Origin of the sequence: Rossellomorea sp. RS05 (assembly GCF_039822645.1) — a bacterium.
GTDB lineage: Bacteria > Bacillota > Bacilli > Bacillales > Bacillaceae_B > Rossellomorea > Rossellomorea marisflavi_B.
The window spans coordinates 1-55,614 of record NZ_JBDKWY010000004.1 but is presented as its reverse complement, the minus strand read 5'-3'; the positions used below and the strand labels follow the sequence as shown (position 1 = coordinate 55,614).

Sequence of the window (55,614 nt, the reverse complement as noted above, 5' to 3'; positions counted from 1 at the left end):
ACCGGACATTAACCAAAGAAAAAATGGAAGTAAATTCTAATTCGGTACATCGCGATAAAACCAAAAAGACGACCCACATTGGAGTCGTCTTTTTGTTCATCGGACGATGAAGTAATTGATGAAGAGTGCCACTGACAGCAGCAATCCGAAGAATGTGTTCGTCTGGGCAGTCGCTTTCATGGCAAGTCCCGAGTGGGCAGGTCCGCCTTTTCCAAGAAAGGATTTGACGGCTTGGACCGGTTTCGGGATGCTCAGGAAGACGAGCAGGACCCACGGGCTGACGGTGCCTGCGATGATGAGGCCGATCAACCACGCATAGGAGACGAAGAACGAGAAGCCGAGGAAGTAGACGGCTTTCTTGTGACCCATGAGGATCGCAAGCGTCTTCCGGCCGCCGATCGTGTCTTCTTCGATGTCGCGGATATTGTTGGACAGGTTGATGGCTCCGACCAGGATCGCGATCGGGATCGAGATCAGGATCGTCGTCAGATCGACGTTTCCTGTCTGGATGAAGAATGCGATCAGAACGAAGGCTGCTCCCATGCTGACGCCTGAGAACAGCTCACCGAATGGCGTGTAGGCAATCGGCAGCGGGCCTCCTGTGTATAGGTAGCCGATGAGCATTCCACCGATTCCGATGGCGGCAAGCCACCAGCTGCTGTTGGCGCAGATATAGATTCCGGCAAGGACCGCCAGCGTATAGCAGGTAAGGGCCATCTGAAGGACCGTCCTCGGCTTCATGCCGTGGCGGACGATGGCGCCCCCGATTCCTACCGAGTCTTCCGTGTCGAGCCCACGTTTGAAATCGTAATATTCATTGAATAAGTTCGTGGCAATCTGCAGACACAGACACGCGAAGAGCATCGCTAGGAACATCCAGACGCTGATGCTCGTCTCGTACATGGCGGAAACAGTTCCGATGAATACCGGGACGAAGGATGCAGTCAGGGTGTGGGGACGGGTCAGCTGCCAAAGGATGCTGGCTTTGCTGGGCGTCTCTATCGTTTGGTGCGATTGTTTCATCTAATCATCCTTTCATGCAAGGTTAAATATACTGCTGTTGGACCCGATTTGTCCAAGCACATGCTTCAGCATGGCAAATAGAAGTTCGCGCCTCATGCGTGACTCCTGGGTCAGGCCTCATTCAGTTATATTTCTCCTTCTCTTCTTATCTTAATCTCTCCGTGATGCTTTCACAAGAGCTCATGGACAAGTAGAGGGCAGGAATTCGACCTTTTTTTCACCCCAGAAAATCCGGGTGATTGAAGAATGCGTCAAAAAGGCGTATAATGGAGAGGATTTAGTACCAGGTCATAATATATGGTGTAAACACAATTCATGAAAAAGGTGGTCCTTCTTTTGAACCAATCACGCGCACGTATCACAGCTATCGGAACGTATGTGCCTGAGAAAAAACTGACAAACGCAGACCTTGAAAAAATGGTGGAAACGACTGACGAATGGATCGTTCAGCGCACCGGCATGCACGAGCGCCGCGTCTCGGCCGATGATCAATTCGCTTCCCATCTTGCTTTCGGGGCCGTCCAGAACCTGATTGACGGGTACGGAAAAGATCTGAGCGACGTCGACTGCATCATCGTGGCCACGACCACGCCAGATCATGCCTTCCCGAGTGTTGCCTGCCTGATCCAGAATCACTTCGATATTCCGGCAACCGGTGCCTTCGATCTGAATGCAACCTGTGCCGGATTCACCTATTCCCTGCATGTGGCCAACAATATGGTATCAAGCGGGATCCATAAAAAAATCCTCGTTGTCGCGTCTGAAACGCTGACGAAGGTGACGGACTATACAGACCGCTCGACCTGCATCCTCTTCGGGGACGCTGCTGCTGCCATGCTCGTCGAGTACGATGAAGAGAATCCAAGCTTCCTTGCGAGCCACATGGGTGCAAACGGCGCAGGCGGAGCCCACGTGTACCGCCGTACATTCGCTCCTACCCTCCACGGACAGGAACTTGATCCATCCGGAAAGATGGTACAGAACGGACGCGAAGTCTATAAGTGGGCAACGCGCACGATCCCAGGCGGCGTAGAAGAGCTTCTGACGAAATCTGGCATCGAGCGGGACAAGCTTGACTGGTTCATCCCTCACAGCGCAAACCTCCGCATGGTGGAGTCAATCTGTGACAAAGCCGGGATCAATGTCGAGAATACACTGACAAGCATGCAGTACTTCGGCAACACTTCTTCTGCTTCGATTCCCCTTGCCATCCACAAAGGGATCAAAGAAGGAAAAGTGAACGATGGCGACACGATGCTTCTGTACGGATTCGGTGGCGGACTTACCCATCTCGGACTCGTATTGAACTGGAGTCCCGACAGTCCAAAGGCGTGAAGGACATACGGAGCATTTTGCCTCACCGGTTCCCCTTCCTCCTGGTCGATGAGATCGTGGAGGTGACAGAAGGAACACGGGCCGTGGGTATGAAGCTCATTTCACAACACGATTGTGAAGGGTCACCCGAAGGAGCCTTGCCCCGCGGGTTCATCCTTGAGGCCATGGCCCAGATGAGCGGAGCCGCTCTCCATTCAGATAAACGGAGCAATGGCCTTGGGATGCTTGCCGGCATCGACAACGGCCGGTTTTACCAGAACGCCTTTGCCGGTGACCGGCTGACTCTTACAATCGACATCACACGGAATAAAGGAAGGATTGTGAAAGGGAGAGGTATGGCGGCCATAGACAGCAGAATCGTCTGTGAAGCCGACCTTCTGTTCTCCTTTCAAACCGTCACATGAGCTCGGAGACAAGCTTATCGCTTGTCTCTTTTTTTATGCCAATCCCCTTACTGAATTGGAAACCAACTATAGATAATAGTAATATTTATATATTTACTTTCAAGACAGTTGACTATACACTATGAAAAGTAATTTATAGAATTGTTTAATAATTCGGTTTTTGGAGGTTACTATGAGCTTATTCAGGAAAAAACTCATCACAGAAAGCAATACAGGCTCTCTCAACCGCGTACTCGGAGCAGTCGATCTGACCATGCTCGGAGTCGGTGCCATCATCGGTACCGGAGTCTTCGTCCTGACGGGCGTGGCATCGGCTAAATATGCAGGTCCAGCACTCATTCTATCGTTCATCATTGCCGGCCTTGCCTGTGTGTTCGCTGCCCTCTGCTATTCAGAGTTCGCCTCCATGATTCCGCAATCAGGGAGCGCCTATACGTACAGCTATGTCGCCTTCGGGGAAATCTTCGCCTGGATCCTCGGATGGGATCTTGTCCTTGAATACGGTCTTGCTTCATCCGCCGTGGCAAGCGGTTGGTCGGGCTACTTCCAGAGCCTTTTGACCGGATTCGGGGTCCATCTTCCTCACGCCTTGACGTCGGCATTCGATCCCGGCAAAGGGACGTATCTTGATCTCTCGGCCGTCATCATCGTCCTTCTCGTCACCCTTCTACTATCACGGGGTGTAAAGGAATCGGCCAAATTCAATTCCATCATGGTCATCGTGAAGGTGGCTGTGGTCCTGCTTTTCATCGCTGTTGGCGTTTGGTACGTGGAGCCTTCCAACTGGCAGCCATTCATGCCATTCGGCTTCTCAGGTGTCGTTTCGGGCGCTGCGGTCGTCGTTTTCGCCTACTTCGGCTTCGATGCGGTATCCACTGCCGCAGAGGAAGTGAAGAACCCACAGCGGAATCTTCCGATCGGCATCATCTCTGCCCTTGTCATCTGTACCGTGATCTATATCGTTGTATCACTGATCCTGACAGGGATCGTACCTTACAGCATGCTGAATGTGAAAGATCCAGTTGCGTTCGCCCTGCAGTTCATCCACCAGGACTGGGCAGCCGGTTTCATTTCCCTTGGCGCCATCGTCGGGATCACCACGGTCCTCATCGTCATGATGTTCGGACAAACCCGTCTATTCTATGCCATGAGCCGTGACGGGCTGCTTCCCCAGAAGCTTTCAAGCGTCAGCCCGAAAACCAAGGTTCCCCTTCCGAGTACATGGACGACCGGGATCCTCGTCGCCCTGTTCGCCGGTCTTGTCCCTCTGGATAAGCTTGCGGAACTGACGAGCATCGGGACCCTGTTCGCGTTTGCCACGGTGTCACTAGGTGTCGCCGTCCTCAGGAAGACGCGTCCGGAGATCAAGCGTGGATTCAAAACACCATGGGTACCGGTCATCCCGGCGCTCGCGGTCATCTTCTGCGTATACCTCATGCTCCAGCTGTCGGCATTCACGTGGAAGGGCTTCGCCGTCTGGCTCGTACTGGGGCTGATCTTCTACTTCAGCTACGGGTACCGCCACAGTAAATTGAATCGATGAGCATAAGAAAAGGGAGCCGTCACAACCGGCTCCCTTTTCTATGTATAATCTTTCCCCAGGTAATGGGAGCGAATCAGGCTCCCATCGACCTCTCCGGACAAATCAATGAAGTACTCCGATTGCCACGCCTGGGTCTTCCTCGCCGTCGGGTTCAATCCGGTCACCCAATCGGGTTAGACCCGCATGGCCATTTTCCCTTTTGAGCTGCCGGTCGTAACGATCCCTTTCAACGCCATCACCTCTTTCGGGAAAACGAACTGTCCTTTCTTTCCTTGGTCCAGGACGGTGATGATGAGTCGATCCGTACATTCCTCCAACGTATATGGACGGTTCCGGTCATCGTCTCCCTTTCTCCAAAAGACGGTGAAATAACCGTTTTTTCTGGGCGTTTTCCTAGCGAGCCTGCTCCTGTAGGTACGATCATCCAGCGTCAGAACAAAGCCTTCATATTCTTGGTTCTGATCTTCCATCGCGATCTCATCCCTATATGGGAGCCCGGCCATCTTCATCGCTGCCATGATCACATCCTTTGATGCCAATACGCCCTTCATGTCCACCCACAACCCTTTTCTGCAGTCTTCACGCAAGACATTCCTTCAGGATCTTCACGTTTCGCTCAAAGAAGTCCCTATTCTTCTCCAGACCCATCCGCTGGGACCAGCCTATAGAATTGAAGGCGTCGGTCATCCGGTAAAAAGGGAGCACGCGGTCAAGGTCGATGAGGGGCCTTACCGAGCGATAGCCTTCTTCAAATGCCTGCCGTGTGCCAGGGAACCGCTGACACACATCCCGCTCGATCTTCGTAAAATCCAGCTCCGTCGAACCGATCCGTACGCTCTCGAAATCAATGATGCCCGCCACATGATCATCACGCACGAGGATATTCCCCGGACGGAAATCCATATGGATGAACGACGGACCATCTGGAGGCGGCAGCTCCTTCCTCATCTCCTCGAATCGAACAAGGGCCAGGTCGAACAATTCAGGGTCTAGCACCTTTTTCGCATCTTCGGCAAACGAGTAGAACTGCGCAGGAAGGAACTCTGTCCACCGGCTGAATTCATCCCGCACGGCACCTCCGTAGTCTTCGGGACCTACCCGGATGGCATGCAGCCTGGCGAGCAGCTCCCCGATCTCCCACGCCAGTTTCTCACTCACCATGCCAGTCGCCGGGACACCATCCAGTGCCTCGAGCACCAGGAACCCGTCCTCATGGAAGGCGACGACTTCCGGTACGGGTAAGTGTCCCTTGAATCGCTCCAGCATCTCCCTCTCCAAACTCAGCTTCTGGACAGAACGGGGTATTTTCAAGAACACCTTTTCCCCCGTCACGAGCTTCACATTATACACCGTTGAACTGAATGACTCTGGCACTTCCTTCACGGAAGCAGCTTTAAGATTGACTTTATCCAACCACTGATGAGCGTTCATGCTCTTCCACCTGCCGTTTCTTCATTGTCTATCAGCAATAGCTGAGACCAATCAACCCAAGCTCCCGAAGGGCAAAAGCGACACCATCTTCCCCGGAAGGCTTGGTGACAAAGTCGGCCACACTCTTCAACTCGGCCCCTGCATTCCCCATGGCGACACCCATTCCGGCCAGCTGAAGCATGTCGATGTCGTTGCCTCCATCTCCAAATGCCATGGTCTCCGAAGGATGGAGTCCAAAATGATGGAGCACCTTCTTCATGGCAATGGATTTCGATACGTCCGTTTCCAACACATTCAAGATGAAGGGATGCCAGCGCCTGAAGGTCAATTCAGGAAATCTGTTATGATAGCGGCCGATAGATTCATCATCCGCAAACAAGCACATGAGATACACCTCTTCTTCCATTTTCTCCACAACCGGCGGATAGTCCTTCAACCCCAATGTTTCAAAGAGTGCAGGCATGGTCCTCCGTTCCTCGATTCCGTTCATACTGAGTGAATCTGTATAGAAGGACAGACCGTGCCCAATCTCCATGGCGAACGAAGAGACAGCCTCTACCGTCGCAGGTGAAAGGACGGATTGAAAGATCACCTCATCGCCATGGGTACCATACCCTCCGTTTGCCGTAATGAACGTCTCGATCCCCAGATCCCGGATCTCCCCGCACATGGAAAGGGGTCTGCCCGTAGCCGCCACCACCCTGATGCCACGGTCCAAAAGCTCCCCTATCGCATCCCTCGTGCTCGAAGGAATACTTCCATCCTCATGATGGGTCAACGTCCCGTCAATATCGAAGAAAATCATTTTGATATCTGTCACTCTCATCATCTCCCAGTCTACCATTTTACCACATTTATACAGTAATTATTTGTATCTTAGTCTCCCACTATTTTATACTGAAAGAAGCAGTGCAGGAGGGTTGGATCTTTTCGTTTTGTTGCCTTCAAATGCAGGATGCGGGCATTATACAAGCCGAAAAAACGTCCCTAACCTGCAAAATATTCAACTGTTTTCGGAGGTTATCATGGAGTCAAACAAAACCAACGCATTGGCCATCACCAGCCTGGTCCTTGGCATCATTGCCATCATCATCCCGCTCATCGGGATTCTCATCGGGATTGCAGCCCTGATCATTGGGATAAAGTCCTTGAACCAGCTCAAGGTCCGCAGTGAAAAAGGCAAGGGAATTGCCATTGCTGGAATCGTCTGTGGAGCAGGCAGTCCTTTCTTTCAGATGATTCTTTTTCTGTTTATCGGAGTCATCAGTTTTTTCAATTCACCACAGTGAAGAAGGACCCGGATCCCCGGGCCCTTCTTTTCTATAGATCTGCTTTTTCAATCCGACGGGACGAAAAAAAGGCGATGCCAAAACCGATGAGGCACATGCCGACAGGAACACCGATGAATTGGAACAAGCTCGTCTGGTTGCTTCCATCAGACACGGTGGCATTGATCAGGAAGCCGATCAGAACCGCACTTGTGATGGTGGTGGCAGTCGACTTTTTCCTCATTCCGAAGAATAAAGGAATAAGAGAAACCCCTCCCATCATGAACGCCATGAGGAGCATGCCGGGGATATCACCCGCTATGTCTCGTAACGTCACTTCATCTGGGAAGATCTCCAACATCGGATTCAGTCCGACTGTCAGGAGGGCAATGACGATGCTGGCGGTCGCCGTGGTGACAAAGCAGAACCCAAATACGACGAGGAGCTTGGCCCTCAGGATTTTCTTTCGCTCGGTGGGATACGTAAAGAGGAGCTGAATCGTCTTATTCCTGAATTCTTCAATCATCACTCTGGACAGGACAACGCTCGTATAGATCATGAACACAATCCGGACGAAGATGCCTGCTAAGGATTCATATGCCTCATAATCGGGGAACATCGCCTCTTTTTCCCCGTTTGACCCGATTCCCATGAGGGCCATCGCGGCAAAGATGAGGATGATGCTGACGAGCACCCCTTTCCAGTACTGAGAAAGCCGGTTCTTCGTCCATTCCAGTTTCATCAGGTTAAGCATGGCGTTTTCCCTCCTTAAGCAGGTTGATGAAGTAGTCTTCGAGATTGCTTTCCTTCCTCTCGATCCTCTCTACCTCCACCCCGCCAACTACGAGAAGTCGGTTCAGCTCATGACGGGACAGGACACTGTTGAACACGATGATGGTCCGATCGTCCACTCGCTCGACCCTTCCCACTTCACTCAGGATCTGACTGGCAGTGCCGGCATCCTTTACTCCTATGATGTAGCCGCTCCTACTTCCCTCCTTCAATTCCTCCATTCTCACCTCACTGATCAGGCGCCCTTCTTGAATGACTCCGATTGTATCGGCAATGGATTCAATTTCCGATACAATATGACTTGAGATAAGGATCGTCATACCCTGTTCCTTAAGCATAAGGAGCAGTTCTCGTACCTCCCTTATGCCGATGGGATCCAATCCATTGATCGGCTCATCAAGGATCAGGATCCGCGGTTGATGGATGATGGCCCTGGCAATGCCAAGGCGTTGTTTCATCCCCAGGGACAGCTCGGAAATGAGCTGATCTTTTGCTCCTTTCAATCCGACCTTTTCCAACATCCGATCCACGCCGTCCTTTATTTCGATTCCCATGTACCGGCAGTGCAGCACCAGGTTCTCCTCCACAGTCAAACGCTCATAGAATACAGGGTATTCTATGATACTCCCGATTTCCTTTAAGTACGCAGATTTGCCGTCCACCACTTCCCCGCTCATGCTGATCGTACCTGCCGTAGGCTTCACAAGATTAAGCATCATCCTCATGATCGTTGTTTTCCCTGCCCCGTTCGGTCCCAAGAACCCGTAAATCTCTCCTGCACGGACTTTCATGCTGACATTTGAGATGATCTCTCTTTTTTTGATTGTCTTTGATACAGCGTTCACTTCAATTGCTAGTGTCATGCCATTCCCTCCAAGCCTCATCTATACTTCTACCTTAAGGGCCGAAAGAGGAATTGACAGCTTCCTTTCATGAATGGTTCTCTGGAGTGCACGAACGGTCAAAAAAAGTATCAGACCGGTCCGATGCTTTCCATTTACTCTTTCCACTTTTCTAGCAATGTCTTTAATAACCTTCGCGATACAAGACACTCAGAGCCGTCAGCTAGGATCACCTTTTTTTCTTTCCGGTCAATCTCTTGAATGGCTTTTACATTCACCACATACGCACGGTGAGTCCGGATCAGACGATGATCCAGGGACTCTATCTCTTTCAAGTCGCCATAGAATTCCATCACCCGCGTGGTCGAAACTAGACGGAGTTTATGTGGTGTGCCCGTAGTTTCAATGTAAAGAAGTTCTCTGAAAGGCACCTGAAAGTTGCTTTGCCCACTTTCATAGCGGAAAGTATCGGTTGGGAGGGCTGCCCCTGCCCTCGATGAAGCAAGAAGCAAACAATCCTGCACACGTTGACGGAACGCTTCATGTCCCAGACTTTTATCGATGAAGTCCACTGCACCGATATGGTACTCGAATGTTTTCATCGCAAGTTCTGAATGGGTCGTAACAAACACAATGGTTCCTAGGGGATCCGATTTGCGGATTTCTTTGGCGACCGCAAACCCCTTCTGCTCCTCATCATCAATCTCAAGATCAAGGAAATAGAGGTTATGAAGCGACGCATTCTTTAGGCTTGATAATACATCCACCGGTCTGGAAGTCGCATGAAAATTAAGATAGGTAATGCCTTCTATCTCGCAGATATCCTTGATCATCCCCGACAACCGCTGTTGCTGAATGATATCATCTTCCAGTAAATAAATATTCATCTACATTACCCCTCTTCTCTTATGGACAGAGACTGAACAAAGGTAGAGCCGTTAACCCTAGTATCCAACGTCGCATATGTGATGTCTTGTAGAATCTGTCGCACGGTGTAAAGCCCCGTGCCCCTGCCTGACCCTTTTGATGATACGTCCTTATTGAAGATGGATGAAAGATCGACGTCCCCTTCTAGTGAATTTTCTATCACCCATACCTGATCCCGCTCCCCTTGAATGATTGCCACAGTCAGTGATTGTTCATGAGTCTCCATCGCTGACTCCACAGCATTGTCAATCAGGATAGAAAGAATCCTGGTGAACGGAATGAGGTCCATTCTTAAACATCTGATCGGTAACAGAATCTCAAGCCTGACATCGATTCCTTGACGCTGAGCAATCAGTAGTTTTGATGCGAGGATACTCTTAATTTCAGGAACATGAAGGTTCTTCAACTTAACAAGGCTGTGCTCGTTTCCTTGCATCCGGTCCCCGGTCGGCTTAACCGTTTGATCGAAAACCAGCCGGACCTGATCCATATCACCCGCTCGTATACCGGATGCAAGTGTCAGGAGAATATTCACGTAGTCATGACGGAATCCTCTGATTTCGTCGTAGAGCAACTCAAGCTGCGAGGTATAATCCTGAAGTTGATTCAGCTGTTCTTCCTTTGCCTTATTCAACTGCTTTCGCTGGATATGCCGGTATTGAAAGACGAAATAGCCGAAAGCCACGAGTATCAGCATGCCCATTCCATAAAGAAGCTTTTCCAATAGGAGATTGCCACTGCTTTCGCCTTGTACCAGAGTTAGGATTACATAGACCACCACGACCACTAGAAGCAATAATACCGTCACAGGAAGCAGCATCACTGAGCTGAAACGTTCCACTTCCTCCTTTCTTACTTTATCCATGTATCCACCCATAAGAAGTAAGATCCCTGCATTTAGAAGCGGAGGCGAAAGCGCAGTCAACAGATACACCAGATAATCCAGATTCGCCGTCGACCCCTGGAAGCCGAACCCAATTATCCACTCTATGAGATCTGCGAATAAAAAGCCTAGGAAGGAGTTCATCACGAGGGCATATGCCGCATAAAAAATGCCTAATGCAGTCAATCTGTCTTCTTTACGGAAGGATATCCAAATCAGCAGCCCGAATACCGACAGAGCTCCCCATACCCCAACAAAATAGGAAAAAAGCTGTCCCATCACGACGACAGCTAAAGAGTAGCCTGTGTACTCCCATTTACTGAACGAATAACGGGACACAGCAGTAAAGATTACAAAGAAACTAATAAGCTGGATGGTACTAACAAGAATATACATGATGTCTCCTACTCTTTGCGTTTGTTAATCCAGTAATGATTCGATCGAAAGAAACACTAAACGCACCCCACAAACCTGGGGAAATGTTATGTATGATGAGACCTTAAAATACAAGAACAAGTTCTAAGATCGAGCGACTCTTGCTGAACCGATCACACTGATCAGCAGGTAATAAATCCCCAAAATGGCAAGACCATCGGTAAGCACTACCCCAATATCTGTACGTTTGATTCCCCATCTCCACAGAAGCGTACTTACAAAAAAGATGAGGGGGATGACCAGGAAGTAACCGACGAACGTTAGTTTTTGATTCTTCATGGTGATACCTCCTTATGCATTTTGGGCATTCTCCAGGAAGGTCCGGACTTCCTTTGGATTCTTCAGATGAATGATGGTTTTCTCCCCACTGTAGGCTGCAAGCTTTTGAAGGATGCCCGGCCGCTTCTCCTTCGGGTACTGCCAGATCCACTTGAGGAAGGTCAGGTCCAATCGCTCCTCGCAGCCTACCCTCATATCGGGGCGGGACTTCCCGCAATAGCGGAGCATACGCTTCATGACCCGGTAGCTGCAACGCCATCTCGATAGATCCAGGAAGATGATCGTATCTGCCGCATCCATGCGTAACTCCATCGTGGAGCCGTAATTTCCGTCAATGATCCATCTCTCTTCGCTAATGAGCTTCCGTTGGATTCCCTTTACTTCTTCCCGTTCGACGGGAACCCAGCCCGGCTTCCACAAGAGCTGGTCCAAATGCCATACAGGAAGATCCACTGCTTCCCCAAGCCGGGTCGCTAGCGTCGATTTCCCCGAACCACCCGAACCGATCAACACCACCTTCTTCATGCCGTGCACCTTCTAAAAGAACAACCAGGCTCCTAAAACAAAGTAAGCAATCGTCAATAAAAACGCCGGCACCGAAAGGAGAAACTTCGTTCGGTAGCGTAGACCTTTAAAAGGACGATACAGCTTCACCACCACCAACATAACAACGAACAGAGCCAAGAGCGAAACCAAGATGGCGGTCGCATCCACTATTGTGAACGGTGGGGTCAAGTATGGATCAAGATAATAGTTCATGATGACAATGACGGTAAATAGCAGACTCTGATAAAACATATACCGTATGTAAAGCATAACGTCCTCTTTCTTATCTGTTGTAAATTCCCATATTATTGTAACATAGGGGCGAATCGGGGGACATCATGGTTTTCTCAAATTCCCCGGCCACGTGGCCTCACAACGGTTATCCAGCCTCCATGCCACAATCGTCGTGCTATCCCTCACGCCGTTTTCTTCGATCGTGTGGAGAAGATCTGCCACTCCTTCCTCCACCGATTTTTCTTTCAACGCAGCAAAGATTTCTTTACCTCCGGGGTACGGATCTCCCGGACATTCCAGAAGCCCATCCGTCGTCATGAAGATGGTGTTCGTCCCTTCCCGCAGCTCCCTTACACCTGTGCCGTAGCACGGGATTTCCCCATGGAACGAGCTTGCCTTGCCAATCCATTCGTAAAAATGGCGCTGATTCAGATTGTACTGCCCGTGGGCGGCAAGTTCGGGATGATGGAGCATGGCCACGCAGTCCCCTATCGAGAACCACCAGAGGACGTTTTCTTTCCTGCATACCAATAAGATAGCGGTCTCTCCCTGCACTTCCTGACAGCGGGCAAGGAATCCAGGTTCCCTGAATATATCCAGAATGCAGGCCTGCAACGAATCGAACACCTCGCCAACCGGCTGCCTCAGGATGGATTGAATCCGCTCTTTCTCCCCTTCCAGCGTCTCGACGACCAGGGATGCGCTCTCAGCCGTCTGATGGGCATCAAGGATGGCGGCGAATTCCCACTCCCCCTCTTCTACCCATAAGAGAGCGGCATCCTCATTCTTGTTTGCACCTGCCCCGGAATTTCCCCCGAAGCGCCCCACCACTATCCCATTCGGAAAAGTGAGGACATTCTTCTCATCTACCTTTGTATCATCGCTTCCAACCCAGCTCCACTCACGCATATGATTCCATCCTTTCTTTCAACCGCATGCACAATGACACGATTTCTTCTTCCCCGACCATGGGCGCCTTCTCCCAATCGTATACGTCCATGGGTCCCCAGTGCTCTTCAGGAGTCCCTGGGTATCTGGCCACAAGATGCATATGAAGATGAGGGACCGAATTCCCGGACACAAGAGCATAGACATGCTCCGCTCCTTCACTCTCCGTCAGCGCCCGGCTCACGTGCGACATAGCGATGCCGAATGCAGCGGCTTCCTCGCCCGTCATATCCGCCATGCCCGGCACATGCCGTTTCAAGTCGATCATCACATGTCCCGCATAGTTCGGTTTCCCCTTGCGATCGATGTGACCGACATACACCCATTCATTCTCATAAATCGTCGTTCCGGCGGTCTTGATGATGCTTCTATGTTTATCACAGATGAAACATGACACGGCCTTCTCCCCCTTTTTGGATAGCAAAAAGCCCCGTCCTCTCGGAAAGAGACGACGGGGCCGTGGTACCACTCTTATTGGTCTCCCGAACAGGAAACCGCTCTGGACCCGATGACGGTGGTCGACCGGATGGACATTCCCTTCCATCCGCTCCCAGGCGAGTTGGGGACGGGAATGGCTGTCTTGCAGCGGACGACAGCTCTCTTGGCAGACCCTGATCCTTATTACTCCTGTTCATGGCGTTTACAAATGTTAAAGTTTTCTAATAGTGTAAGTATATTGTCGGGTGGCGTCAATCTTTTTTTGAAAGGGCCGTTCCTTTCCGCTGCGGTCGACCGCTTTCCTCGGGGCGTGCGGTGAGCCGCCTCGGCTTCGCCTCCAGGGTCTCCCCTGCCCGCTATTCCCGAAGGAGTCGGCCGACCTCCGCTGCAATCCACTCTATTCTTCATTCTATTTGATCCACTCAAATTCCCTCATCAAGCTCCCTTACAAATAAAAAAGGAAGGGATATCCCCTTCCTTTCAACATTCATTATCCTTTTTTGATCCAGAACTTCAATACATCTCCGTCTTCTTCATGCTTCACAAGCTCATGACCGCCAGATTTGGCCCATGCGGTGAGGTCGCTTTTGGCACCTTTATCTGTTGCATGGATCTCCAGTACTTCACCTGACTCGATCGTGTTCATTTCCTTTTTTGTCCTGACGATCGGCATCGGGCATGCCAATCCTTTTGCGTCTAGTACTTTTACTGATTCCATTGTCTATTCCTCCTTGGTTTAGCGGACCGCACAGCGGTTTAGTCCGATTTCCATTTCTCGTTGGGTTTCTTCATCGGGGGAGATTTTCCCCATATTGGTTTCACGGATTTCCTGATACGCATTCGGCTGCGGAGGCAGATTCTCGGTTACGAGCTTTCTGAATTCCCCTTCATCTTCAATGTTGAGACCATGGTTTTCTTTCAGAAGCTCTCCAAGGCTGCGTGCAACGGTTCCATCCTCGTTCAGCTCCTCGATCACCATGAAGTGAGCCGGTAGGACGATCAGATCATCCTGTAATTTGTGGTAGCGTGTGTAGAGGCTTTCCCTCAGATCCCCTACCCAGTCTTCGGCCATTCCGGCAAGATCCGGGCGTCCGATGGAGTCGATGAACAGGATATCCCCGGATAGGAGATAGCGTGCATCGATGATGAACGAGGTGGAGCCGATCGTGTGACCTGGTGTGTATAGGGCCTGGATGTCGATGGTGGACGTTCCGATCGTCACCGAGTTTCCGTCTTCGAGTTTATTGTAGTCGAAGGTGACTTCCGTTGCGTCCTTCGGCGGCAGCCAGTAGGATCCGCCTGCTTGTTCCGCCAACATCCTCCCACCGGAAATATGGTCTGCGTGAAGATGCGTATCGAAGACATGCTTGATCTCCGCTCCTTTTTCGCCGGCAAATGCCGTGTAGGCGGAGGTCATGCGCGTGGCATCGATGACCGCTGCTTCCCCTCCGGACAGAACCATGTAGGACAGGCAGCCTTTGCCGAGACGGACGAATTGATAAAGCTCTCCCCCGTCTGCAAGGTCACCGACTTTCACCGGTTCGAGATGCTCACTCCATGCCTTCATGCCCCCGCTGAGATACGATACTTCAAGACCTTCTTCTGAAAGCATCTCAGCCACCATGATCGAGGATCCTTCCTTGGCGCAGACGACAAGGATGTCCTGATCCTCCGGAAGCTGGTCCATGATATCTTCCACACCGTCCAGCAGGTCAAAATAAGGAACGTTCAGATAGGTGAAATTCTTCCCTTCCACTTTCCAGTCCTGAAAGGCGTCTTCGTTCCGGACGTCGAGAATGAAAAGTGTTTCCTGATCCATGACTTTTTGTGCGACTTCTTTGCTGCTCATTACATTGACTGACACGTTGATTCCCTCCTGTTTGATATCCTTCTTAGACTTCCTGCTATCTTAATGGTTCGATTCCGTGTTTCCCTTCCACTCACTCATGCCCGGTACGATGTTGGTGACGTTGGTGAATCCCTTGGCGGCAAGCTTTTGAGCGGCCATGTCGCTGCGGTTCCCTGTGCGGCAAACTACGTAAATGGCTGTTTCTTTCTGTAGTTCCTGAAGGCGCGATTCCAGTTCCCCCATCGGAATGGATACAGCACCCGGGATATGATTGAAGGCATACTCTGCCGCTTCACGCACATCAAGGATGGTGATATCTTCTGATGCATCCATCTTAGCCTGAAGGTCTTCGTTGCTCGCAACGGTCTCGTACGAGCGCTCCACCGCATCCTGATCGGATGATTTGCGCAGATAATGCTTCAGTACATCGCCTTCTTCAATCAGGCCAAGATATTGGTGCCCTGTGCTTTTTGCCCAGGCTTCAAGGTCAGCCTTCGATCCTTTATCTGTAGCCTGGACCTCCAACACTTCACCGGCACTAATATCCTTCATGACCTTTTTCGTTTTGACGATTGGCATCGGACACACGAGGCCCTTTGCGTCAAGTAGTTGATCGGTTTTCATGATGAATCCTCCTTTTACCTGTATGGGTATAGAACTCTTCAAAAAAATTTATTCTGTCTTTCCTTCCCAGGCCATCATACCGCCTGTCATGTTCACCACGCTGTATCCGTGACTATCAAGGAGCTGACATGCGCGACCGCTTCGTCCGCCTGAGTGGCACACCATGTAGTACTCTTTTGAACGATCAAGCTCATGCATGCGGAACTCCAATAATCCAAGTGGAATGTGGATCGCTCCAGGGATCTTCCCTTCCTTCACTTCGTCTACTTCCCTGACGTCGATGATATGGAAATCTTCGTTCAGTTTCGCTTCAAGTTCTTTCGGCATGATCTCTTTCATGTTGACTCCCTCCCAGTTTAAATGAATAGATTGACGTTTCCTTCTTCAGCATCTCCGAGATACGCGGCCACACCGGCATATTCGATCTGATCCAACAATTCTTCCTTTTGTAGCCCCAAGAGGTCCATGGTCATCGTACAAGCGATCAATTTCACATCCTGTTCCTGAGCCATATCAATCAGATCTGGGAGCGGCATGGCATTATGCTTTTTGATGACATGTTGGATCATCTTCTTACCAGCCCCACCGAAATTCATCTTGGATAGCCCCATGCGGTCGGCACCCTTCGGCATCATCTTCCCGAACATCTTTTCAAGGAATCCTTTTTTTACATGGATATCTGAACCCTTCCGAAGGGCGTTCAATCCCCAGAACGTATGGAAAATCCTCACCTCATGGTCGTATGCTGCTGCTCCATTGGCAATGATATATGCCGCCATGGCTTTATCGTAATCACCGCTGAAAAGCACGATTGTTGTCTTTTTTCTCTCTGACATTCAAATTCCTCCTCCAAAATACTTATAGGGGTATATTTCAAGGCGTAAAATGACCATGATAGCTCATCTCTTTCGCCGCTGTTTTAACCTTACGAGTTACATCTTATACCCAACAGGGTATTAGTGTCAACAAAAAATGTGCAAAGAAAATGGAATGGCGCATGGTGGCGCATTGGGACGGTTCTCATGCGTCAAAAAAGTGACGCATCGGAACCGTCCCTATGCGTCACTTTCTTGCTATTTTCATGCTGAGGGTCGCGGGTTCCGTGAAGGGAGCGAGACCTTCGAGGGCGAGTTTGACTTCTTGCTCGAATGGGATGATATTGTCGCCGAGGAAGCGTTTCGCTCCGTAGGAAGTGGAGTACAGGTTCCCGAGGATCGACTCGATCGTCCATTGGATCGTATAGGGTGGAAGGGTGATTTCTTCATAGGTGAAGCGGGAACGCCGGATGATGGTTTCATGACGCTCGACGGGATGGGTGTACGTTGAATCTCCTGCTCTCCGCTCCTGTCCATACCATTTCCTGATGATTCCGTCCAGCACCTCCTGCCACCGCTCGAGCTTCCGATCAGGCTCATAGTTGTCGATGATAGCGATACCCCCTCCCGCTTCTACACGGTCATACAGGTCCTCCAAAATCGCATCACGATCCATCCAGTGGAAGGCTTTTGCGATGGTGACCAGTTTGAATCGATGAGGGTTTGTCATCTTATACTCGGCCCAAGTGCCCGCGAACCATTCCACTTGCCCATTCCGGATCATCCCATGAATCCGCTCCGCTTCCTGGATCATCTCAGACTCTGTATCGATTCCAACCGTCCTCTCTGCCCAATCGGCGAGTCTCATCGTCAGAGTACCGGGTCCACAGCCAAGATCCAGGATGTTCCCTTCCCCGTCCAGGGAAAATTCGTCGATGAGGGTGCGGATCAGCATCGACGGGTACACCGGGCGGTATGCTGCATAGTAGCCCGCTGCTCCCTTAAATAAATTGTTTCCGTATGTCGGCATGTTTTTTCTCCTTTTCATCTTGTGTGTACGCCAAGAATATTTTACCATATATGTACTATGCACTTTTCAGGAGGCACATCTTATGCGCAAGTGGGTGGAGCGGCTGATCTACTTTGTTTTCACATTTTTTATTTTCCGTGTGTTCTTGTACGTCTTTCAATATACATTTGAAAAATGGGTGCCTTTGACACCAGAGTGGGATGTAATCACGGTTTTCATCTTGCTGCCCTTCATGATCATTGCATCTTTCATCATCTCGGCATTCGCGTTCCGCTATGCCTTTGATCGGCGTAATGCCTAGGGACGGCTCCTGTGCGCCCAAAAATGACGCATCGGAACCGTCACCATGCGCCAAAAAGCGAAGGACCCGTCTGTTCCTTCGCTTTTTTCTTATTGCTTTTTCATCATGGGGTGCTCGTCGAGACTTTTGAAGGTATATCCCCGCTTTTTCAAGTCCTGAATGGATTTCTCCATGGCATCGGCATTGTCCTGTGATACGGAATGAAGAAGGATAATGGCTCCGGGATGGGCCTGATTCATCAGGTTGTTGTAGGAATACTGCCATCCTTTTTGCTGATCGGTCTTCCAGTCGACGAAGGCCACTGACCAGAATACGTGGGTATACCCTTCCTTCTTGGCAATATCCAGGGTGCGGCCACTGAAGACGCCCCGCGGTGGACGGATATACTTCATTTCTTTTTGTCCTGTCAGTTCGGCGGTCTTCTCCTTCACCTTCTTCATTTCTTCCCTGATCTTTTCATCGCTCGTTTGAGTGAAGTCGGGGTGGTGCCAGGAGTGGTTTCCGATGATATGGCCTTCTTTGACCATCCGTTTGACAAGGTCTTCTGCGCTGAGGAGGTAATGCCCGGTGACGAAGAATGTCGCTGGTACCTTCTCGCGTTTCAGTACGTCTAGGATCTTCTTCGTATGGCCATTTTCGTAGCCATTGTCAAAGGTCAGGTACAAGACCTTCTCGTCCGGATTTCCTTTATAGAAGGCACCGTAGTCGGAGAGAAGTTTGTCATACTGCGCCCCAGCCTCGGCGGGCACTTCATTCTTGCTCTTTTGGAAGCCCCACCCGATCGATTGGTTGGAAACGGCTGCTGCGCCGGACGGGAATACAAGTGTCAGCATTACGGCAAGCATCATTACTTTTATGAAATGGATCATGTGGAATCCCTTCTTTCAGCAAAATCTATCCCTATTAGTGTTTGAGAAAGAAGGACCTTTATGAGTACTAAAACTATCCAAAAAGGGAGCCCCTTGAGGCTCCCTTACTCTTCAAAGTATGTGTGGTAATTCGTCGCCATCTCCGTCAGTTTCCCTTTATGATCGTCGATGAAAGTAGAAACCGTTTTTTCATCCCATTGTGCATCACCCTGGGGGAAACGTTTGAATTCCTTGGATAGGGCAGCGGTGAGCTGTTCCCTTGGAATGGCCAATTCCTCATCAGTGACCGTGAAACGGTATTCCTTCGCATTCGGCACGAGGAGGGCGAGGTAGAGTGCATTAAAATATAACTTTTTGCGATCCAGCCTGTTTCCATTGAACCAGAACTTTTGGAAGGCAGATTCTGAGATCGATTTCGCCCCGTCGTCATAAGTGACATGTAGCTTTTCCCCGGTCAGATCAAGCTCCCCCATCGTTTCACCGCCGGGGAGCAGCCTGACGATGGCACTTACGTCGGAATTATCCCCCACGTAGGTCCCACTGTATGCTTTGAGCTCCTTCAGATTGGTATGCTCGATCGTCGTGATCTTCTCCTCGGGCTTAACCTGCGAACAAGCGCCCAGGAGAAGGACCGCGATGAAAACGATGAGAGTGATTTTGCTTTTCATGATCATGACCCCTTTGGTGCGATTTATTTAAATACCGGCTCCTTGAATTTCGCCAGTTTTTCAAGTGAGGATTTGTCGACTTCTTCGTGCAGGCTGTTTCCGTGAGAGTCCATGGTTACAACGGCCGTGAAGCCTTCGACATTCAGGTGCCACATCGCTTCAGGGATTCCGAACTGCATGAGGTCCACTCCATCCACGCCTTTGATACAATCGGCATAGTACTGTGCCGCTCCGCCGATGGCGTTCAGATAGACACCGCCGTGATCTTTAAGGGCAGCGAGCGTTTTTGGCCCCATGCCGCCTTTTCCGATGACAGCACGGATACCGAAGCGCTTCATGATATCCCCTTGATACGGCTCTTCACGGATGGAGGTGGTCGGCCCTGCGGCCTTCACGTGCCAGTTGCCTTCCTCATCCTTCAGCATGACAGGTCCACAGTGATAGATGATCTGTCCATCGAGATCAACCGGTGCATCGTTGTCGCTCAAATGCTTGTGGATCGCATCGCGGCCCGTGTACATGCGTCCGTTGATCTGCACAACGTCCCCGACCTTCAATCCGCGTATCTTTTCTTCTGTGATCGGCGCTTCGAGGACGACGACATTTTGCCCGTCTTCCTTCGCTGCGGCGGTTTCAAGCTCCGCTTCTGTACCCTGCGTCAGGTCCAGCTTTTCGCCTTCCTGATAGAACCACTCATCGATGCTTCCAGTCTGAGGATCGAGCCTCACGCCGAGACGGCGGAATGCCCAGCAGTTATAGGCGACTGACACGAAGAAGCTTGCAGGGATCCGGTTCATGACGCCCGCTTTGCATCCAAGCAGGGTCGTTTCACCACCGAAGCCCATCGTTCCGATCCCGAGTTCGTTTGCGTGCTCCATCACATAGTCTTCCAATTTGCGCAGATCTTCATTCGGATTCACATCATCCACGGAGCGGAAAAGCTGTTCTTTCGCAAGATCGTATCCAGACGAACGGTCCCCGCCGATACCGACACCGATGAACCCGGCGCTGCAGCCTTGTCCCTGAGCCTGGTACACGGAGTGCATCACGCATTTGCGGATGCCGTCAAGATCACGTCCGGCACGGCCGAGTCCGTCCAATTCACACGGTAGGCTGTACTGTATGTTCTTATTCTCACAGCCGCCACCCTTCAGGATGAGGCGCGCATCGATATAATCCTTTTCCCACTGATCGAATTTGATGACAGGCGTTCCGAGACCAAGATTATCCCCGCTGTTATCGCCTGTAAGGGAATCCACTGAATTCGGGCGAAGCTTCCCGTCTTTCGTCGCCTGCACCATGGCTGCATAGATGGCTTCTTTGATCTCAAGCTGATTGACCCCGACCGGCGTCTTGATCTTGAATGTCGGCAGACCGGTATCCTGACAGATCGGAGATACATTGTCATCAGCCATCTTCACGTTATTGGAAATCGTATCAAGACTCATCGCTGCCCGCGTGCCCGCATTCTCACGCTCTTTGGCAGAGGCGATTGCCCTCCGTACATCCTTTGGCAGGTTCGTTGAAGTCTCTACGATCAAATCATACATGCTTTGTTGCAGTGTCTCTTTATTCATCGTGTTCCCTTCCCCCTCGTGATTCAGAATTTTCACCATTATTATACTCCTATAGGGAAGTGATTGAAAGGGATTTCACAAAGGAACTCCAGGACTGGGAAAAAGATCCCCTTCCACCCGATAATGGATGAACGCGGATCTTTTTCAGTATTGATCAGTAATAATAGGGGCCATATCCATAATACGGTGGTGGATATCCGTAACCATACCCATATCCGTATCCCGGAGTTAACAAAGACGCACCGAGCAATCCACCTGCCAGGCCACCGATGAACGGTCCACCCCAGAATGGGCGTCCGAATCCAAATCCTGGACGACCAAAGCCGAATCCCGGCCTACCGAATCCACCACCGAAACCTGGGCGATAGCGCTCGTCAAATCCGTGTTGTATATACGTTGGTTGTTGTTCGTATTGCATAGAAGCATTCCTCCTCTGTTTCTCACAGTGGCATCTTATGCTTCCCCACCGAAATGTGTTTGGGCGCTTATCATCCTTTTCATGATGAATGTCCATGCCGGCTATCGTACTCCAGAATGAAACCGGTCATTATTGGTCATAAAGAGTAATGACCAGAGGAGGAAAAAAGATGGAAGGCATTTTGATTACATTGTTAAGAACATTCATCAGTTTCATGATTCTTGCTGTTGTGACATTTATCATCGGCAAGCACATCAATTCGCACAAAAACCACTATAGTTTTGCCCTTTCTGTTACCATCGGTGCCTCGATCGCCAATATGGGCTTCGATACGAACCTTCGCTTTATTGAAATGTTCATTTCATTTTGGGCTCTGATCGGTCTTTATTATATGTTGATGGTGCTTTCTTCGAACAGCAGAAAGCTGAGGAGATGGATATCAGGACGGCCGACGGTGTTCATCGAGAATGGAAAGATTTTGGATCACAATATGCAGAAAACCAAGTTCTCCTTGGATGACTTGAACCAGCTCCTTCGGGAAAAGGAGGTTTTCGATATCACACAGGTGGAGTATGCCGTTCTTGAAGTGAGCGGTCAGCTGTCTATCCTCAAAAAGGAAGCCTTCCAGCCGACAACGAAGAGTGACCTCTCCCTATCCTCCACTCCCAGTGCCCTACCCGTCGAGGTGATCATGGAGGGCGAAATCATCCTGAAGGATACGGACCCCACGTATACGAAAGAGTGGATCCTGCAGCAGTGCAGGAACCGCGGTCTTGAGATAAGCGACGTCTATTTCGCTGTAATCAACAGCAAGGGGAACCTGTTTATTGACGCATACGATGATCACATTGTCAGTCCTACCGATATTGAATAATCCTCCCCCGATTCGCCCACAATGCCTATAAGAGGTGAACCAAATGAACTCAACCATTGAAAAAACGGTGCAATCAACCCACGAAGCAGAATACAGCCAGTGGCTCCATCATGACCTTTTCAGTGCCCATTGGTGGGCGATCCTCATCATCAGCCTGCTATTTCTAGCGGTTTTTTCCATTCTGATTGACAGGCAGCGATTCCTGTTCATCCTGCTGGTCTTCTTCATCAGTTTCTTCGTGATCGGGAGTTTGGATGAGATCGGCAAATTCTTTGGATTGTGGGCTTATCCCCATCAGCTCCTAGTCTTCACCCATCGATTCAATACCGTCGATTTCGCAATCCTACCCGTCATGGTGACGCTTATTTACCAATACTTCAGCAAATGGACCTATTACCTGTACGCCCATACGATCCACTCGGCCATCGTTGCCTTCATCGGCATTCCGCTCTTCATCAAGTTTCACCTGTACCACATGATCCACTGGAATATGTTTTATGGGTTCCTGACGTTATACGCAACCGGTCTCCTCATCAAATATGTGTGCGATGCGATCAGGAAGAAACAGAAGAAGTCCGGGATGGACCTGTAAGGATTTTTTCGAAATAGAACCGGCTTTCGTTCTCCCCGGTGATGATAAACCCGCTCCTCTTATAAAATCCGACTGCATCCTCCCATGCCCGGTTCGTCTCAAGGACCAGTTTCACCGCCTTGAGGCTTTTTGCCGTGTCTTCGAGATGACGCAGCATGGTGCGTCCCAATCCCTTACTGCGCATATCGGCACGGACCGACATACGGACGATTTCGTACGTTGAAGCACCATGCTTTTTCACCGCTCCTGTGCATACGATTCCCTTTTCATCCGTACCGACAAAGAAATGGTTTTCTACTCCATCGTAGTGTCTCGTAATGTCCTTCATATCGGGATTCAAGGTATCATCGATCCATCCGAACCGTTCCCTGAAGCCTTCTAAGACTAGCGTCTTTGCTTCTTCACATTCTTTTGGTTTAATAAGGGAAATGTCCATGGCGATACCTCCAAGGTTTTATGCATATTTTACCATTAATGGCATATAAAAAAAGAGCCCTCACCAGGACTCTCACTCACTTTTCTTGAATTGCTCGACCTTCGTTTCGATATCATCGATCATTTCGATGAGACGGTCGATATCGTCTATGTCAGCCTGCTCGGGATCGATGGAGTCGAGGACGTCCACGAAAAGGTTCAGGCGCTGTTTCAGATACGTTACTTGTGATTCATTGTCTTGAATGGCTTTTCCCAAAGGTATTCTCTCCTTTCAGTACCTTCCTATGGTAACGAATATCTTTCGGATTGACAAGGGCCGAACGTTTCTCAATAATGAATGAGTACCCATTTATTAAAGGAGCTTTTAATCATGAAGACAGAAACCGCTTCAAAGGGCATGACGATTGATCATGATCCTTGGGAAGCCTACCTTGACGTCGATGAACACGGGGATATGACCCTGTCAAACATCGAATTCACGACGACGACCCTCTGCAATATGAGATGCGCACACTGCGCCGTCGGTTATACCCTTTCGCCAAAAGACCCGAGCGCCCTTCCGATCGAGATGATCCTGGGAAGACTCGACGAGATCAAGACACTCCGTTCCCTTAGTATTACCGGCGGGGAGCCGATGATGTCCAAGAAATCCGTGGAGAATTATGTTCTACCACTCTTGAAATACGCCCACGAGCGAGGCGTGAAGACGCAAATCAACTCGAACCTTACCCTCGACCTGGATCGATACTTGATGATCGCCCCGTATCTTGATGTGCTCCATATTTCCCACAACTGGGGAACGACGGATGAATTCATCGATGTCGGGTTTGCCAATATGGAACGGAAACCTACAAGGGAGCAGCGCCAAAAGCTGTTCGACCGTATGATCGAGAACAGCCGCGACCTTTCAGAACATGGAGTTCTCGTCTCTGCGGAAACCATGCTCAACAAAAGCACCCTGCCGTATCTTGAGAAAATCCACCGTCAAGTGGTGGATGAAATGAAGTGCGGGAGGCACGAGATTCACCCTATGTACCCATCAGACTATGCCTCCAGCCTTGAATCATTGACCCTGAAAGAAACCGCCGATGCCATCCGCGATATCCTCTCATTCCGCGACGAGAATGTATGGATGCTCTTCGGGACACTGCCATTTTATCCGTGCAGTTCTTCAGATGAAGACCTTGAACTCCTTCAGACACTGTACAAAAGCAAAAATGTGAGCGTGCGTAATGATCCGGACGGCCGTTCACGCCTGAATGTGAATATTTTCACTGGTGATGTGATCGTCACCGACTTCGGTGATACGCCACCTCTTGGGAATATCAAGACCGATACCCTTCCCGAGGTTTACGACCGCTGGAAAGGGCAGCCGCTTGCTAAAGAGCTGAACTGCCATTGTCCTGCAGCACGCTGCCTGGGACCGAATGTTCTTGTAAAATCTATGTACTACAAAGACGTGGACTTCTCGACCCGGGAAGCCAGGATCACACGTTAATGAGAAAGGGGCTTATGGCTCCTTTCTCTTTTTTTCATCTGATGGAGAGTGCAAAAATGAACTGCTCTCCGATTTCCCCTATCTTCCTCCGCCCCGTATCACGGTAGCCGGTCTGCCTGTATAAAGTTTGAGCCGGAATATTTCTATGATTCACGGCCAACACGATTTCATTGCAGGATTCAAACTCCAGTCTGACCCATTCCTTCACGATCTGCATGGCTTTTTTGGCATATCCTTTTCCCTGCTGTCTGTGATCGATCGACAACGCGGTCAGGAGCATGGCATGTGGATTGTCCGTGTACTCCTTCACCCTGTCTGTGGAATGCAGCAGAAAAAATCCCACCGGCGTCTCTTCCGCAAGGATCACCACCCGATACTGCCCTTCCGCTTCTTCCCACACCTGTTCAGGCAGAGCGGTGAACTTCACCTGCTCAGGCGGCAATTGAAATTCTTTCAAATACTCGGCGTGCTTTTCCTCAAATAAACTCACCACTACTTCTTCGATCGGTGTCATATGTCATCCCTCCTCCTCTTCATCGTACCAAAAACGCTTACCATATGCCCAGGCACCAAATCACGACCCGCCCATATCCTATATCATCATGAAAAGAAGGTGATGTGTATGACGAAATATATGGATTATACTGCTGACTCCGCTCAGTTCAGCTTCGATCTGAACAAAAGCCCCCTCTTCAAACTCAATGGCCAAAACCTGATCAATGTCCTGGGCGTCCAGCATCTGAACACCCTTGAAAACTCGTCCCTTCTTGATATCTTTCTCAGCAAGGGATTCTATGTGGAGCCACACTATCATCAGAATGCATCCGAGCTTGTGTACTGCATATCCGGTGAAGCCAGGGTCACCATCCTGAATCCGTTCACCCGGCAGCTGATCAATGAGGTCATCACCCCGGGTATGGTAGCCAATGTCCCTCAAGGCTGGTGGCATTATGAAGAGGCCCTGAGGGATGAGACGCATCTTCTGGCCATCTTTGATGCCCCGACCCCTGAAGTCATCCTTGGATCCGATATCCTTGCCCTCACTCCTGCGAATGTGGTGGCGGAGACATATTGTATCAACGAGAAGATGTGGAAAGATGTCACGGCGCCGATCCATACGGGTACATACATCGGCCCTGCCTGCAAGGCGGAGCGACCGGTGTCCCCGTCCTATTACCAGCCTGCCCCGATCCGCTACGTATAAAAAATAAAAAGCACTGCGGAATCGGATTCCGTAGTGCTTTCATTGTCGTCGATCCCTTGGAACAAGTTCTTCCAGTTGTGGATCGATCTGATGATAGTCTTTGCTTTTAACCTGCGCTGCATAGTTTCTCGCCTTGCGTGCTTCATACCAGAAACGGGCGCTGACGATCACAACGAGTGCCAGGCTGAAGATCATGAGATACATCGGGCTCACCTCCTTTATTTCAGAATATTCTAATTATTGTATCATACTGACCAAAAGAAAAAAAGGGGGAATCTTTTTATTACCCGATTCCCCCTTCCTATAAACTTATCTTGGTGTTTCAGTGGCCATGAAGCCGAAATGGACATGATCCTGAATTGGAATCCAAGCGCCGACTCCCTGTGAGGTCACGTTCTTGACGACGATAGAACGCTTCGTGCCTTTCATGACAAGGTAAACTTCTCCGTAAGTGACCTTCCCTTTTTCATTGATGGCCGGTGCATACGCATATAGATACCCCATGCGCCTCGGGGAGATATTATACACCTGATCTTTCTTCGTACCCGCTCCGACAATTGTCTGGAAAGCAAGAGGAAGAGCGGATTTTTCTGTTGCTTTGATCAGCATCATCTTCTGGACGTCTTCTGCATGTGGAACCTTGGCTGTCAGGCCGCCTTTGACGGCTTTTTGAGATTCCTGAACATAATGGATCTGATGATTCGCCGTCCCCCCGCGATTATCGAAATAGTTTGTATTGATCTTCTGGAACTCCCAGTTCGGCGATGTTTCAGTTGATGAATAATTCAGCGGCCATTCCCCAAGATAAATCGTTGCGCGGAGACCGATCGTCGGTGCCGAGTTGATCGTCGACTCATTCAGGATCTTGATGAGGTTCGGATTCTCGATATCCACATTGGATGTCTCAATCAGCTTCTGCGCCCACTCACTCGGCTGAAGATAGGGCTGATCCTGAGTGGAATTGGGATACGTATTCTCTTTCGTGATGGTCAGGACGGAATTGGGCACCTTGACCTCGGAGCGGGAAGGCGCTGCAGGTGCAGGCTGCTTCTTCGGCTCCTTTTCTGCGTGAAGGACTGCCGTCCCGGTTATGAAGAAAAGAAGGATGATCGTAATGATGCGAATGGCTTTCATATCGTGGTGACTCCTTTCAACTCTCTGTTTGCCATTAGCTTTTCCTCCCCTTGGCACCTTATCCACCTTCCCATCATGAAAGAATCTGGAAACAACAAAACCGGCCGTGATCACCACGACCGGTCTCCCCTATAGCAGATAAAACCCGATGCCCATGATGACATAGGCTGCCAGGAGCGTCGCCCCCTCGAACCAATTCGTCTCTCCGTCATTGGAGATAACGATGGTCACAAGGACCGCCGACACCATGGCCACGAGCTCTGGTATCGTGAATACAAGAGGCATGTTCGTCTGGAAGAACAGTGAAACCAGCACCAGGACCGGTGCCACGAACATCGCCACCTGAAGCGTAGAACCGACGGCGATCTCAACTGCCACATCCATCTTGTTCTTGAACGCCATGATGATAGCGGATGCATGCTCGGCGGCATTCCCGACAATGGCCACGATGATGACCCCGATGAACAGCTCACTCCATCCGAAGGTACGGCCCACTTCCTCGAATGTATGGACGAGTCGCTCCGACACATACGCGACAGCCACCGTGGACAAGAGAAGAATCAGGATTGCCTTTCCCTTGCTCCATTCCGCCTCTTCCTCCTCATGAGCCTTGGCACTTTCATTCTGTTGATACACACCGCGATGGGTCACCAGTTTGAAGAACAGGGCACAGAGGTAAAGGGCGATGAGGATGATGGAGATTCCTATACTGAGCGTCATGGTCTTGGACTCGTTCATTTCCATGGAGAAGATCTCAGGAATGACAAATGCCACGATTACGGCAAACATCAAAAGCCCTGAATTATGCCGGGCATCAAACACATTGAACTTCTGACGCTTATACTTCACGCCCCCGATAAAAAACGAAAGACCCGCGACAAGAAGCAGGTTCCCTAGCACAGATCCCGTTAAGGACGCCAGGACCACTCCGATCAGACCTGCCTTCAAGGCAAAGATCGAAATGATCAATTCCACTGCATTCCCGAAGGTCGCGTTCAATAGCCCACCGATCCGTGGACCGGACACCACGGCCAAACTCTCCGTTGCCCTTCCCATGAATGCAGCCAGGGAAATGATCGTCAAACAATAGATCACAAACATCAGAACACTCGACCAGTGCAACAGCGACCCCGCCACCGAAAGCGGAACCCCCACAAACACCAGGCCAGCAAATACCTTATTCATACCTGTTTCCTTCTTTCCGAATAAAAATATGATTCCACTTGCTTCTATTAAAGTTTATCTTGTTCAAACAACGGCTAATTATCCTACTCCCCTTCCTTACAAGCAATGCCCTTTGTGAAGGTTTTATTCCCTCCTGTCATGAAAATCAATCCTCTTGTGTCCACGTGCTCACGAAATTAAACGGGTCATGTGGTCCTTTGGTTGAGATGGAGATAGAGAAAATACGTGGACCGTTCCTTTCCGCTACAGGCGCTTGCTTTCCGCGGGGAGGAAGTCGAGCCTCCTCAGCTGCGCTTCCGGGGTCTCGATCTTTCCTCTATTCCCGTCGGAGTCAAACGCCTTCCGCTTCAATGCACTCTTGGATGTAGACAAGCGTGAGTGTTCATCAAGATCACCATGCCCTTCTTGTAAAGCATGGATTATCCATTGGAATGGAGATAGAGAAAATACGTGGACCGTTCCTTTCCGCTGCAGGCGCTTGCTTTCCGCGGGGAGGAAGTCGAGCCTCCTCAGCTGCGCTTCCGGGGTCTCGAGCTTTCCTCTATTCCTGTCGGAGTCAAGCGCCTTCCGCTTCAATGCACTCTTTGGTGTTATGAAGCATGCAAACTTGATAATGGGTGGGGTACGTTCATTAAAGAAGAAAATCTAAGTAGGGAATCCAAGAATACCGTCTGTCCAAGATGTCTATTTTCATCTGAGGTATGTGCTGTCTCTCGTGCCAAAAACGTTGCGATGTGAATCTTCCATCCCACCCTCCTAATCATCCAAGAGTGCCTTGCAGCGGAGGCGGATCGACTCCGTCGGTTAGGCGGGCGGGGGAGACCCCGCAGGCACGAGGAGGCTCCACCCATCGCCCCGCGGAAAGCGACCAGCCGCAGCGAAAAGGCACGGTCTTCATTCTCCCTTAACCCTTCATAAAAACAGATCGGGATGCGGATCCACCTATCTATGACGAGATGATGGGAACCGAATCCCCTTCAATCATCCATGAGTGCCTTGCAGCGGAGGCAGGTCGACTCCTGCGGAAATGGCGGGCAGATGACACCCTGCAGGCGCAGCCGAAGCGGCTCATCGCACGCCCCGCGGAAAGCGACCCGCCGCAGCGAAAAGGCACGGTCTTCATTCTCCCTTAACCCTTCATAAAAATAAATCGGGATGCGGATCCACCTATCTTTGACCGGATGATGGGAACCGGACCCCCTTCAATCATCCAAGAGTGCCTTGCAGTGGAGGCAGGTCGACTCCTGCGGTTAGGCGGGTGGGGGAGACCCCGCAGGCACGAGGAGGCTCCACCGCACGCCCCGCGGAAAGCGACCCGCCGCAGCGAAAAGGCACGGTCTTCATTCTCCCTTAACCCTCCATAAAAAAGATCGAGATGCGGATCCACCTATATATGACGAGTTGATCGGAACCGAATTCCCTTTATCATCCAAGAGTGCCTTGCAGCGGAGGCGGGTCGACTCCTGCGGTTAGGCGGGCGGGGGAGACCCCGCAGGCACGAGGAGGCTCCACCGCACGCCCCGCGGAAAGCGACCTGCCGCAGCGGAAAGGCACGGACCCATCACCAAAAAGAACCCGATAAAACAAAAAAAGCCGCCACCCATCAGGAATGACGACCACACCTCAATACTCCTTCGACCTCGACTTCACGAAAATCAATCCCAAACACAAGAACACAATAAACACCAGATACAACACATTCACCATCTCCACACCCGACCAGTGCCATACCCCGAGCAAAATCTCCTTCATATGATAAAACGGATTAATATCTACAAAAAACTTCAAATACCCAGGAAGCTGATCCGTCGGGAACATCAACCCCGAGCCGAACAGCACATACTGGAACATGATGATCGTATACGGAAGCACCTGACGCGAGTTCTTGAACAGATTATGCGTCGACAAACTGAACAACAGCGTAATCCCAATCACGATCACAAACGTCAACAGGAACACGATCATATGATCCGTGATGGTCGTCTTGAACACGAATACCCCGATTGCGAGGATTTGGGCAAACCCGAGAAGCGAGAGCAGCACACCGCGTATGACGTACGTGAAAATGATCTGATAGATGCTGATGGACGAAAGCACCAGCCGCTTATGGATCCCCCGCTCCTTCTCCGTTACATACTGCAGACCGATATTGAAGAATAGGACGAGGAATGAAATGAGTAATCCATAGATCGGGATATACGGTCCGAAGTTTTCAGCCCCGCCGATCGTATTACTGAAGATCTTCATGAAGACGAAAAAGAAGATGCCCGGCAGTATCATGATGGGAAGGGCGAAGAAAGGCTCCCGGAAGAAGACAAGGAAATCATACTTACTAAGTTTGATCAGCGATTTATTCATTGGCCGCCTTCCTTTCTTTGATCACGTTGAAATAGGCTTCTTTGAAGTATAGGGTGCCGTGCTTATGCTTCAGCTCCCTCGGATTTCCCCGTTCTGCGATCATGCCCTTATTCAGGATGATCACTTCATCGGCGTACATATCCACTTCTTCAAGGGAATGAGTGGACAAGATGATGGTGGCTCCCTGCTCCTTGGCAACGGAGATATTCGTCCACAAATCGTTCGTTGCTTCCGGATCGAGACCGGTCGTCGGTTCGTCCAGGAAGAGGATCTTCGGTGAGTTCAGGAACGCACACGCGAGGAGGATCCGTTTTTTCCACCCGCCAGACAGCTTCTCGAACTTCACGTTCAGATGGGATTCGAGTGAGAAGATCTCGATGACGTGGCGGACACGCTTTTCATTGATGTTATGGAAGGAAGCAAACAGGTCGAGGATCTCGGCAATCTTGAGATAAGCGTACATCCCGCCTTCCTGGAAGACCACTCCGATATTCGAGCGGATCTTGGACAGATTCGCTGCTTTGGACAGGTCCATGCCGATGAGCTCTACTTCTCCTGAGTTCCACGGCTTCAAGGTCATGAGGATTTCTAGGAGGGTCGTCTTTCCAACCCCGTTCGGTCCCATTACGGCCAGGATTTTATTTTCCTCCACCTTGAAGGAGATATTGTTCAAGATCGTTTTCGAACCATAGGCTTTATTGAGGTTATTCACATTGAGGATCATGGTTACCAACCACCTTCTATGTCGATTAATTTGGAATTGAAGCTATCGTTATCAAATGCAAAGGCACCGTTGATGGGAAGCTGGACATCTTCTGCCAAGTGTTTGAGCGTATCTTCATGAATGAAATAAAGGATCCGCTGGATGAGACCCGATTGGATCATGGACTGGGGAACGGTAGGAAGGGCAGGCGTCCCACCATGGATCTTCCTGAATTCCGTGTATCCATAGCTTTCTTCTTTCAGCACCAATGGTCCGACGGTGAATTCATCGGTGTAGCATCCGTAGTGCACGGCGATCGATGAAGCGATCTGGCCCAGAGCCCTGTCTGCATCAATCAGATTCAGTTCAAGAAGCCGGTTATCGATGATCCAGACGCCCTCCTGGTCCTCCGGAGTGACCCATTGGACCCTCTCCCCGTAAAGCTCTTCAACCGAACTGGACCCGTGCATGGTCAAGAGCTTTTGAAGCTGGATATCCTCCCGTTCACTCAGAGAGGGCTCCACGATCGAGACGCTCATCCCCAGTGATGACAGGGTCCGGCTGAGGGTAAGGCTGGTTTCACTGATTCCCCAGAGGATGAAGGTTTTCTTCCCTTCAGGTCCCAGGTAAGTTTCATAAAGCGATTCCGGACGGATTGACCTCCCGAACTCATACTGTATGTAATCCTCTTTCAAAGCGGGACTTGTGAACCCCGCTAGGTCGAACAATCGCGGATGTGTCTGCAGCAGCTTCATGGCAAGCTTTCCTTCAATGCATCCACTCAAGCTTTGAAGGGAGACGAAATGCCTCAGGACCACTTCAAAATCCAGTTGGACCTTTTCGAATTGAGGACCGAGATTGAATTTGAGGATGATCTTTTCTTCCTTTTTATCAAGAACGATGACCTCACGCCGGTCCCTCGGATTGGATAGGATCATATAGTCGTCTTTCAACCTGATCACTTGATTCTCCATCGTCATCCTCCTAGTAGCGTATACAGCACCATCTTGTCGTCCGTGAGCTGCAGCATATTTTTGATTTCTCCTTCATGGAACCCTCCCAGCGGCACGGACGAGAGACCGAGGCTGGTACACGTGAGAAGGAAATTTTGTGCCATGTGGCCGGCTTCGAGAAGCATGATTCTGTATGAGAGATCCATGTACTTTACCGATAGATCACGATCATTGCCCACCAGTACGACGACGCACTGGGCTTCCTTCAATGAGAAGAATCCGACGTCCGTGGAAGCGCTCAGCAGGGGAAGCTTCGCCAGATCGAGATCCTCCATTTCCACGAGCGTCCCTTCATTCACATTGAGCTTGTACACCTTTTCCTCGAGAAGCCCCGATGCCACGGAACGGGTGGTCGGAAGCAGGTAGATTTCCAGGGAATAGAACTGGCCGCCGGAAGGGTAGGTGCGCTTTCTTTCCAAAGGCTCGCTGATACCGAAGCTGAACAGCAGGAGCTCCTTCAGTTCTTCTTCTGTTACATCCCTTTCGCCGAAATTCCATGATGTCCTCCTGTTTTTCATCACATCGGCAAAGGTTTTTCCTCCTGCCTGATCAAATCGTCCCGGGTCCATATGCCATTTGACACGCTTTCCATTCGAATCAAGGTCCCGGACTTCGTATTCCCGCCTTGGCGCCTTCCTCATCTGCATGAGCGGGGCATGACTTGACGACCGATGGTAATTCCGGTATCGCTGTGTTGTATCCCTTTCACTGAATGTAAAATCCCACTTCACTTCGCAACCGCTCCTTCTTTCTCACTTCCCGCGATCAACGCCACGGTGCTCTCCAGATTCGGCGGCAGACCGATCCGATTGTTATACATGTGGATGTGCGAAAAGATCAAATACGGGAGAAGATGCCGCTTTCCCTTTCCGTTGATCCCCTCGACGATCCGGCTGATCCTATCCAGCTCCAGAGAACCACTCTGCCCTCCCATGGCCCGCTGCTTCCAGTACAGGGTGCGGAACCGCTCCCTCTGTACGGGATCGATGCTTCCTTGATCGAATCGGGACCAGAAGGCGTTGTACCGACGGATGAGCTCATGTCCCTCTTCCTCTGTCAAAGCCCTGAGCATGTCGAGGAAAAAGTCGCAGGCCAGGAGCAGCCGCTTAGGTATCGCAGGACCAGCGACCCCTTCCAAATGCTTGAGAGCCAGCAGGCTGCTTTGATGAAAGATAGCTTCCGATTCTGCCATCACCTCTTCACCACCATACCGCTCAAGCTCCGGTTCGTAGGGGATCTCCTTTATCGACCCATCTTCCACCCAGTAGAGCTCCGCATCATCCGGCGCCGTGCCATCAAAGAGTTGACGGCTGTAGAAGGCTTCCCTCTCCAGTGTAAAAGGGGGCTGGTAGTCCCGGAAAAATGCACGGCACCGGTGCTTCAGCTCGCTGATCACATCGTTTGCATGCTCCGATTGGAAACGGAAACGGATATGGGGACCACCTTGCCAGTACCGGATAAAAAAGAAGGAAGAGACGTGCGTATCATCCACGATCCCACGCACCACCTGCTGAAGGAATCGATCATGCTCACTCATGTCATGGATGAAAATATGATAAGAATGCCAGTTCACTAGATTCACCTCCATGATTGCCGGGTAGCGGAAGTTCCGGATCCGAATAGGCATCCATATAGCTTCGACTCCCCTGTTTGCTTCAAGTATGCGTCATTGATATTTTTGAACGGACGGGTAAAGCGCCCTTCCCCGGAAAAGGCAGCAGACATCTCCTGCACGCACATACCGGCGAGGACATGGGCGTAGATGAATGAAGCCAACTCACCGTTTCGGACGGATAAGATGATGGCAAGAGGCAGGCGATCCAGGTTCATCGTCCGTTTCCCTTCATGAAAAAGATCATTCAGACTCTCGAACCCTCCCATTCTCTTCGGTCCGCCAGATTCCATTCGATAGACCCCTTTCTCCATACCATCAACCGACTGAACAAAGAATGTCATCGAAAGCGCCTCATAGCGTCCGGCTATCTCGAGCAGTCTGGCAAACGTCCTCCCTTCCATCACAGAGGGGCGGGCGAACAGACCCAGCCTTCCGTTGAAGGATGTCCGGGCGCCCCTTGCCCTCCCTTCCATGGTTCCGGGAAGTGTCGGGATGGAGGGGGTGACCGACGCCGCTCGGGACATCCATCGCTCCATTCCAAGAAAATGAAGCTCTTGAACGAAGTCATCTTGGATGCCGACCCCGTCTTCACCGATATCGTCCCATCCGGATTCGATGGAAACCGGCAACTCCCCTTCATAGAATTCGATGAGGTCTCCTTTACGGAACGGGGCGAGGGGATGCATTTCATTATGGTTCCTGAAGGTAAATCGCCCCCTTTTCACTGATGGATATAGGTCGGCAAGTATGTGGCCGCACTCCATCAGGGCCAGTGGGAATCCAAACTCACCATATACCCCGCATACCCTGAACAGGTCGATGCAAAGGGAGAACCGATTCTCCCTTCCGCCACGTCCAACGAAGGCGAAACGGTCCCGGCCTGCATCGTAGACGTAACGGTTTCCACCAGCAGAGAAAACCGGGACGAACGGATGGATACCCCTTGGAGAAGGAACGGATTTACTAAAAGGATATGGACTTAGGGGGTCGTAAGAAGCATAAGCAAACGTCCTCCTGATCCACTCCGCGACTTCTGCCGGTACGTTCACCCCGTCCCGATATTCCAAGACTGTAGTTGGCGGCATCCTTCTCATCGAATAGGCATACCGGTTGCGTTCGTATCGCTCCTCCGTAAAATAAGGAAAAGGATCGACTACGGGAAGGGGTGGGGTTCGCATCCTACCTCCACCTCTCCTTCACTCCATGCTTCCAATCGTTCCATATTCAGCCTCTCGTTCTGCTTCCCGAATGTCATGGGCTGCAGAGTCGGGATGAACACTTTCACCACCGAAAGCCCCATCTCATCGATGAGTTCATTCCCCATGTCGGTGAAATACACCCGGGGATGGTGCTCCATTACCTTCTCGACGATTCCTTTAAATGAGAACGGGAAACGCGGAGCCATCTCCTCCACACGGATGCGCTCAAGATCGGCCATCCGATTGAAGAGATAGTCGAATGCACCGCTGTTCTCCCTGAAGGCATAGTAGTTCACGTGATCCTCCATGTGGGTGACGTTTTCCGGGCTGCCGATCAGGTGGGAGAGGCCCGGCTTTTCAGCTCGGAGCTTCTCTTCATACACGATGACCGAGGTACCCGCTTCCACAAGGGCCGCGAAAATCGCTGCTTCGGGATCGAAGTGTGAGCCTGCGGCATTGTAGAGATGAAGCTGCCCATCTGCATCGGTATTACGGAGCAGGACCCATACGGCTGGGACCTCTGTCTCGAGGGTGATGTCGAATAAGTATGTCTCGTATCCGAGCTGATCAAGCGTACGGAGGATCCCTTTCACATGGGTATTCGCCAGGCTTTCCTGATCAATGATTCGTGGAAGGCGCTTCGTATACCAGTGGACGAGGAAGCAATCCCGCTCCACCGCCTCGAGGATCGCATACACCAACGCCTCTTCCACACTCCCGCCAAGGGCAGTCCCATTGGACGTCTCGTATAGGAAGCGGGTTTCACCCCTCAGAAGCTGATTATCAAAGTACATCATCTGCTCCGGTATCAAGAATGCCTCTCCCGTCCCTACTTCCCGGCAGCTCGTCCAGTGGAGCTTGCGGTCGGGATCTAGGGGGCTCCGCAGAATGTAACGCCCGGGCGGCACCACCTTTTTATTATGTGCCACAAGCTCTTCATAAGAGGCAACGATGGGTGCCTTGAATCTCGGGACCATGCTTGAATAGCGTTCAAGGAGCTCAAGGATGGCCGCATTCCTTGATTCCGCGATCCCCGTCGTTCGCCCATATGAATAGAACGTCCGATCATGGATGACCGCTTCGATGGCGTACATGGGGATGATATTCGATTCTGCATCGCGGAAGAGTGCTCTTCCGACTCCTGTGTCGGCATCAATCAGTTCATCTTCATACCGTTTCAGAAGCTGTGAGATCTCTTTTCCTGATTTCACCCTGAAATGGGGTTCGTCTGTCAGATGAAGCCCCGTTTTCCGCTCTTCTTCCCATTCCACCCCACACTCTGGACAGAACGGATTCTTGCGGAATTTCTTCCAAGTCACCGACCACGACCGCTTATCGATGACGAGGACGCGATTGATGAATGAATGAAAATCCACTCCATCGAGGTCGATCCCATCATCGCCTTCCCCCGCTCCGACCATCTCATGGTCAAGGATCGAAGCAAGGTCACTTCCGTTCGATCTGAGGTAGGAGATGAAACAGGTAAAGCAGGCGTGTCCACGTTCCTTTTTCCATGGACCTACGAAAAGATGGCTGCTCCGGACCACGATGGGAAGTCCGGTGTCAGTTGTGACCGTCATCCCGCATCCCCCCTTTCAAACTTCCCGACATAAAGCCCCGCGTCTTCCACATCCCCTTGGTAGATCCAAGCCGATTCCGTAATCGGGATATCCGAAAGCTCACGGGTCAGCTCTGTATGGATATGGGATGGGGGCTTCTGTTCTAGGGGGAAAGGGATCGTTCTGACCACAGCATCCAGCGTCCCTTCACAAACTTCAAGACCATTGAGCAGATGACCGGTCACCCATGCAAGCGCCCGGCTCAGTTCCCTGCCAAGCTCGATTTCCGCCGTACCTTTGTAGAGCACCCGGCGGTCTTGGTCGACCAGGTATAAGACGAAGACATCTTCTCGGAACAGTGTCTCGAGGATGACCGCAATCTCATTGATCGAGTCCGTCTGTGCCAAGATTGAACCGATGCGCTCTTCATATCGTGCCGGCAACGCAGCAAGTTCGACGAATTCCCCTGTCTTACCGAGGAAAGGGATCATCCCCCTGATATAAAATCGCTCCTTTGAGTAGTCTGCTACCCACCCACTGTCATCGATGCTGCCCAGATACCCTTCGATTCCCCTTGTCAGGGCGTGAATGGCCGCATCTTTATACTCATAGTCGATGCTTCGATGCGTAAAGTCCTGGAACCGGATTTCATACGGAGCCACATGGAGGTGAACGGGGAATTCCGGGTCTCCCTCATTGATGGACACATCCAGGGAATGAAAGCTCGTCCACCGCCCTTCAAGCTTCTGGATGAAGGAAAGGTCGGGATCCGCGTCCAGGAACGTCCTCTCATACAGCGGGAGGGTCGAGGTGACATCTTCTTTCCCTATAACGGCAGACTCACCGGTGTCATACAGCACGGTCACGAGCTTCTTGCGACGGGGATCCACGATATGCTTGACCCATTCCGCCAGTGCCCTTACACCTGCAACCCGTTTTCCCAGTTCCAAGGGACCCCCGCTCCGCTCTCTCTGTACGAGACCCTTAGCTAGTTGAAGATCACGTTCATTCTCATGGATGAAGAAAGCATGATGACCATTGTCATGAAGAATGACAAAATCCCCGGGGTCTGCAAGACCGATTCCATCGATCCAGCGTATGGTCCGTTTTTCCCCTTCGCCTGTCTGCAGATCGTTTTCGTTGAGTAGCCCCAAAATGGATGGTGGCGCATCGATCACATCGACCGGGGTCGAGACGATCTTATCCCACACCGTCCTGTAGTCATCATAGGTGTTCTCCACGTAACGAAGAAGGAAAGGCTCATTGTCGTGCAAGGGTTGATCAAGGAGCCCCTGGTGGAGACAGAACTTGAGCACCCTTTTATAGTCTGTGGACTTCCCGTCCAGATCTGCGGAGGAACCACCGTTGAACTCCCCCAGGATCCCAAGGAACTCTTCATACAGCCCCTTTTCCATCCTCACCTTCTGAAGCGTGTCATTCTTCTGGATATGAAGCACATCTGAACTCTCATCAAATGACGGGAAGAAATTCGTTCTCGTTTTAAGGAACAAAGGACTCTCCCCTTTCTTTGAGGATCTCGTCCCATGTGGTCCCGTTTTCCTCAAGGATGAACCGGCTCACGATATAGCAGGCCACGTTTTTCTCATTGAAGGAGACGCCGATCATATGGATGAACTTATAGACCACGTTGATCAAATACTTGAAGCGGGCATGCTCCTCGTGGTCGAGGAGCCCCTCGATATTCCTCGCCATCAGTTCATCATGGAATCCACTCCCGATCTCCCGGATGTTTTGATAAAGGAGCTCCCGCTGCTCCCGATGGGAATAATAGCCTTCCTCTTCGCCTGCCAGACCTTCAAGATTGGCCGTGATCAAGGAGTCGATGCTTCCGATCGTCACTCTCCAATCCATGCCGAATGCTTCTTCGTAGTCCTTTCCTGCAAAAAGCTCACGGGGGTTCAATACGTCGTACACCCGCTCGTAGGTGTTTATGTATGCCTGCTTTTTCTTCATGGATTCAGCAATGGCGAGGACCCCCTCGATATTGGATACATATACGAGAACCGCGTATTTTTCCTCGAAGCGCGAGTAAGGGAGCACATCCCTGAAGAAGCGTGCGGTATGGCTGATCTTCGCCGTCTGATCCATCCCTCTCCACTGTGACAGGTGGTGATTGATGAAGGATTGCATCTTGAATAGGGCTTCGGTATGGACCTTCAAGTGAAGGAATGAGTGGAACCTCTTCTTCACATAGGACTCCGGGATGGTGCCGGCTTCTACCTCTAGATGATTCAGATGGCTCACGTCGCGATGCTCGCGTCTCTCCATCCCTGCAACCACTGCCGTGTTCTTTTGATAGGCTGCCAGATTGCGAAGGATCTCCCCTTCGTCGATTTCTCCATGTTCCCTCATGCAGTGGGAACGGAAATGGGACTTTACGTCTTCCAGGTTCACATCCCCCTCCAGCACGATCCTATAGTTCGGCCCCCCGAACCAGTCACGCTCGGCATGGAAAGGGACACCGAGTTCCATGAAGTAAGGGATCACCCAGTCGACATACACCTTCGCCTTCTGCTCCTCACTCCCGAAGAAGAACAAGCGGATTTCCGTCAAATCATTCAGGCTTTTCATCCATGCTCACCTCCACCTGGTATTCTATGTTATGATTTTCGCCCCCGCCTGCCGGATAAAGCTCCTCCACAACCAATCTTGATTCTTCCTTCAGAAGCTTGACCCACTCTTTGAAAAACAAGGGGGATAATAGATTCATATACTGAGGTTTCATATCCGATCGATTCGATTTATCAAAGTCGTAGGTCTCTGCGTCCACAATGCGGCTCACGAAGAATTCAAGGGGCAACCCGAGCTCCTTGAAGCGGGTGACCGTCTTCCGGTAAAGATCGTACACCTCTTCCTCCTGCAGGAAGTGTGACGTATCAAGTAGCCATTTCTCCCTCATGATCACCAGATGTCCAAGATGGAGCCTTGGGATGTGATCGATCACAGGCCGGGTTTCCTCATGGATTTCCCAAAGTTTCACCAGACCGGGATCGAACCTCGGCGTCAGCCCCGTCGAAAGCATCCGGATGCTCGGGGGCATCATATAGTCGACAAGACTTCCGATATAGTCAATCTCAATCGAGCCATCCTCTCCGACAATCTCTATGAGCCCACTCTCTTCGTTGTAACGATAGTGAAGATCATTACTCCAGTGGGCCGTTTCATCGGCTGGATTCGTCTTGCTTCCCGGAATGAGGAGACGTTGGTTCAGGAACGTCTCATGCCGATTCGCGTTGAATCCGAATCCCTCGCGTATCTCAAGGACATCCGGGCACATCTGTGCGACATATTCCTTGAAACGGGAATCTCCATAGATCGACGGGCTGTATTGGAAATAGCGGGTGAACAGCTTCATATGACCCGCATACAGCTTGTTCAGAATATAGCCGTCCTCTGTTTTCTGGAAGAGTGCTGTAGATGAGAGATGTTCTTTGCTAAATCCGGTCCGCTCCATGAATGAATCGTACAGAGCTAGGATTTCATCTCCGATGAGTCGGCCGTCCCCATGCTTTGCTTTTTGGAAAAGGTCCCGGATCTCCCCCTTGATCTCCTCCATCACCTGTCCGCCAGGTGATTTCAAATCGGGTACACCCGCCAAAATATCGGTCCAATTCGTGAATTTCATCACTTCTTCCATATACAAGTCGCGCACTTCTTTTTTCCTGACGGCCATGGACTTACCTTTGTAGCGTTGGTGGAACCTATGGGCGAACTCATACTTGAACTGAAGCGGGATACTCGTCAGAATGGCAAGCTTCTGAATGATGCCGATCTCACGGATGAAGGATTCAGACAGTTCAAGATCGGTGCTAGCGGGTGCCAGATAGTCCTCATAGAATAGATTTTCTTTCGTGAACGTATAACCAAAGGATTCCTCGATCCTTGCAAGACGGCCCATAATCTTGGAATAGATCCCGAAGCGTTCCTTCCACCCTGATCGCCTATATTCATCCACCAGGCCGTCGATCGCTTCCATCGTCTCGACGACAAGCTTGATCTTATGGTGTTCAGGTAGGGAGCCGAGCTTCTTGTAAAAATCCCCGCGTACATCCTTTGCGTACTCATCGAGTTCAAAATCGGCATACAGAATCCCTTTCTTCAGAAGGCCATCAACAAAGAAGCGTTCCGCCTTCTCCTCTGAAGTGAAAGGCTCAAGGAGGGAGAGGACTTCTTCGTAAGCGATGGGACGATTGAAGTTGGAGAGGGCAGAGAAGATCGGATTGTCCTTCGCGATAAAATGGTTTTCGATGTTGTTAAAGATTTTCCCCCGGTTCAAGTCGATCCGGGAAGTGAAATCCACGATTCCATCTTCATGCCTACCGGAGTAGAGGTACGTAAGATAAGGGATGAAGGCGGGATCGTTGGCAATGAGCTGAAGGATTTTTTGCCATATGTAATAATTCAATTCAATCTGATATTGGGGTGCAGGAGCTTCTGGTTGGGGTGTGAATGATTTCAGGTCGATACTGGTGAATGAGCTGAACGGACTGGTTTTGAAGGTGGAACGGGAGGCGATCCGAAGCAGTGTGCTATCGATTTTTTTCACCTTTGATTTGTGCGTATCCGGCGGGGTGGACAGGAACTTATCGAGCTTGTGATGCATCTGATGATTCACCAAGGGCAGCGGATTCGTCACGACCGGCTTTTCTTTGAAGAGGGTCCACAGATGTTGACGGTGACTGGCCTCGGTTGCATGGAAAAGCGCTTCACCGGCAGCACGATCTTCTTCGATGAAGTCGCGTACCAGACGGTATTCCTCCAAGGCGTCCGTCACGGCTTCTTCCTCCTTGAGGCCTTTCCGATTGAAGACCTTCCGCTTCACATTCAGGAGGGAGGGATCTTTTGTTTCGTGAAAGTCGACTTCAAGTGCCGCCACCACTTCATCCTTCATGCGCTGGAACGACTCCAGGTGCAAATGGGATTCAGTGACAAAATCAACGAGTTCAGTGGAACGGAGTGGTGCGAAATCGCTGTAGGATAACGTGTTTTCTCTGATCAAGTACCACGGGAAGAGCATTTTGTATACCACACTCCATATGTATTTTCTGTAAATTCAAACTACTTGAATCGTAACAAACTATTGGGTGCCCTTCTATCGTTTCGGAATAAATTCCAACATTCAGGAGGTAAGTCCCGGTTTCAAACGACTTGATTTGGGGTAAAAGGAGACCGGAAAACCGGTCCCCCTTCATTGCATCAACCGCCGCAGCTTACGCAAGCGCCACAGCTGACACATGAACATGATCCGCAGCATGACGTACTTCCTGATGAACTGGACCCACTAGTAGCCCCTGTTTCTGATAACATCATCGATTCTGATACTTCCATCACTTCGATGGACTCTATTTCTTCTAATAAGGATTCGATTTTAAGATTAGTAGTCATCATTAGTCCCCGATTCTTCAGAATTCGTTATCCGCAGCTTGTACAACCGCCACAGCTCACGCAAGAACATGATCCGCAGCATGATGTACTTCCTGATGAACTGGATCCACTAGTCGCACCAGTTTCTGATAGCATCATGGATTCTGACACTTCCATGACCTCGATGGATTCGATCTCTTGAAGCAAGTCTGCTACTTCGTTATTTGCCGCCTTTATCATTTCATTTCCTCCCCCGATCGATTTTAGCCTCCACAGCTGGTGCAGGCACCACAGCTTACACATGAACATGATCCGCAGCATGACGTACTTCCCGATGAGCTCGACCCACTCGTCGCCCCGGTTTCAGACAGCATCATGGACTCTGATACTTCCATCACTTCAATCGATTCGATTTCCTGAAGCAAGGACTCCACACTGTTCAATGTCCCATTACTCATGACCTTTTCCCTCCCTTCCCTTGGAATCATGAAAATATTACCACACTGTTAATAAAGGATTCTAGTTGAATTTTACTAACTTTTCTGAATTGCTTAACAATAACTATACCTGCATAGCACCCATTTTTCTTCCCTTCACCTCTCATCCAAAATGAGAAAGATATATTGAAAATACCGCTATCTAGTCCGAATGAATCAACACATCCAAATGACTAGAAATAGATCTGCAACTCCTTTGTTGTGTGATGGAACAACCTTTGAACATGAGAACATTTTTGCAGTGATCCGTACCCCCTCCTAATACTAGTTCCCCTGACCCACTTATATATAATGAAAAATATTCTTTCAGGAATAATATTAATTTCATCATTAAATTCTATCCCCCACTATTTACAGGGTTCGATTACCTCATGATCTATTAATTAACTTTTCTACTATAATGATATTTTTTTATGTAAGTCACCGCTTTTTTTCTTACCTTCTTCCTTTTCCAATCCTTTTTCGATCATATGTCCTAAACCCTGACAAATGGTTCATCCTCATATTGCCAAAATGAAGGGAACCCGTTACCATCTAAGAATAACCAACATAGACTGGAGTCCGTGCATATGAATAAACAATTATCATTTCGCTTCTGGGTCCTTGTGGCCATCGTGTCGATTTCGGGATTCTCGCAGGGGATGCTCCTGCCCTTGATCGCCATCATATTTGAACAGGACGGCGTGTCTTCTTCCTTGAATGGATTGAATGCCACTGCGTTGTATATCGGGATCCTTATTGCTTCCCCTCTCATGGAAAAGCCCCTTCAGAAGATCGGGTATCGTCCCATGATCATCATCGGCGGCATCACTGTGGCCGCCGCCATGCTTCTTTTCCCTATATGGAAGACCTTCTGGTTCTGGTTCTTCCTCCGACTCTGCATCGGGGTGGGGGATCATATGCTTCACTTTGCGACACAAACCTGGATCACGTCGTTTTCACCGAAGGAACACAGGGGTCGCAATATCTCCATCTACGGGCTGTCCTTCGGGATCGGCTTCACCGTCGGGCCGCTCATGACCCAGCTTCTCGCCGTTCATGAGGCGCTTCCGTTCATCATCTCTTCCGTGATGACGCTTATCGTCTGGGGCTTCGTCTTCAAGCTGAAGAATGAATTCCCCGAAACAGAGAATATGGGGGACGCCACCTTCGTCGGATCATTTCGCCGGTTCGGAAAAGTCCTTCGATACGCATGGGTAGCCCTATTGCCTCCCCTCGGATATGGGTTCCTTGAAGCATCATTGAATGGGAACTTCCCCATTTTCGCCCTAAGGAACGGGATATCCGTGGATGCCGTGGCGGTCCTTCTTCCTGCTTTCGCGGCGGGGAGCATCTTATCACAGCTCCCCCTCGGGATCCTGAGTGATAGGATCGGAAGGCAGAGTGTTTTGATTGTCGTGATGATCATCGGGACCGGCTGTTTCACGGCGGCGGGATTCGTTTCCCATTCCACCATCGGCCTCTTCACGTGCTTTGCCCTTGCCGGGATGGCCGTCGGATCGACCTTCTCCCTCGGGATCAGCTATATGACCGACCTCCTGCCAAAAGAGCTTCTGCCAGCGGGCAATATCATGTGCGGGATCTTCTTCAGCTTCGGGAGCATGATCGGTCCGTTCATAGGTGGAGTGACGATCGAGAAGCTTGAAGGATCAAGTTTCTTCTATATGATTGCCACCATGCTGCTTGTCATCTTCATCAGTCTTGTGACTTTTTCCCTTCAAACGAGGCGAAGGGAAATAGCAGAAAAATACTAGCACATAATCCTTTCCTTCTCCATATAGATGTGATAGTATAAATTATAATAATTATAAATTACTGATTTGAAAGTTTGGATCTCAATAGATTTGCTGTCATCCTATCCGGTGGCAGCTTTCGTCGTTTTATAAGGGTACTGATGTTGATTATTATTCTCATTGAGAACCATTCTTTATCAATTAGTTCCATCACACTGGAGGAGGAATCCACTATGAGTTCACAGTCCAAAGCGCTAAGTCTCGGGAGTCCCGGCAGCAAACTCCCACTTCTTGAAAAAATCAAACCCCATGCCGAACTGATTGCCGCCCTTGTCAGCGGGGTCTTCATTCTCCTCGGCTGGCTCTTCTCGAAGGATGAGTCCTCCTTGAGCATCATCTTTTATCTTCTCGCATTCGTCATCGGTGGTTTCGCTAAAGCGAAGGAAGGCATCGAGGAGACGATCGAAAACAAAGAATTGAATGTGGAGATGCTCATGATTTTCGCTGCCGTTGGCTCGGCCATCATCGGCTACTGGACTGAAGGCGCGATCCTGATCTTCATCTTCGCCGTGAGCGGAGCCCTGGAAACGTACACGATGAACAAGAGCCAAAAGGAAATCTCCGCCCTCATGGAGCTTCAGCCTGAAGAGGCATGGCTCATCACGGAGACCGGTGAGAAGAAAGTGCAGGTCAGCTCCCTTGATATCGGTGACCTGATCCTCATCAAACCAGGCGAGCGTGTACCGACGGACGGGATGGTCGTAAAAGGCAGCACCTCTATCGATGAAGCAGCCATTTCTGGAGAAGCGGTCCCTGTCACCAAGTCAGCGGATGATGAAGTATATGCCGGAACCGTGAACATCAACGGGGCCATCACGGTCAAAATGACAAAACCGAGCAGCGAGACCCTGTTCCAAAAGATCATCGATCTCGTCCAATCGGCCCAGTCGGAAAAGTCCCCTTCCCAATTGTTCATTGAACGGTTTGAAGGGACCTATGTCAAGATTGTCCTTGCCGTCGTAGTGCTGATGATGTTCCTTCCCCACTTCGCATTGGGGTGGAGCTGGAATGAAACCTTCTACCGTGCCATGGTGCTCCTTGTCGTCGCTTCACCGTGTGCCCTGGTGGCGTCGATCATGCCGGCGAGCCTCTCTGCCATCTCCAACGGGGCACGCCACGGAATCCTTTTCAAAGGCGGAGCACATCTGGAAAACCTGAGTAACTTGAAAGCCATCGCTTTCGACAAGACTGGGACATTGACAAGAGGCAAACCGGTTGTCACAGACTTCCTGACTTCTGAAGATGAAGCAAAGACCCTTCAAGTGGTTGCTTCTATCGAGAATCAGTCGAATCACCCCCTCGCCCAGGCCATCGTCAAGCACGCCCGCAGCGAAGGGATCCAACTTGCCCAACCCGATTCTCTTGAAGACATCTCGGGGTGGGGAGTCAAGGCCGTCATGGACGGCTCTGATTGGAAGATCGGAAAGGCCGATTTCATGGGCACCGCTGCATCAGCTTTCATGGATGGCAGGTATGAAATCTTGGCTTCTGAAGGAAAGACGACGGTATTCGTCGAGCGTGACGGTGTCATCATCGCCCTCATCGCGTTGAAGGACGTTGTACGAAAGGAAACCGTTGACGCCCTGAAGCTCCTTGCCGATGAAGGCGTTGAAACGATCATGCTCACCGGGGATAATGAGAAGACCGCCCGTGCCATTGCACAGGAATCAGGCGTATCATCTTTCATTGCTGAATGCCTTCCTGAAACCAAGGTGGATGAACTCAAGCTTCTGAAACAGGACTTCGGGACCGTCGCCATGGTCGGTGACGGAATCAACGACGCGCCTGCCCTTGCCACAGCCAACGTCGGAATCGCAATGGGTGAAGGAACAGATGTCGCCTTGGAGACAGCCGATGTCGTCCTGATGAAAAACGATCTGACCCGGATCGCAGAAGCCATCAAGCTGTCAAAGCGCATGAAGCGTATCGTCCAGCAGAACGTCGTCTTCTCGATTTCTGTCATCATGCTCCTCATCGCGTCCAATTTCCTTCAAGTCCTCGATCTCCCATATGGAGTCATCGGGCATGAAGGTAGCACCATCCTGGTGATCCTGAACGGGTTGCGATTGCTTCGTTCATGATCCCGCCCAAAAGACCTCAGCCGGAGAATGCACTCACCGGCTGAGGTCTTTTATGTTAATAGGATTATTAGAATGGAAATGTTTTGTTCTGACGCTTCGTCTCGTTCACCATTTGAAGTTCTGTCGCATCGAAGTCAAGGGCTACAAGCTGCATGGCATTCTCAAAGACGATGCGGTCAGATGCTGATACTTCCTCTTCGTCCATCGTATAGTGGACAATCGCAAGACCGTCTTTAAGAGAAACCTCCTTTACTTCCAGCCCTTCTGTTATGGCTGATGCGTAAAACGCGTCCTCTTGATCAACGGTCTGCATCATCTCGATGGTTTCTTGAAAAGACAAATCCTCTCCACCAGCCCCTTCATCCAACTCACCTGCTGGAATAAACCATGTTTGCTTCCCTTCTTTATCATAGAGGGTATAGTATCCCTTCGACCTTTCCCATTCGTCAGCCACCACGATCGGGGCATCCACCTTCCGTTCGGCTACCGTGATGTTCTCTTCGCCTTCCGGATTCACAAACGTGATCTCCTCGATGCCATAAAGATGACTGATCCCCAACAGAGAATCATAAAACATCGAATGCTGCGCAGAAGTGGCGGAAAGAAGGTTTCCATCCTCTTGGAAATCCACCCTAAGATTCTGCCCCTCGACTGTCAGCTTGGTGTAAGATTCAAGGATCTTTTGTTCCGAAGGATCATTCTCCATGAGAGAAGCCGCCAGGCGCTCTTCCCTATTCTGATCCTTCCCGTCATCCCGTTTGATTGTGAACATCGTCAAAAATTCCCGCCCTGTATCATAGGTGTCGGTTTCAATGAAGTAATCTGATGTCACATTGACTGTTTCGTAGGGGGCAGCTTCGTCTTTTGTTTTTCCCTCATCGGTCTCTGTATCCATCTCTTCAGTTGTTTCCACTTCTTCCTTGGCTGTCTCATCCACCTGCTTGACATCTGTGTCCACCGCATCCTTTTCAGTGCTTTGACAACCTGCAAGAAGGAATGCCATGAAAACCACTCCTGCGATGCTCACCATTTTATTCACATGAAAAGCCTCCTTTTTTTACATATATCCCCTCTTCTTATCTTTATTAACATCAAAATCTTATTACTCAATAAATCTCTCATCCTCTATATTTCTCCCAAAAACCAATTGACTTTATCGGAATAGTAAGATATCTTATATCTAATCAGAATACTGCCGATTGGACAACCAAAGGCCCTAGTCGAAACACATGACTGGGGCTTTCTTGTTTTTCATCTGCTGTAATGAAAAAATCATGGAACTAATTCCGATTAAGTGAATATGATTAGTTTAAATTAGAATATCCCAGTGCTGATCAGACAAACTGAAGGCCGCCGCTTATTACACATAGCGCGGTCTTTTTTTGATAAATAAACAATTAACGAGGGGGAACTCACATGGTTAAAAATGCATTGATTGGGATCATCGTAGCTCTTGTCTTTTATGCTTCAGGCTGCAGTCAGGGCGAGACCGCCGGTAAAAAAGGAAACGATTCAAAAGAAGCTGTGGAACTATTGAACGTGTCGTATGATCCGACAAGGGAACTTTATCAGGAATTCAATAAAGAATTCGCCAAGCATTGGGAAGAAGAGACCGGACAGAAGGTCACCATCCAGCAGTCCCATGGAGGTTCAGGAAAACAGGCACGATCTGTCATTGATGGATTGGAAGCGGATGTCGTCACCCTCGCCCTCGCCTATGATATTGATGAAATCGCGGCAAAACGAGGAATCATTTCAGAAGACTGGCAGTCAAAACTTGAAGACAATTCCACGCCTTATACGTCCACCATCGTCTTCCTAGTACGGAAAGGAAATCCGAAGAACATTCAGGACTGGGATGATCTGATCCGTGACGACGTATCCGTCATTACACCGAATCCTAAGACATCAGGCGGAGCGAGATGGAATTACCTTGCAGCCTGGTCCTATGCAGATAAGACATACAACGGTGATGAGAAGAAAATCAAAGGATATATGAGGGATCTGTTTAAAAACGTTGAGGTCCTGGATTCAGGCGCACGTGACGCGACAAACTCCTTCGTTCAACGGGGACTGGGTGACGTGCTGATTGCCTGGGAGAATGAAGCGTATCTCTCCATCAACGAGCTTGGAAAAGATGAGTTCGAAATCGTGAATCCAACACTCAGCATCCTTGCCGAACCACCTGTAGCCGTGGTAGATAAGATTGCCGAGAAGAAAGGCACAACCAAAGTTGCCAAGGCCTATCTTGAGTATCTCTATACAGAGACCGGTCAAAGAATTGCCGCTGAAAATTACTACAGACCGCGTGATCCTGAGGTGTTGAAGGAGTACGCCGACAAATTTGCCGATATTGAGCTTGTCACCGTAGATGATGCATTCGGTGGATGGCAAAAAGCACAGGAAACCCACTTCAATGATGGGGGAACATTCGACGAAATCTACGCTGAATAGCACGAAAGGTAACAGGTGATCACATGACCAGAGGAAAAATCCGCTCAACGAAACGCCACAATGTATTACCTGGATTCGGCTTGACAATGGGGTACACGACGCTCTACCTGAGCATCCTTGTACTCCTTCCCCTTTCCATGATCTTCTTCTATACCGCCAGGATGGGAGGGACCGAGTTCATTGATACCGTGTTGGATCCCAGGGTGATCGCATCCTATAAGCTGAGCTTTGGGGCTTCTTTGGCCGCCGCCCTCATCAATGTGGCGTTCGGCGTCCTTCTTGCATGGGTCCTTGTCCGCTACCGGTTCCCCGGCAAGAAAATCATCGATGGACTCGTCGATTTGCCATTTGCACTCCCTACAGCCGTAGCTGGAATCGCACTGACGACGGTCTACGCTCCAAATGGTTGGATCGGCAGCCTACTCGGGTTCAAAGTCGCCTTTACCCCAATTGGTGTCGTCATCGCATTGATCTTCATCGGACTTCCATTCGTGGTGAGGATGGTTCAGCCTGTCCTTCAAAATCTAGAAAAGGAAGTGGAAGAGGCCTCCTCTTCCCTGGGGGCCAGCCGCCTCCAGACGTTCAGGAAGGTCATCTTCCCTGAGCTTCTCCCTGCGGCCCTGGCAGGTTTCACCCTTGCCTTTGCCCGGTCCCTTGGGGAATATGGTTCCGTCGTATTCATCGCAGGCAATATGCCATTCAAGACGGAGATCACGCCCCTGATCATCCTGACGAAGCTGGAACAGTTTGATTATTCCGGGGCCACTGCCATCGCCACGGTGATGCTGGTGACGTCTTTTCTTTTACTACTGGTCATCAACTTGATTCAATGGTGGACCAATCGCAAATTCATTCACAGGTAGGAAGGAGGAAATGCTTTGTCGGGTCATCCGCCAATCGAACGCTCAACCGCACCGGTTATACAGGCAAAGGGGACGACTGATCCACAATGGGTGAAGTGGTTGCTTATCACCATTGCCCTCTTGTTCCTGGGTCTGTTTCTGATCCTGCCTCTCATTACAGTCTTCCTTCAGGCATTCGATAAAGGATTGGACGTCTACATGGCAGCCATCACACAGCCCGAAGCCCTTTCAGCCATCAAGCTGACCCTGCTCGTAGCTCTCATCTCGGTCCCTATGAATGCCCTGTTCGGCATCGCAGCCGCCTGGGCGATCACAAAGTTCCAGTTCAGGGGCAAGAACATCCTCATTACGCTCATCGATCTGCCTTTTGCCATCTCCCCGATCATCGCGGGACTCATCTTCGTCCTGCTTTTCGGAGCACAGGGGGTATTCGGTGACTGGCTGTTCGAGCATGATATCAAGATCGTCTTTGCCGTCCCAGGTATCATCCTTGCTACATTGTTTGTCACCGTCCCATTCGTAGCCCGGGAGCTCATCCCCTTAATGCAGGCACAGGGCACATCCGAAGAGGAGGCGTCCATCACCCTCGGTGCAGGAGGGTGGAAAACCTTCCTGCATGTCACCCTGCCGAACATTAAATGGGCCCTTCTTTACGGGATGATCCTCGCAAATGCCAGGGCAATAGGGGAATTCGGTGCCGTATCCGTCGTATCGGGCCATATACGCGGACTCACGAATACGATGCCCCTCCATATCGAAATTCTGTACGGAGAGTACCAATTTGCCGCCGCATTCGCCGTCGCGTCCCTGATGTCCATCATGGCCATCATCACACTTGTCATTAAAAGCTTCCTTGAATGGAAGGGACAAAAACAAACGGACGTCCATGTCCACTGATAGAGAGGGAATACTATGAGCATAGTCATTGATCACGTGTCAAAATCATTCGGAACGTTCCAGGCCCTTTCGGATATCAACCTCGATATCCAAACCGGAGAATTGGTGGCCCTCCTTGGTCCATCGGGCTCGGGGAAGACATCCCTCCTCAGGATCATCGCCGGACTCGAAGCCCCCGACAATGGGTCGATCCGTTTCGACCATCAAGACATCACCTCCATCACGGCCAAAGAACGGGGAGTCGGATTCGTCTTCCAGCATTATGCCCTCTTCAGGCATATGACCGTCTTTGAAAACGTCGCCTACGGGCTGAAGGTAAAACCGAGGAAGGAGCGTCCATCCCGTAAGGTCATCAAAGAAAAAGTCCAAGAACTCCTCGATCTTGTGAAGCTGGGGTCCCTGGCAGACCGCTACCCTTCCCAGCTGTCAGGCGGTCAAAGACAGCGCGTCGCCCTCGCAAGGGCACTTGCCGTCGAGCCGAAAGTCCTCTTACTCGATGAACCATTCGGGGCCCTCGATGCCAAAGTGCGGAAAGAACTGCGAAGATGGCTTCGGCGCCTTCACGATGAATTCCAGATATCCAGTATCTTCGTCACCCACGACCAGGAAGAGGCACTGGATGTAGCCGATAAAATCGTCGTCATGAACCAGGGACGCATCGAACAGATCGGTACTCCCATCGAGGTATACGAGAATCCCCAGACGCCGTTTGTCTACGACTTCCTTGGAAGCGTCAATATCTTCAAGGGTCGCCTTCATGAAGGGACCCTCGTCCATGGTGATCTCGTATTGAACACACCGGACCTCACCCATTCGGGAGGGAGTGAAGCGTCCGCTTACGTTCGCCCCCATGACCTCACCATCAGCAAAGAGATCCAGGGTGACGAAACCGTTCGGGCCACCGTCAACCATCTCCACATTGTCGGAGCCGTCGTCCGAGTCGAGCTGATCCGGGCGGATACGGACGAATATGTGGAGGCTGAAATCACCAAAGAGCGATTCCGCGATCTCGCCCTCAAAATCGGTGAATCGGTTTACATCAAGCCAAGACATCTGAAGGTGTTTCCACCGGAGGATTATGTTATATAAACTAAATGTCCCATACCTTAAACGTTCAAGGTATGGGACATTCGTTTTTCTAATGGGAAACCAAGTAGCTTCCACACGTTTCATTGATATTACTCCCAATTTTCGATATTACTATTTTAAATATCATAGAGTCCTTATAAAATTCCTATTGCTTTCCTCAAAAAGATATCTTACAATAATGCTATATTAATGCAAACGGTTGCATTAACCGCTTACACTTTTGTATCTTTTTATAGCGAAAGCCATGCTTAACAGATAGAAAGATCGTGTTTCAAAATGAAAACGCACACATAGGGAGGAAGTACACATGAAGAATTTATTGTCTTTTGATTTCTGGCAGAAGTTCGGGAAGGCCCTTCTCGTCGTAGTGGCCGTCATGCCGGCTGCCGGAATCATGATCTCCATCGGGAAGCTGATCGGCATGACGGGCGGAGACTTGGTTTTAGTGCAAACGATTGCAAGAGTACTTGAAGACATAGGGTGGGGCATCATTACCAACCTGCATATCCTCTTCGCTGTCGCCATAGGGGGTTCTTGGGCGAAGGAACGTGCCGGTGGTGCATTCGCTGCCCTCATCGCCTTCATCTTGATCAACCGGATCACCGGAGCCATCTTCGGCGTCAATGCCGATATGCTGGCAGATCCTGAAGCGACGATTTCGTCCCTGTTCGGTCAGACGCTCGTCGTTTCCGACTATTTCACTTCCGTCCTCGGGGCACCGGCCCTCAATATGGGCGTATTCGTCGGGATTATCTCCGGTTTCCTCGGAGCGAATCTCTTCAATCGATTCTACAATTATGACAAACTTCCGGATGCCCTTTCCTTCTTTAACGGGAAGCGTTTCGTTCCGTTCGTCGTGATTGCGGGTTCCATTGTAACCGCTATCGTTATGTCCATCGTCTGGCCGTTCATCCAAGGTCTCTTGAATGACTTCGGTCAATGGATCGCTACATCACGGGATACGGCACCGATCGTCGCTCCATTCATCTTCGGGGCACTCGAGCGTCTGCTGCTTCCATTCGGTCTTCACCATATGCTCACCGTGCCGATGAACTACACAGAGCTTGGCGGGACATACACAATCCTTACAGGCTCAGGCCAGGGATCTACCGTCGCAGGTCAAGACCCGCTGTGGCTCGCTTGGATCGCCGATTTGAACAACTTCCTATCCGCCGGAGACACTGCCAGCTACAAACAGCTCCTTGGCGACGTAACACCGGCCCGTTTCAAAGTCGGTCAGATGATCCTGTCCACTGCGTCCCTCATCGGTATCGCCTATGCCATGTACCGCAATGTGGATAAAGATAAGAAGAAAAAGTACAAATCCATGTTCCTATCTGCAGGCCTTGCTGTATTCCTGACAGGTGTCACAGAGCCGATCGAATTCATGTTCATGTTCGCTGCCCCGCTTCTTTATGTGGTATACGCCATCATGACAGGACTTGCCTTCGCCATCGTGGATTTGATCCACATCCGCGTCCACTCCTTCGGATTCATCGAGCTCCTCACCAGGACGCCGATGATCGTGAAAGCCGGACTCTGGCTCGACCTTGTGAACTTCTTCATCGCCTGTCTCGTATTCTTCGGACTGAACTTCGGCGTGGCCAACTTCCTGATCAAACGCTTCAACTTTCCGACACCGGGACGTAACGGCAATTACATCGAGGACGAAGTCACCCAGTCACAAGGAGCACTCAAAAAAGATTCTGTCGCTCCGAAAGTCGTCGCCCTACTCGGAGGCGAAAGCAACATCGTCGACGTCGATGCGTGCATGACGCGCCTTCGTGTCACCGTAAAGGACCCTAGCCTGGTCGGTACCGAACAGGAATGGAAAGCAAACGGGGCCCTCGGCCTTATCACAAAGGACAAAGGCGTCCAGGCCATCTACGGCCCGAAAGCCGATGTCATCAAATCCGATATCCAGGATATGCTGGGGGCGTAAGGATGAAGCTCCTCACCCTCAACTGTCACTCCTGGCTTGAAGACAACCAGTGGGAGAAACTCGGGATCCTTGCCGATACCATCGCAGAAAAAGAGTACGACGTCATTGCCCTGCAGGAGGTCAATCAGCTCATTTCCGAAGAGGAAGCGTTCATCAAAAAAGACAACTTTGCTCTGATCCTCCTCCGGGAGCTGGAGAAACGCGGTGTCACAGGATACTCATTCATATGGGACTACGCCCATGTCGGGTATGACCGCTTTGAAGAAGGCGCAGCGCTTTTGACCCGGCACCCTGTATTGGAAGAGCACCGATTCCATGTTTCAAATGATAAAGACCCAGCCAACTGGAAAACCCGTAAGGTCATCGGGATCACCATCCCCGTTCGCGATGAAAAGGTCACCTTCTACTCCTGCCATCTTGGATGGTGGCAGGATGAAGAAGAACCATTCATGAACCAGGCTGACCGTCTCTTTGAAAAGGCAGCTGATCCCTTCTTCCTCATGGGTGATTTCAACAATGATGCCAACACACGTGATGAAGGCTATGACTATCTGATGAACAAAGGGCTGTGGGACACCTTCCATCTTGCCCAAAAGCGCGACAATGGCACTACCATCCAAGGCGATATTGCTGGATGGGATGGGAATGACAAAGGATTGAGGATTGACCTCATCCTCTCCAGCCGCAAGATCAACGTCCACTCTTCCGCCGTCATCTTCAACGGAACCAACCGCCCCATTATTTCCGATCACTATGGGGTTGAAGTGGAGCTGGATTGGTGAATACTAGAGAATGTCCTGATGATGGGCATTCTCTTTTTTTATTCTAATTGGGAGATTGGTAGGGGGTAAGTCCGTTTCGTTCCACTGCGGCCGCCCGCTTTCCATGGGGCGTGCGGTGAGCCGCTTCGGCAAGCCTGCAGGGTCTCACCCTGCCCGCTACTCCCATAGGAGTCGGGCGGCCTCCGTTGCACTTCACTCTTTGGTGATTGATAGGTTTTCAATGAATCATACCGGGTTATGTAGAACCTCATCTGATCCCTAAATAGATTGAACGGCTGAGAGGGGGGTCTCATAATCTGTCCAAGTAGATCCTGTGTAGCAAAGGCGATCACCATATATATTGAAGGGTATTGAAGTTACTTATTTTGTCTGCTTAATCAGAGGTACAATTGCAAATTCCCCCCCATCAACATCCAACAGTGCAGTGCAGCGGAGGGGGTCGACTCCTGCGGATAGTCAGGAAGATGAAACCCCGCAGGCACGAGGAGGCTCATCGACCGACTCGCGGAAAGCGACCACCCGCAGCGGAACGGAACGATTCATTTTTCACGACACATCCATCGAAAAATGAAGGGAGGATATGTTACTCGCTTTTCTCTATCCCCTTCAAACATCCAACAGTGCAGTGCAGCGAAGGGCGGTCGACTCCTGCGGATAGTCGGGAAGATGAGACCCCGCAGGCACGAGGAGGCTCATCGACCGACCCGCGGAAAGCGACCATCCCCAGAGAAACGGAACGATCCATTTCTCACGACACATCCATCAAAAAATGAAGGGAAGGACATACTTTGCTGATTTGCCCTACCCCTTCAACCATCCAACAGTGCAGTGCAGCGGAGGGTGGTCGACTCCTGCGGAAAAGTCGGGAAGATGAGACCCCGCAGGCACGAGGAGCATTCCTGTTATAAAGGAATATGAGGATAAAGTGGGATTTTAGCGATGTGCATAAAAAAAGCTCCCTTGGTACGATAGAGAGTGTCATG

62 protein-coding genes are annotated in these 55,614 nt (G+C 50.4%); 18 read left to right on the top strand and 44 right to left on the bottom strand.

Going from position 1 to position 55,614, the window contains the following annotated elements; genetic code table 11:
• Nucleotides 1-96 precede the first annotated feature (96 nt).
• The gene (locus ABJ225_RS12090; protein ID WP_218245222.1) at nt 97-1,023 is read right to left on the bottom strand and encodes a 1,4-dihydroxy-2-naphthoate polyprenyltransferase; all 927 of its coding nucleotides are present in this window, start codon (nt 1,021-1,023) and stop codon (nt 97-99) included.
• Between the two features lie 336 nt (nt 1,024-1,359).
• Here ABJ225_RS12090 and ABJ225_RS12085 point away from each other — a divergent pair, with 336 nt between their 5' ends.
• From ABJ225_RS12085 to bcaP, 3 genes are all read left to right on the top strand, one after another.
• Complete coding sequence (locus ABJ225_RS12085; RefSeq protein WP_286188110.1) at nt 1,360-2,358, top strand: ketoacyl-ACP synthase III; 999 nt, start codon at nt 1,360-1,362, stop codon at nt 2,356-2,358.
• Nucleotides 2,355-2,762, top strand: coding sequence for a 3-hydroxyacyl-ACP dehydratase FabZ family protein (locus tag ABJ225_RS12080; RefSeq protein WP_079514822.1), 408 nt, complete (start codon nt 2,355-2,357; stop codon nt 2,760-2,762). Before ABJ225_RS12085 ends, ABJ225_RS12080 begins: the two co-directional genes overlap by 4 nt.
• Nucleotides 2,763-2,934: 172 nt before the next feature.
• Complete coding sequence (gene bcaP / locus ABJ225_RS12075; RefSeq protein WP_347320369.1) at nt 2,935-4,305, top strand: branched-chain amino acid transporter BcaP; 1,371 nt, start codon at nt 2,935-2,937, stop codon at nt 4,303-4,305.
• A 38-nt stretch (nt 4,306-4,343) separates the two neighbouring features.
• On the opposite strand, the gene ABJ225_RS12070 is transcribed toward bcaP, so the two are convergent.
• Genes ABJ225_RS12070 through ABJ225_RS12055 form a run of 4 tightly spaced genes read right to left on the bottom strand, consistent with a single transcriptional unit; the run spans nt 4,344 to nt 6,541 of the window.
• A complete protein-coding gene (locus ABJ225_RS12070) occupies nt 4,344-4,469 on the bottom strand; it encodes a hypothetical protein (protein ID WP_347320367.1) in 126 nt (41 codons plus the stop codon).
• Between the two features lie 9 nt (nt 4,470-4,478).
• Nucleotides 4,479-4,856, bottom strand: a complete 378-nt coding sequence (locus ABJ225_RS12065; RefSeq protein WP_347320365.1) for a MepB family protein — start codon at nt 4,854-4,856, stop codon at nt 4,479-4,481.
• 28 nt (nt 4,857-4,884) lie between these two features.
• Entirely contained in the window at nt 4,885-5,736 is an 852-nt protein-coding gene (locus ABJ225_RS12060; RefSeq protein WP_347320362.1) for a phosphotransferase family protein, read from the bottom strand.
• A gap of 31 nt (nt 5,737-5,767) precedes the next feature.
• A complete protein-coding gene (locus ABJ225_RS12055; RefSeq protein WP_347320795.1) occupies nt 5,768-6,541 on the bottom strand; it encodes a Cof-type HAD-IIB family hydrolase in 774 nt (257 codons plus the stop codon).
• Between the two features lie 220 nt (nt 6,542-6,761).
• Here ABJ225_RS12055 and ABJ225_RS12050 point away from each other — a divergent pair, with 220 nt between their 5' ends.
• Complete coding sequence (locus ABJ225_RS12050) at nt 6,762-7,025, top strand: DUF4190 domain-containing protein (RefSeq protein WP_053072204.1); 264 nt, start codon at nt 6,762-6,764, stop codon at nt 7,023-7,025.
• Nucleotides 7,026-7,056: 31 nt separating this feature from the next.
• Here the strand turns inward: ABJ225_RS12050 and ABJ225_RS12045 are convergent, their stop codons facing one another.
• The 15 genes from ABJ225_RS12045 to ABJ225_RS11975 form a co-directional block, all read right to left on the bottom strand.
• Nucleotides 7,057-7,758: an ABC transporter permease gene (locus ABJ225_RS12045; RefSeq protein WP_347320360.1), complete on the bottom strand. Its 702-nt coding sequence runs from the start codon at nt 7,756-7,758 to the stop codon at nt 7,057-7,059.
• Entirely contained in the window at nt 7,751-8,659 is a 909-nt protein-coding gene (locus tag ABJ225_RS12040) for an ABC transporter ATP-binding protein (protein ID WP_347320357.1), read from the bottom strand. Before ABJ225_RS12040 ends, ABJ225_RS12045 begins: the two co-directional genes overlap by 8 nt.
• 134 nt (nt 8,660-8,793) lie before the next feature.
• On the bottom strand, nt 8,794-9,525 hold the full coding sequence (locus ABJ225_RS12035; protein ID WP_056533215.1) for a response regulator transcription factor: 732 nt from the start codon (nt 9,523-9,525) through the stop codon (nt 8,794-8,796).
• Between the two features lie 5 nt (nt 9,526-9,530).
• Nucleotides 9,531-10,844 carry a sensor histidine kinase gene (locus ABJ225_RS12030; protein ID WP_347320355.1) on the bottom strand — a complete coding sequence of 438 codons (1,314 nt, stop codon included), beginning with the start codon at nt 10,842-10,844 and terminating at the stop codon, nt 9,531-9,533.
• Nucleotides 10,845-10,967: 123 nt separating this feature from the next.
• The gene (locus ABJ225_RS12025) at nt 10,968-11,162 is read right to left on the bottom strand and encodes a hypothetical protein (RefSeq protein ID WP_056533209.1); all 195 of its coding nucleotides are present in this window, start codon (nt 11,160-11,162) and stop codon (nt 10,968-10,970) included.
• A gap of 12 nt (nt 11,163-11,174) precedes the next feature.
• Nucleotides 11,175-11,687: a DNA topology modulation protein gene (locus ABJ225_RS12020; RefSeq protein ID WP_218245213.1), complete on the bottom strand. Its 513-nt coding sequence runs from the start codon at nt 11,685-11,687 to the stop codon at nt 11,175-11,177.
• A 12-nt stretch (nt 11,688-11,699) separates the two neighbouring features.
• The gene (locus tag ABJ225_RS12015) at nt 11,700-11,960 is read right to left on the bottom strand and encodes a hypothetical protein (protein WP_142126531.1); all 261 of its coding nucleotides are present in this window, start codon (nt 11,958-11,960) and stop codon (nt 11,700-11,702) included.
• A gap of 84 nt (nt 11,961-12,044) precedes the next feature.
• Nucleotides 12,045-12,851, bottom strand: a complete 807-nt coding sequence (locus tag ABJ225_RS12010; protein ID WP_218245212.1) for a PP2C family serine/threonine-protein phosphatase — start codon at nt 12,849-12,851, stop codon at nt 12,045-12,047.
• Complete coding sequence (locus tag ABJ225_RS12005; protein ID WP_347320352.1) at nt 12,844-13,287, bottom strand: HIT family protein; 444 nt, start codon at nt 13,285-13,287, stop codon at nt 12,844-12,846. The genes ABJ225_RS12010 and ABJ225_RS12005 overlap by 8 nt, the downstream gene beginning before the upstream one ends.
• 531 nt (nt 13,288-13,818) lie before the next feature.
• Nucleotides 13,819-14,046, bottom strand: a complete 228-nt coding sequence (locus ABJ225_RS12000; protein WP_048006893.1) for a sulfurtransferase TusA family protein — start codon at nt 14,044-14,046, stop codon at nt 13,819-13,821.
• A gap of 18 nt (nt 14,047-14,064) precedes the next feature.
• Complete coding sequence (locus ABJ225_RS11995) at nt 14,065-15,192, bottom strand: MBL fold metallo-hydrolase (RefSeq protein WP_218245210.1); 1,128 nt, start codon at nt 15,190-15,192, stop codon at nt 14,065-14,067.
• Between the two features lie 45 nt (nt 15,193-15,237).
• Complete coding sequence (locus ABJ225_RS11990; RefSeq protein WP_347320350.1) at nt 15,238-15,801, bottom strand: sulfurtransferase TusA family protein; 564 nt, start codon at nt 15,799-15,801, stop codon at nt 15,238-15,240.
• A gap of 48 nt (nt 15,802-15,849) precedes the next feature.
• Nucleotides 15,850-16,140, bottom strand: a complete 291-nt coding sequence (locus ABJ225_RS11985) for a rhodanese-like domain-containing protein (protein ID WP_218245208.1) — start codon at nt 16,138-16,140, stop codon at nt 15,850-15,852.
• Between the two features lie 17 nt (nt 16,141-16,157).
• Nucleotides 16,158-16,637: a DsrE/DsrF/DrsH-like family protein gene (locus ABJ225_RS11980; RefSeq protein WP_218245207.1), complete on the bottom strand. Its 480-nt coding sequence runs from the start codon at nt 16,635-16,637 to the stop codon at nt 16,158-16,160.
• A gap of 226 nt (nt 16,638-16,863) precedes the next feature.
• Nucleotides 16,864-17,646: a class I SAM-dependent methyltransferase gene (locus ABJ225_RS11975; protein WP_347320347.1), complete on the bottom strand. Its 783-nt coding sequence runs from the start codon at nt 17,644-17,646 to the stop codon at nt 16,864-16,866.
• 82 nt (nt 17,647-17,728) lie between these two features.
• On the opposite strand from ABJ225_RS11975, the gene ABJ225_RS11970 reads away from it, so the two are divergent.
• On the top strand, nt 17,729-17,947 hold the full coding sequence (locus ABJ225_RS11970) for a hypothetical protein (protein WP_218245205.1): 219 nt from the start codon (nt 17,729-17,731) through the stop codon (nt 17,945-17,947).
• A gap of 89 nt (nt 17,948-18,036) precedes the next feature.
• On the opposite strand, the gene pdaA is transcribed toward ABJ225_RS11970, so the two are convergent.
• The 4 genes from pdaA to ABJ225_RS11950 form a co-directional block, all read right to left on the bottom strand.
• Nucleotides 18,037-18,816 carry a delta-lactam-biosynthetic de-N-acetylase gene (pdaA, locus tag ABJ225_RS11965; RefSeq protein ID WP_347320345.1) on the bottom strand — a complete coding sequence of 260 codons (780 nt, stop codon included), beginning with the start codon at nt 18,814-18,816 and terminating at the stop codon, nt 18,037-18,039.
• Nucleotides 18,817-18,920: 104 nt separating this feature from the next.
• A complete protein-coding gene (locus tag ABJ225_RS11960; RefSeq protein WP_218245203.1) occupies nt 18,921-19,484 on the bottom strand; it encodes a DUF4825 domain-containing protein in 564 nt (187 codons plus the stop codon).
• A 23-nt stretch (nt 19,485-19,507) separates the two neighbouring features.
• Nucleotides 19,508-21,061 (bottom strand): fumarate hydratase, encoded by a 1,554-nt coding sequence (locus ABJ225_RS11955; protein ID WP_218245633.1) that lies wholly within the window; start codon nt 21,059-21,061, stop codon nt 19,508-19,510.
• Nucleotides 21,062-21,215: 154 nt separating this feature from the next.
• Nucleotides 21,216-21,479 (bottom strand): spore coat protein, encoded by a 264-nt coding sequence (locus ABJ225_RS11950; protein ID WP_218245202.1) that lies wholly within the window; start codon nt 21,477-21,479, stop codon nt 21,216-21,218.
• A 169-nt stretch (nt 21,480-21,648) separates the two neighbouring features.
• On the opposite strand from ABJ225_RS11950, the gene ABJ225_RS11945 reads away from it, so the two are divergent.
• The gene (locus tag ABJ225_RS11945) at nt 21,649-22,353 is read left to right on the top strand and encodes a DUF421 domain-containing protein (RefSeq protein ID WP_218245201.1); all 705 of its coding nucleotides are present in this window, start codon (nt 21,649-21,651) and stop codon (nt 22,351-22,353) included.
• A 43-nt stretch (nt 22,354-22,396) separates the two neighbouring features.
• Nucleotides 22,397-22,945: a hypothetical protein gene (locus ABJ225_RS11940; protein WP_218245200.1), complete on the top strand. Its 549-nt coding sequence runs from the start codon at nt 22,397-22,399 to the stop codon at nt 22,943-22,945.
• On the opposite strand, the gene ABJ225_RS11935 is transcribed toward ABJ225_RS11940, so the two are convergent.
• Entirely contained in the window at nt 22,908-23,381 is a 474-nt protein-coding gene (locus ABJ225_RS11935) for a GNAT family N-acetyltransferase (RefSeq protein WP_218245199.1), read from the bottom strand. The two genes, ABJ225_RS11940 and ABJ225_RS11935, sit on opposite strands and share 38 nt — an antisense overlap.
• Nucleotides 23,382-23,453: 72 nt before the next feature.
• Nucleotides 23,454-23,636 carry an SE1561 family protein gene (locus ABJ225_RS11930; protein WP_056533160.1) on the bottom strand — a complete coding sequence of 61 codons (183 nt, stop codon included), beginning with the start codon at nt 23,634-23,636 and terminating at the stop codon, nt 23,454-23,456.
• 114 nt (nt 23,637-23,750) lie between these two features.
• Here ABJ225_RS11930 and yfkAB point away from each other — a divergent pair, with 114 nt between their 5' ends.
• Complete coding sequence (gene yfkAB / locus ABJ225_RS11925; RefSeq protein ID WP_218245198.1) at nt 23,751-24,878, top strand: radical SAM/CxCxxxxC motif protein YfkAB; 1,128 nt, start codon at nt 23,751-23,753, stop codon at nt 24,876-24,878.
• 34 nt (nt 24,879-24,912) lie between these two features.
• On the opposite strand, the gene ABJ225_RS11920 is transcribed toward yfkAB, so the two are convergent.
• Nucleotides 24,913-25,392 (bottom strand): GNAT family N-acetyltransferase, encoded by a 480-nt coding sequence (locus ABJ225_RS11920; protein ID WP_347320339.1) that lies wholly within the window; start codon nt 25,390-25,392, stop codon nt 24,913-24,915.
• Between the two features lie 108 nt (nt 25,393-25,500).
• Between ABJ225_RS11920 and ABJ225_RS11915 the strand changes: the two genes are divergently transcribed.
• Nucleotides 25,501-26,082, top strand: coding sequence for a cupin domain-containing protein (locus tag ABJ225_RS11915; protein WP_218245196.1), 582 nt, complete (start codon nt 25,501-25,503; stop codon nt 26,080-26,082).
• Nucleotides 26,083-26,121: 39 nt separating this feature from the next.
• On the opposite strand, the gene ABJ225_RS11910 is transcribed toward ABJ225_RS11915, so the two are convergent.
• From ABJ225_RS11910 to ABJ225_RS11895, 4 genes are all read right to left on the bottom strand, one after another.
• Nucleotides 26,122-26,286: a hypothetical protein gene (locus ABJ225_RS11910; RefSeq protein WP_159645252.1), complete on the bottom strand. Its 165-nt coding sequence runs from the start codon at nt 26,284-26,286 to the stop codon at nt 26,122-26,124.
• A 105-nt stretch (nt 26,287-26,391) separates the two neighbouring features.
• The gene (locus ABJ225_RS11905) at nt 26,392-27,216 is read right to left on the bottom strand and encodes a YfkD famly protein (RefSeq protein WP_347320337.1); all 825 of its coding nucleotides are present in this window, start codon (nt 27,214-27,216) and stop codon (nt 26,392-26,394) included.
• A 129-nt stretch (nt 27,217-27,345) separates the two neighbouring features.
• The gene (cax, locus tag ABJ225_RS11900; protein WP_048006876.1) at nt 27,346-28,401 is read right to left on the bottom strand and encodes a calcium/proton exchanger; all 1,056 of its coding nucleotides are present in this window, start codon (nt 28,399-28,401) and stop codon (nt 27,346-27,348) included.
• Between the two features lie 243 nt (nt 28,402-28,644).
• A complete protein-coding gene (locus tag ABJ225_RS11895; RefSeq protein WP_347320335.1) occupies nt 28,645-28,977 on the bottom strand; it encodes a hypothetical protein in 333 nt (110 codons plus the stop codon).
• Nucleotides 28,978-29,360: 383 nt separating this feature from the next.
• Between ABJ225_RS11895 and ABJ225_RS11890 the strand changes: the two genes are divergently transcribed.
• Nucleotides 29,361-29,534, top strand: coding sequence for a hypothetical protein (locus ABJ225_RS11890; protein ID WP_347320333.1), 174 nt, complete (start codon nt 29,361-29,363; stop codon nt 29,532-29,534).
• 490 nt (nt 29,535-30,024) lie between these two features.
• On the opposite strand, the gene ABJ225_RS11885 is transcribed toward ABJ225_RS11890, so the two are convergent.
• The 12 genes from ABJ225_RS11885 to ABJ225_RS11830 form a co-directional block, all read right to left on the bottom strand.
• Entirely contained in the window at nt 30,025-30,759 is a 735-nt protein-coding gene (locus ABJ225_RS11885; protein ID WP_048006874.1) for an ABC transporter permease, read from the bottom strand.
• On the bottom strand, nt 30,752-31,483 hold the full coding sequence (locus ABJ225_RS11880) for an ABC transporter ATP-binding protein (protein ID WP_056533146.1): 732 nt from the start codon (nt 31,481-31,483) through the stop codon (nt 30,752-30,754). Before ABJ225_RS11880 ends, ABJ225_RS11885 begins: the two co-directional genes overlap by 8 nt.
• A 2-nt stretch (nt 31,484-31,485) precedes the next feature.
• The gene (locus ABJ225_RS11875) at nt 31,486-32,436 is read right to left on the bottom strand and encodes a hypothetical protein (protein ID WP_347320330.1); all 951 of its coding nucleotides are present in this window, start codon (nt 32,434-32,436) and stop codon (nt 31,486-31,488) included.
• Between the two features lie 2 nt (nt 32,437-32,438).
• Nucleotides 32,439-33,206 carry a SagB family peptide dehydrogenase gene (locus ABJ225_RS11870; RefSeq protein WP_347320328.1) on the bottom strand — a complete coding sequence of 256 codons (768 nt, stop codon included), beginning with the start codon at nt 33,204-33,206 and terminating at the stop codon, nt 32,439-32,441.
• Complete coding sequence (locus tag ABJ225_RS11865) at nt 33,203-34,102, bottom strand: thiopeptide-type bacteriocin biosynthesis protein (RefSeq protein WP_347320326.1); 900 nt, start codon at nt 34,100-34,102, stop codon at nt 33,203-33,205. The genes ABJ225_RS11870 and ABJ225_RS11865 overlap by 4 nt, the downstream gene beginning before the upstream one ends.
• Nucleotides 34,054-35,268, bottom strand: a complete 1,215-nt coding sequence (locus tag ABJ225_RS11860) for a hypothetical protein (protein ID WP_056533134.1) — start codon at nt 35,266-35,268, stop codon at nt 34,054-34,056. Before ABJ225_RS11860 ends, ABJ225_RS11865 begins: the two co-directional genes overlap by 49 nt.
• Nucleotides 35,244-36,869, bottom strand: a complete 1,626-nt coding sequence (locus tag ABJ225_RS11855) for a YcaO-like family protein (RefSeq protein WP_347320324.1) — start codon at nt 36,867-36,869, stop codon at nt 35,244-35,246. The genes ABJ225_RS11860 and ABJ225_RS11855 overlap by 25 nt, the downstream gene beginning before the upstream one ends.
• Entirely contained in the window at nt 36,866-38,359 is a 1,494-nt protein-coding gene (locus tag ABJ225_RS11850) for a hypothetical protein (RefSeq protein ID WP_347320322.1), read from the bottom strand. The genes ABJ225_RS11855 and ABJ225_RS11850 overlap by 4 nt, the downstream gene beginning before the upstream one ends.
• Nucleotides 38,349-39,440 carry a hypothetical protein gene (locus tag ABJ225_RS11845; protein WP_318340685.1) on the bottom strand — a complete coding sequence of 364 codons (1,092 nt, stop codon included), beginning with the start codon at nt 39,438-39,440 and terminating at the stop codon, nt 38,349-38,351. The genes ABJ225_RS11850 and ABJ225_RS11845 overlap by 11 nt, the downstream gene beginning before the upstream one ends.
• Entirely contained in the window at nt 39,424-41,868 is a 2,445-nt protein-coding gene (locus ABJ225_RS11840; protein ID WP_347320320.1) for a lantibiotic dehydratase, read from the bottom strand. Before ABJ225_RS11840 ends, ABJ225_RS11845 begins: the two co-directional genes overlap by 17 nt.
• Nucleotides 41,869-42,281: 413 nt before the next feature.
• Nucleotides 42,282-42,389: a hypothetical protein gene (locus ABJ225_RS22365; RefSeq protein ID WP_367024395.1), complete on the bottom strand. Its 108-nt coding sequence runs from the start codon at nt 42,387-42,389 to the stop codon at nt 42,282-42,284.
• 107 nt (nt 42,390-42,496) lie between these two features.
• A complete protein-coding gene (locus ABJ225_RS11830; protein ID WP_079514794.1) occupies nt 42,497-42,691 on the bottom strand; it encodes a thiazolylpeptide-type bacteriocin in 195 nt (64 codons plus the stop codon).
• A 608-nt stretch (nt 42,692-43,299) separates the two neighbouring features.
• Here ABJ225_RS11830 and ABJ225_RS11825 point away from each other — a divergent pair.
• Nucleotides 43,300-44,484, top strand: a complete 1,185-nt coding sequence (locus ABJ225_RS11825; protein WP_079514793.1) for an MFS transporter — start codon at nt 43,300-43,302, stop codon at nt 44,482-44,484.
• A 212-nt stretch (nt 44,485-44,696) separates the two neighbouring features.
• Entirely contained in the window at nt 44,697-46,604 is a 1,908-nt protein-coding gene (locus ABJ225_RS11820; protein ID WP_056533113.1) for a heavy metal translocating P-type ATPase, read from the top strand.
• Nucleotides 46,605-46,671: 67 nt separating this feature from the next.
• On the opposite strand, the gene ABJ225_RS11815 is transcribed toward ABJ225_RS11820, so the two are convergent.
• On the bottom strand, nt 46,672-47,643 hold the full coding sequence (locus tag ABJ225_RS11815) for a hypothetical protein (protein ID WP_056533110.1): 972 nt from the start codon (nt 47,641-47,643) through the stop codon (nt 46,672-46,674).
• A 377-nt stretch (nt 47,644-48,020) separates the two neighbouring features.
• Between ABJ225_RS11815 and ABJ225_RS11810 the strand changes: the two genes are divergently transcribed.
• The 6 genes from ABJ225_RS11810 (at nt 48,021) to ABJ225_RS11785 (ending at nt 54,631) form a co-directional block, all read left to right on the top strand.
• Nucleotides 48,021-49,058, top strand: a complete 1,038-nt coding sequence (locus ABJ225_RS11810) for a sulfate ABC transporter substrate-binding protein (RefSeq protein WP_218245181.1) — start codon at nt 48,021-48,023, stop codon at nt 49,056-49,058.
• Nucleotides 49,059-49,081: 23 nt separating this feature from the next.
• Entirely contained in the window at nt 49,082-49,921 is an 840-nt protein-coding gene (cysT, locus tag ABJ225_RS11805; RefSeq protein WP_218245180.1) for a sulfate ABC transporter permease subunit CysT, read from the top strand.
• A gap of 57 nt (nt 49,922-49,978) precedes the next feature.
• Nucleotides 49,979-50,818: a sulfate ABC transporter permease subunit CysW gene (gene cysW / locus ABJ225_RS11800; RefSeq protein WP_481900624.1), complete on the top strand. Its 840-nt coding sequence runs from the start codon at nt 49,979-49,981 to the stop codon at nt 50,816-50,818.
• 15 nt (nt 50,819-50,833) lie between these two features.
• Nucleotides 50,834-51,907, top strand: coding sequence for a sulfate/molybdate ABC transporter ATP-binding protein (locus ABJ225_RS11795; RefSeq protein ID WP_218245178.1), 1,074 nt, complete (start codon nt 50,834-50,836; stop codon nt 51,905-51,907).
• A gap of 307 nt (nt 51,908-52,214) precedes the next feature.
• On the top strand, nt 52,215-53,849 hold the full coding sequence (locus ABJ225_RS11790) for a PTS transporter subunit IIBC (protein ID WP_218245177.1): 1,635 nt from the start codon (nt 52,215-52,217) through the stop codon (nt 53,847-53,849).
• A 2-nt stretch (nt 53,850-53,851) separates the two neighbouring features.
• Nucleotides 53,852-54,631: an endonuclease/exonuclease/phosphatase family protein gene (locus ABJ225_RS11785; RefSeq protein ID WP_056533092.1), complete on the top strand. Its 780-nt coding sequence runs from the start codon at nt 53,852-53,854 to the stop codon at nt 54,629-54,631.
• Nucleotides 54,632-55,614: the final 983 nt, after the last annotated feature.

What these genes read in the sequence shown, in the direction of transcription:
- ABJ225_RS12090 (WP_218245222.1), bottom strand. Translation starts at nt 1,023, where the DNA reads ATGAAACAATCGCACCAAACGATAGAGACGCCCAGCAAAGCCAGCATC.
- ABJ225_RS11910 (WP_159645252.1), bottom strand. Translation starts at nt 26,286, where the DNA reads ATGTATCTCATGATCTTCAGCCTGGCACTCGTTGTGATCGTCAGCGCC.
- ABJ225_RS22365 (WP_367024395.1), bottom strand. Translation starts at nt 42,389, where the DNA reads ATGCTATCAGAAACTGGTGCGACTAGTGGATCCAGTTCATCAGGAAGT.
- ABJ225_RS12050 (WP_053072204.1), top strand. Translation starts at nt 6,762, where the DNA reads ATGGAGTCAAACAAAACCAACGCATTGGCCATCACCAGCCTGGTCCTT.
- cysT (WP_218245180.1), top strand. Translation starts at nt 49,082, where the DNA reads ATGACCAGAGGAAAAATCCGCTCAACGAAACGCCACAATGTATTACCT.
- ABJ225_RS12045 (WP_347320360.1), bottom strand. Translation starts at nt 7,758, where the DNA reads ATGCTTAACCTGATGAAACTGGAATGGACGAAGAACCGGCTTTCTCAG.
- ABJ225_RS11905 (WP_347320337.1), bottom strand. Translation starts at nt 27,216, where the DNA reads ATGAAAGCCATTCGCATCATTACGATCATCCTTCTTTTCTTCATAACC.
- ABJ225_RS11820 (WP_056533113.1), top strand. Translation starts at nt 44,697, where the DNA reads ATGAGTTCACAGTCCAAAGCGCTAAGTCTCGGGAGTCCCGGCAGCAAA.
- ABJ225_RS12060 (WP_347320362.1), bottom strand. Translation starts at nt 5,736, where the DNA reads ATGAACGCTCATCAGTGGTTGGATAAAGTCAATCTTAAAGCTGCTTCC.
- ABJ225_RS11855 (WP_347320324.1), bottom strand. Translation starts at nt 36,869, where the DNA reads ATGACGGTCACAACTGACACCGGACTTCCCATCGTGGTCCGGAGCAGC.
- ABJ225_RS11940 (WP_218245200.1), top strand. Translation starts at nt 22,397, where the DNA reads ATGAACTCAACCATTGAAAAAACGGTGCAATCAACCCACGAAGCAGAA.
- ABJ225_RS12055 (WP_347320795.1), bottom strand. Translation starts at nt 6,541, where the DNA reads ATGATTTTCTTCGATATTGACGGGACGTTGACCCATCATGAGGATGGA.
- ABJ225_RS11945 (WP_218245201.1), top strand. Translation starts at nt 21,649, where the DNA reads ATGGAAGGCATTTTGATTACATTGTTAAGAACATTCATCAGTTTCATG.
- ABJ225_RS11960 (WP_218245203.1), bottom strand. Translation starts at nt 19,484, where the DNA reads ATGAAAAGCAAAATCACTCTCATCGTTTTCATCGCGGTCCTTCTCCTG.
- ABJ225_RS11860 (WP_056533134.1), bottom strand. Translation starts at nt 35,268, where the DNA reads ATGCGAACCCCACCCCTTCCCGTAGTCGATCCTTTTCCTTATTTTACG.
- ABJ225_RS11795 (WP_218245178.1), top strand. Translation starts at nt 50,834, where the DNA reads ATGAGCATAGTCATTGATCACGTGTCAAAATCATTCGGAACGTTCCAG.
- ABJ225_RS12015 (WP_142126531.1), bottom strand. Translation starts at nt 11,960, where the DNA reads ATGTTTTATCAGAGTCTGCTATTTACCGTCATTGTCATCATGAACTAT.
- ABJ225_RS11865 (WP_347320326.1), bottom strand. Translation starts at nt 34,102, where the DNA reads ATGCCTATTCGGATCCGGAACTTCCGCTACCCGGCAATCATGGAGGTG.
- ABJ225_RS11790 (WP_218245177.1), top strand. Translation starts at nt 52,215, where the DNA reads ATGAAGAATTTATTGTCTTTTGATTTCTGGCAGAAGTTCGGGAAGGCC.
- ABJ225_RS11785 (WP_056533092.1), top strand. Translation starts at nt 53,852, where the DNA reads ATGAAGCTCCTCACCCTCAACTGTCACTCCTGGCTTGAAGACAACCAG.
- cax (WP_048006876.1), bottom strand. Translation starts at nt 28,401, where the DNA reads ATGAATAAGGTATTTGCTGGCCTGGTGTTTGTGGGGGTTCCGCTTTCG.
- ABJ225_RS11915 (WP_218245196.1), top strand. Translation starts at nt 25,501, where the DNA reads ATGACGAAATATATGGATTATACTGCTGACTCCGCTCAGTTCAGCTTC.
- ABJ225_RS11880 (WP_056533146.1), bottom strand. Translation starts at nt 31,483, where the DNA reads ATGATCCTCAATGTGAATAACCTCAATAAAGCCTATGGTTCGAAAACG.
- ABJ225_RS12020 (WP_218245213.1), bottom strand. Translation starts at nt 11,687, where the DNA reads ATGAAGAAGGTGGTGTTGATCGGTTCGGGTGGTTCGGGGAAATCGACG.
- ABJ225_RS11890 (WP_347320333.1), top strand. Translation starts at nt 29,361, where the DNA reads ATGGGAACCGAATCCCCTTCAATCATCCATGAGTGCCTTGCAGCGGAG.
- ABJ225_RS12035 (WP_056533215.1), bottom strand. Translation starts at nt 9,525, where the DNA reads ATGAATATTTATTTACTGGAAGATGATATCATTCAGCAACAGCGGTTG.
- ABJ225_RS11810 (WP_218245181.1), top strand. Translation starts at nt 48,021, where the DNA reads ATGGTTAAAAATGCATTGATTGGGATCATCGTAGCTCTTGTCTTTTAT.
- ABJ225_RS12025 (WP_056533209.1), bottom strand. Translation starts at nt 11,162, where the DNA reads ATGAAGAATCAAAAACTAACGTTCGTCGGTTACTTCCTGGTCATCCCC.
- ABJ225_RS11875 (WP_347320330.1), bottom strand. Translation starts at nt 32,436, where the DNA reads ATGGAGAATCAAGTGATCAGGTTGAAAGACGACTATATGATCCTATCC.
- ABJ225_RS12000 (WP_048006893.1), bottom strand. Translation starts at nt 14,046, where the DNA reads ATGGAATCAGTAAAAGTACTAGACGCAAAAGGATTGGCATGCCCGATG.
- ABJ225_RS12040 (WP_347320357.1), bottom strand. Translation starts at nt 8,659, where the DNA reads ATGACACTAGCAATTGAAGTGAACGCTGTATCAAAGACAATCAAAAAA.
- yfkAB (WP_218245198.1), top strand. Translation starts at nt 23,751, where the DNA reads ATGAAGACAGAAACCGCTTCAAAGGGCATGACGATTGATCATGATCCT.
- bcaP (WP_347320369.1), top strand. Translation starts at nt 2,935, where the DNA reads ATGAGCTTATTCAGGAAAAAACTCATCACAGAAAGCAATACAGGCTCT.
- ABJ225_RS11845 (WP_318340685.1), bottom strand. Translation starts at nt 39,440, where the DNA reads ATGAAAAGCCTGAATGATTTGACGGAAATCCGCTTGTTCTTCTTCGGG.
- ABJ225_RS12010 (WP_218245212.1), bottom strand. Translation starts at nt 12,851, where the DNA reads ATGCGTGAGTGGAGCTGGGTTGGAAGCGATGATACAAAGGTAGATGAG.
- ABJ225_RS11920 (WP_347320339.1), bottom strand. Translation starts at nt 25,392, where the DNA reads ATGACACCGATCGAAGAAGTAGTGGTGAGTTTATTTGAGGAAAAGCAC.
- ABJ225_RS11980 (WP_218245207.1), bottom strand. Translation starts at nt 16,637, where the DNA reads ATGTCAGAGAGAAAAAAGACAACAATCGTGCTTTTCAGCGGTGATTAC.
- ABJ225_RS11955 (WP_218245633.1), bottom strand. Translation starts at nt 21,061, where the DNA reads ATGAATAAAGAGACACTGCAACAAAGCATGTATGATTTGATCGTAGAG.
- ABJ225_RS11825 (WP_079514793.1), top strand. Translation starts at nt 43,300, where the DNA reads ATGAATAAACAATTATCATTTCGCTTCTGGGTCCTTGTGGCCATCGTG.
- ABJ225_RS11885 (WP_048006874.1), bottom strand. Translation starts at nt 30,759, where the DNA reads ATGAATAAATCGCTGATCAAACTTAGTAAGTATGATTTCCTTGTCTTC.
- ABJ225_RS11990 (WP_347320350.1), bottom strand. Translation starts at nt 15,801, where the DNA reads ATGAAAACCGATCAACTACTTGACGCAAAGGGCCTCGTGTGTCCGATG.
- ABJ225_RS11950 (WP_218245202.1), bottom strand. Translation starts at nt 21,479, where the DNA reads ATGCAATACGAACAACAACCAACGTATATACAACACGGATTTGACGAG.
- ABJ225_RS11830 (WP_079514794.1), bottom strand. Translation starts at nt 42,691, where the DNA reads ATGAGTAATGGGACATTGAACAGTGTGGAGTCCTTGCTTCAGGAAATC.
- ABJ225_RS12030 (WP_347320355.1), bottom strand. Translation starts at nt 10,844, where the DNA reads ATGTATATTCTTGTTAGTACCATCCAGCTTATTAGTTTCTTTGTAATC.
- ABJ225_RS12065 (WP_347320365.1), bottom strand. Translation starts at nt 4,856, where the DNA reads ATGAAGGGCGTATTGGCATCAAAGGATGTGATCATGGCAGCGATGAAG.
- ABJ225_RS11985 (WP_218245208.1), bottom strand. Translation starts at nt 16,140, where the DNA reads ATGAAAGAGATCATGCCGAAAGAACTTGAAGCGAAACTGAACGAAGAT.
- ABJ225_RS11970 (WP_218245205.1), top strand. Translation starts at nt 17,729, where the DNA reads ATGCGCAAGTGGGTGGAGCGGCTGATCTACTTTGTTTTCACATTTTTT.
- ABJ225_RS11975 (WP_347320347.1), bottom strand. Translation starts at nt 17,646, where the DNA reads ATGCCGACATACGGAAACAATTTATTTAAGGGAGCAGCGGGCTACTAT.
- pdaA (WP_347320345.1), bottom strand. Translation starts at nt 18,816, where the DNA reads ATGATCCATTTCATAAAAGTAATGATGCTTGCCGTAATGCTGACACTT.
- ABJ225_RS11935 (WP_218245199.1), bottom strand. Translation starts at nt 23,381, where the DNA reads ATGGACATTTCCCTTATTAAACCAAAAGAATGTGAAGAAGCAAAGACG.